Annotated in this window: 54 protein-coding genes (2 of these 54 running past the window's edge); 31 read left to right on the top strand and 23 right to left on the bottom strand. The window is 63.0% G+C overall.

What is annotated here, in order from left to right:
- The 5 genes from GEV39_RS04670 to edd all read right to left on the bottom strand — a co-directional run.
- Positions 1-681, bottom strand: the 5' portion of a protein-coding gene (locus GEV39_RS04670; RefSeq protein ID WP_029885494.1) for a D-mannose isomerase. Its footprint begins 567 nt before the window's first position; 681 of the gene's 1,248 nt are visible here — the first part of the coding sequence; it begins with the start codon at positions 679-681; its stop codon lies off the left edge, out of view.
- 157 nt (positions 682-838) lie between these two features.
- A complete protein-coding gene (locus GEV39_RS04665) occupies positions 839-2,293 on the bottom strand; it encodes an ATP-binding protein (RefSeq protein WP_054881599.1) in 1,455 nt (484 codons plus the stop codon).
- Positions 2,274-2,999 (bottom strand): two-component system response regulator GltR, encoded by a 726-nt coding sequence (gltR, locus tag GEV39_RS04660; protein ID WP_110679388.1) that lies wholly within the window; start codon positions 2,997-2,999, stop codon positions 2,274-2,276. Before gltR ends, GEV39_RS04665 begins: the two co-directional genes overlap by 20 nt.
- Positions 3,000-3,148: 149 nt before the next feature.
- Entirely contained in the window at positions 3,149-4,108 is a 960-nt protein-coding gene (locus GEV39_RS04655) for a glucokinase (protein WP_029885497.1), read from the bottom strand.
- On the bottom strand, positions 4,105-5,931 hold the full coding sequence (edd, locus tag GEV39_RS04650) for a phosphogluconate dehydratase (protein WP_173887713.1): 1,827 nt from the start codon (positions 5,929-5,931) through the stop codon (positions 4,105-4,107). The genes GEV39_RS04655 and edd overlap by 4 nt, the downstream gene beginning before the upstream one ends.
- A gap of 264 nt (positions 5,932-6,195) precedes the next feature.
- On the opposite strand from edd, the gene gap reads away from it, so the two are divergent.
- From gap to GEV39_RS04620, 6 genes are all read left to right on the top strand, one after another.
- Positions 6,196-7,197 carry a type I glyceraldehyde-3-phosphate dehydrogenase gene (gene gap / locus GEV39_RS04645; RefSeq protein WP_173887712.1) on the top strand — a complete coding sequence of 334 codons (1,002 nt, stop codon included), beginning with the start codon at positions 6,196-6,198 and terminating at the stop codon, positions 7,195-7,197.
- 191 nt (positions 7,198-7,388) lie between these two features.
- Positions 7,389-7,901, top strand: a complete 513-nt coding sequence (locus GEV39_RS04640) for an RNA polymerase sigma factor (RefSeq protein WP_173887711.1) — start codon at positions 7,389-7,391, stop codon at positions 7,899-7,901.
- A gap of 90 nt (positions 7,902-7,991) precedes the next feature.
- Positions 7,992-8,954: a FecR family protein gene (locus GEV39_RS04635; protein WP_173887710.1), complete on the top strand. Its 963-nt coding sequence runs from the start codon at positions 7,992-7,994 to the stop codon at positions 8,952-8,954.
- A gap of 180 nt (positions 8,955-9,134) precedes the next feature.
- Complete coding sequence (locus GEV39_RS04630) at positions 9,135-11,723, top strand: TonB-dependent receptor (RefSeq protein ID WP_173887709.1); 2,589 nt, start codon at positions 9,135-9,137, stop codon at positions 11,721-11,723.
- Between the two features lie 159 nt (positions 11,724-11,882).
- Positions 11,883-12,476: a biliverdin-producing heme oxygenase gene (locus tag GEV39_RS04625; protein ID WP_054881593.1), complete on the top strand. Its 594-nt coding sequence runs from the start codon at positions 11,883-11,885 to the stop codon at positions 12,474-12,476.
- Between the two features lie 54 nt (positions 12,477-12,530).
- Positions 12,531-12,944, top strand: a complete 414-nt coding sequence (locus tag GEV39_RS04620) for a YbaN family protein (protein ID WP_054890324.1) — start codon at positions 12,531-12,533, stop codon at positions 12,942-12,944.
- Here the strand turns inward: GEV39_RS04620 and arcD (GEV39_RS04615) are convergent.
- Positions 12,924-14,351, bottom strand: a complete 1,428-nt coding sequence (arcD, locus tag GEV39_RS04615) for an arginine-ornithine antiporter (protein WP_173887708.1) — start codon at positions 14,349-14,351, stop codon at positions 12,924-12,926. The two genes, GEV39_RS04620 and arcD (GEV39_RS04615), sit on opposite strands and share 21 nt — an antisense overlap.
- Positions 14,352-14,786: 435 nt before the next feature.
- Between arcD (GEV39_RS04615) and arcD (GEV39_RS04610) the strand changes: the two genes are divergently transcribed.
- The 13 genes from arcD (GEV39_RS04610) (at position 14,787) to GEV39_RS04550 (ending at position 30,649) form a co-directional block, all read left to right on the top strand.
- Positions 14,787-16,214, top strand: coding sequence for an arginine-ornithine antiporter (arcD, locus tag GEV39_RS04610; protein WP_173887707.1), 1,428 nt, complete (start codon positions 14,787-14,789; stop codon positions 16,212-16,214).
- Positions 16,215-16,246: 32 nt separating this feature from the next.
- Positions 16,247-17,500, top strand: a complete 1,254-nt coding sequence (gene arcA, locus GEV39_RS04605) for an arginine deiminase (protein WP_173887706.1) — start codon at positions 16,247-16,249, stop codon at positions 17,498-17,500.
- Between the two features lie 68 nt (positions 17,501-17,568).
- Positions 17,569-18,579, top strand: coding sequence for an ornithine carbamoyltransferase (locus tag GEV39_RS04600; RefSeq protein WP_009683386.1), 1,011 nt, complete (start codon positions 17,569-17,571; stop codon positions 18,577-18,579).
- A 178-nt stretch (positions 18,580-18,757) separates the two neighbouring features.
- Positions 18,758-19,687, top strand: a complete 930-nt coding sequence (arcC, locus tag GEV39_RS04595) for a carbamate kinase (RefSeq protein WP_173887705.1) — start codon at positions 18,758-18,760, stop codon at positions 19,685-19,687.
- A 56-nt stretch (positions 19,688-19,743) separates the two neighbouring features.
- The gene (locus GEV39_RS04590) at positions 19,744-20,112 is read left to right on the top strand and encodes a DUF5064 family protein (protein WP_173887704.1); all 369 of its coding nucleotides are present in this window, start codon (positions 19,744-19,746) and stop codon (positions 20,110-20,112) included.
- Between the two features lie 250 nt (positions 20,113-20,362).
- Complete coding sequence (gene gcsR / locus GEV39_RS04585) at positions 20,363-21,871, top strand: transcriptional regulator GcsR (RefSeq protein ID WP_047150239.1); 1,509 nt, start codon at positions 20,363-20,365, stop codon at positions 21,869-21,871.
- Positions 21,872-22,037: 166 nt separating this feature from the next.
- Entirely contained in the window at positions 22,038-23,243 is a 1,206-nt protein-coding gene (gene gltS, locus GEV39_RS04580) for a sodium/glutamate symporter (RefSeq protein ID WP_173887703.1), read from the top strand.
- Positions 23,244-23,568: 325 nt separating this feature from the next.
- Entirely contained in the window at positions 23,569-23,952 is a 384-nt protein-coding gene (gcvH, locus tag GEV39_RS04575) for a glycine cleavage system protein GcvH (protein WP_173887702.1), read from the top strand.
- Between the two features lie 10 nt (positions 23,953-23,962).
- On the top strand, positions 23,963-26,818 hold the full coding sequence (gene gcvP, locus GEV39_RS04570; protein WP_173887701.1) for an aminomethyl-transferring glycine dehydrogenase: 2,856 nt from the start codon (positions 23,963-23,965) through the stop codon (positions 26,816-26,818).
- A 156-nt stretch (positions 26,819-26,974) separates the two neighbouring features.
- Complete coding sequence (locus tag GEV39_RS04565) at positions 26,975-28,351, top strand: L-serine ammonia-lyase (protein ID WP_173887700.1); 1,377 nt, start codon at positions 26,975-26,977, stop codon at positions 28,349-28,351.
- A 27-nt stretch (positions 28,352-28,378) separates the two neighbouring features.
- Positions 28,379-29,500 carry a glycine cleavage system aminomethyltransferase GcvT gene (gcvT, locus tag GEV39_RS04560; protein WP_173887699.1) on the top strand — a complete coding sequence of 374 codons (1,122 nt, stop codon included), beginning with the start codon at positions 28,379-28,381 and terminating at the stop codon, positions 29,498-29,500.
- A 359-nt stretch (positions 29,501-29,859) separates the two neighbouring features.
- On the top strand, positions 29,860-30,072 hold the full coding sequence (locus GEV39_RS04555; protein WP_003257941.1) for a cold-shock protein: 213 nt from the start codon (positions 29,860-29,862) through the stop codon (positions 30,070-30,072).
- Positions 30,073-30,160: 88 nt separating this feature from the next.
- On the top strand, positions 30,161-30,649 hold the full coding sequence (locus tag GEV39_RS04550; RefSeq protein ID WP_029886776.1) for an RDD family protein: 489 nt from the start codon (positions 30,161-30,163) through the stop codon (positions 30,647-30,649).
- Between the two features lie 224 nt (positions 30,650-30,873).
- On the opposite strand, the gene lptG is transcribed toward GEV39_RS04550, so the two are convergent.
- The gene (gene lptG / locus GEV39_RS04545; RefSeq protein WP_029886777.1) at positions 30,874-31,935 is read right to left on the bottom strand and encodes an LPS export ABC transporter permease LptG; all 1,062 of its coding nucleotides are present in this window, start codon (positions 31,933-31,935) and stop codon (positions 30,874-30,876) included.
- On the bottom strand, positions 31,928-33,043 hold the full coding sequence (gene lptF, locus GEV39_RS04540; protein WP_029886778.1) for an LPS export ABC transporter permease LptF: 1,116 nt from the start codon (positions 33,041-33,043) through the stop codon (positions 31,928-31,930). The genes lptG and lptF overlap by 8 nt, the downstream gene beginning before the upstream one ends.
- A 301-nt stretch (positions 33,044-33,344) precedes the next feature.
- Between lptF and GEV39_RS04535 the strand changes: the two genes are divergently transcribed.
- The 5 genes from GEV39_RS04535 (at position 33,345) to rlmF (ending at position 39,799) form a co-directional block, all read left to right on the top strand.
- Entirely contained in the window at positions 33,345-34,838 is a 1,494-nt protein-coding gene (locus tag GEV39_RS04535; protein ID WP_173887698.1) for a leucyl aminopeptidase, read from the top strand.
- Positions 34,839-34,887: 49 nt separating this feature from the next.
- Positions 34,888-35,316 carry a DNA polymerase III subunit chi gene (locus GEV39_RS04530; RefSeq protein WP_173891651.1) on the top strand — a complete coding sequence of 143 codons (429 nt, stop codon included), beginning with the start codon at positions 34,888-34,890 and terminating at the stop codon, positions 35,314-35,316.
- A gap of 5 nt (positions 35,317-35,321) precedes the next feature.
- Positions 35,322-35,663 carry a hypothetical protein gene (locus GEV39_RS04525; protein WP_009687043.1) on the top strand — a complete coding sequence of 114 codons (342 nt, stop codon included), beginning with the start codon at positions 35,322-35,324 and terminating at the stop codon, positions 35,661-35,663.
- Positions 35,664-35,839: 176 nt separating this feature from the next.
- Complete coding sequence (locus GEV39_RS04520; protein WP_173887697.1) at positions 35,840-38,686, top strand: valine--tRNA ligase; 2,847 nt, start codon at positions 35,840-35,842, stop codon at positions 38,684-38,686.
- Between the two features lie 162 nt (positions 38,687-38,848).
- Positions 38,849-39,799, top strand: a complete 951-nt coding sequence (gene rlmF / locus GEV39_RS04515) for a 23S rRNA (adenine(1618)-N(6))-methyltransferase RlmF (RefSeq protein WP_173887696.1) — start codon at positions 38,849-38,851, stop codon at positions 39,797-39,799.
- Between the two features lie 50 nt (positions 39,800-39,849).
- On the opposite strand, the gene GEV39_RS04510 is transcribed toward rlmF, so the two are convergent.
- The gene (locus GEV39_RS04510; RefSeq protein WP_003255106.1) at positions 39,850-40,131 is read right to left on the bottom strand and encodes an HU family DNA-binding protein; all 282 of its coding nucleotides are present in this window, start codon (positions 40,129-40,131) and stop codon (positions 39,850-39,852) included.
- Positions 40,132-40,502: 371 nt separating this feature from the next.
- Between GEV39_RS04510 and yejK the strand changes: the two genes are divergently transcribed.
- Entirely contained in the window at positions 40,503-41,510 is a 1,008-nt protein-coding gene (gene yejK / locus GEV39_RS04505; RefSeq protein WP_173887695.1) for a nucleoid-associated protein YejK, read from the top strand.
- A gap of 97 nt (positions 41,511-41,607) precedes the next feature.
- On the opposite strand, the gene GEV39_RS04500 is transcribed toward yejK, so the two are convergent.
- The 14 genes from GEV39_RS04500 to GEV39_RS04435 all read right to left on the bottom strand — a co-directional run bounded on the left by GEV39_RS04500 (position 41,608) and on the right by GEV39_RS04435 (position 52,617).
- Entirely contained in the window at positions 41,608-41,898 is a 291-nt protein-coding gene (locus GEV39_RS04500; RefSeq protein WP_173887694.1) for a GIY-YIG nuclease family protein, read from the bottom strand.
- On the bottom strand, positions 41,891-42,367 hold the full coding sequence (locus GEV39_RS04495; protein ID WP_054911609.1) for a nuclear transport factor 2 family protein: 477 nt from the start codon (positions 42,365-42,367) through the stop codon (positions 41,891-41,893). The genes GEV39_RS04500 and GEV39_RS04495 overlap by 8 nt, the downstream gene beginning before the upstream one ends.
- A gap of 224 nt (positions 42,368-42,591) precedes the next feature.
- Complete coding sequence (locus tag GEV39_RS04490; RefSeq protein WP_173887693.1) at positions 42,592-43,872, bottom strand: CynX/NimT family MFS transporter; 1,281 nt, start codon at positions 43,870-43,872, stop codon at positions 42,592-42,594.
- 13 nt (positions 43,873-43,885) lie between these two features.
- The gene (locus tag GEV39_RS04485; protein WP_173887692.1) at positions 43,886-44,533 is read right to left on the bottom strand and encodes a FadR/GntR family transcriptional regulator; all 648 of its coding nucleotides are present in this window, start codon (positions 44,531-44,533) and stop codon (positions 43,886-43,888) included.
- Positions 44,534-44,687: 154 nt separating this feature from the next.
- The gene (gene hisC, locus GEV39_RS04480) at positions 44,688-45,734 is read right to left on the bottom strand and encodes a histidinol-phosphate transaminase (protein WP_173887691.1); all 1,047 of its coding nucleotides are present in this window, start codon (positions 45,732-45,734) and stop codon (positions 44,688-44,690) included.
- 2 nt (positions 45,735-45,736) lie between these two features.
- Positions 45,737-47,062: a histidinol dehydrogenase gene (gene hisD, locus GEV39_RS04475; RefSeq protein ID WP_173887690.1), complete on the bottom strand. Its 1,326-nt coding sequence runs from the start codon at positions 47,060-47,062 to the stop codon at positions 45,737-45,739.
- Positions 47,063-47,196: 134 nt separating this feature from the next.
- Entirely contained in the window at positions 47,197-47,832 is a 636-nt protein-coding gene (gene hisG / locus GEV39_RS04470) for an ATP phosphoribosyltransferase (RefSeq protein ID WP_009683026.1), read from the bottom strand.
- Between the two features lie 91 nt (positions 47,833-47,923).
- Positions 47,924-49,189: a UDP-N-acetylglucosamine 1-carboxyvinyltransferase gene (murA, locus tag GEV39_RS04465; protein WP_009683027.1), complete on the bottom strand. Its 1,266-nt coding sequence runs from the start codon at positions 49,187-49,189 to the stop codon at positions 47,924-47,926.
- A gap of 23 nt (positions 49,190-49,212) precedes the next feature.
- Positions 49,213-49,452, bottom strand: coding sequence for a BolA family protein (locus GEV39_RS04460; protein WP_003255121.1), 240 nt, complete (start codon positions 49,450-49,452; stop codon positions 49,213-49,215).
- A gap of 117 nt (positions 49,453-49,569) precedes the next feature.
- The gene (locus GEV39_RS04455) at positions 49,570-49,872 is read right to left on the bottom strand and encodes an STAS domain-containing protein (RefSeq protein ID WP_009683028.1); all 303 of its coding nucleotides are present in this window, start codon (positions 49,870-49,872) and stop codon (positions 49,570-49,572) included.
- Entirely contained in the window at positions 49,869-50,516 is a 648-nt protein-coding gene (locus GEV39_RS04450; protein WP_173887689.1) for an MlaC/ttg2D family ABC transporter substrate-binding protein, read from the bottom strand. The genes GEV39_RS04455 and GEV39_RS04450 overlap by 4 nt, the downstream gene beginning before the upstream one ends.
- A gap of 9 nt (positions 50,517-50,525) precedes the next feature.
- Positions 50,526-51,011, bottom strand: a complete 486-nt coding sequence (gene mlaD / locus GEV39_RS04445) for an outer membrane lipid asymmetry maintenance protein MlaD (protein WP_009683030.1) — start codon at positions 51,009-51,011, stop codon at positions 50,526-50,528.
- A complete protein-coding gene (gene mlaE / locus GEV39_RS04440; RefSeq protein ID WP_173887688.1) occupies positions 51,011-51,808 on the bottom strand; it encodes a lipid asymmetry maintenance ABC transporter permease subunit MlaE in 798 nt (265 codons plus the stop codon). Before mlaE ends, mlaD begins: the two co-directional genes overlap by 1 nt.
- The gene (locus GEV39_RS04435) at positions 51,808-52,617 is read right to left on the bottom strand and encodes an ATP-binding cassette domain-containing protein (RefSeq protein WP_009683032.1); all 810 of its coding nucleotides are present in this window, start codon (positions 52,615-52,617) and stop codon (positions 51,808-51,810) included. The genes mlaE and GEV39_RS04435 overlap by 1 nt, the downstream gene beginning before the upstream one ends.
- Positions 52,618-52,858: 241 nt before the next feature.
- Here GEV39_RS04435 and GEV39_RS04430 point away from each other — a divergent pair, with 241 nt between their 5' ends.
- From GEV39_RS04430 to GEV39_RS04405, 6 genes are all read left to right on the top strand, one after another.
- Positions 52,859-53,839 (top strand): KpsF/GutQ family sugar-phosphate isomerase, encoded by a 981-nt coding sequence (locus GEV39_RS04430; protein WP_173891650.1) that lies wholly within the window; start codon positions 52,859-52,861, stop codon positions 53,837-53,839.
- A complete protein-coding gene (locus GEV39_RS04425; protein WP_173887687.1) occupies positions 53,839-54,363 on the top strand; it encodes a KdsC family phosphatase in 525 nt (174 codons plus the stop codon). The genes GEV39_RS04430 and GEV39_RS04425 overlap by 1 nt, the downstream gene beginning before the upstream one ends.
- A gap of 8 nt (positions 54,364-54,371) precedes the next feature.
- Positions 54,372-54,944, top strand: a complete 573-nt coding sequence (gene lptC / locus GEV39_RS04420) for an LPS export ABC transporter periplasmic protein LptC (RefSeq protein WP_173887686.1) — start codon at positions 54,372-54,374, stop codon at positions 54,942-54,944.
- Complete coding sequence (gene lptA, locus GEV39_RS04415) at positions 54,931-55,455, top strand: lipopolysaccharide transport periplasmic protein LptA (RefSeq protein ID WP_029887549.1); 525 nt, start codon at positions 54,931-54,933, stop codon at positions 55,453-55,455. Before lptC ends, lptA begins: the two co-directional genes overlap by 14 nt.
- Positions 55,456-56,181 carry an LPS export ABC transporter ATP-binding protein gene (lptB, locus tag GEV39_RS04410; RefSeq protein WP_010952146.1) on the top strand — a complete coding sequence of 242 codons (726 nt, stop codon included), beginning with the start codon at positions 55,456-55,458 and terminating at the stop codon, positions 56,179-56,181.
- A 172-nt stretch (positions 56,182-56,353) separates the two neighbouring features.
- Positions 56,354-57,671, top strand: partial view of an RNA polymerase factor sigma-54 gene (locus GEV39_RS04405; RefSeq protein ID WP_173887685.1) — the 5' portion only. The gene runs 176 nt beyond the window's last position; only the first 1,318 of its 1,494 coding nucleotides appear in the window; it begins with the start codon at positions 56,354-56,356; the stop codon falls past the right edge of the window.

Below are 57,671 nucleotides of genomic sequence, written 5' to 3'. Positions count from 1 at the left end.
GTCGAAGTGTTCGATCACCCGGTAACCGCTACCGGCGGCATGGGTATGGATGATGCGTTCGGCGATACGCAAAGCGCGTTGCAGCCACAGCGTGTTGCCGGTGACATCAGCCAGGGCCAGGAACGCCTCGGTCGCATGCATGTTGCTGTTGGCGCCACGGTACGGCTCGGGCAACTGCCAGGCACGGGAGTAAGCCTCTTGCAGGGCACCTTCGGCTTCGCTCCAGAAATGCCGCTCGATCACCTCGGTGGCGTCTGCCAGCAGGCCCCTGGCACTGGCGGCGCCCGCCACCACGGCAGAGCTGGCGGCCAGGGCGACGAAGGCATGCAGGTAGGCGGCCTTGCCGCTGTCCTGCTGGCCATCGGGGTGAGCGAACCAGCCCCCATAGCTGGCATCCTGCATGGCCCCGCGCAGGGCGGCCACGCCGTGCTCGGCGTAGGCCAGGCAGCCTGGAATGCCTTGCAGGTGAGCCAGGGCAAAACAGTGGGTCATGCGCGCCGTGTTCATGGTTTCGGCGCGGGCACCAGCGGCGAGTTGGCCTTTGGCATCCAGGTTGCCGAAGCCGTCCGGGCGTTTCGCGGCTTTGGCAAAGGCCAGCAGCCGCTGGGCCTCGGCCAGGCGCCAGGCGGTATGAGCCGGGGCTTTCAGCCAGCTGGTGGAGGGCAGTAGGTGGGTATTCATGGGCCAGCTATATCCTTGCCAGTCGTGTGCGAATTCTAGCCAGCGGGGTTTGGGCAGATGTCACGAAGGAGGCCGGGATTGTCACTGGCCAGTGACAATTGAGTGACCTGAGTGCAAACCTTGAAACCCGTGCGGCCCTTGCAGGCAACACGGAAAATCAGTCCATGCCTCGCGGCAGGAACAAGGTTACCCGCAGCCCACCGTCGCGCAGGTTCAGCAAACTCACCTCGCCGCCATGGCTATGGGCAATATTGCGTGCAATCCCCAACCCCAGCCCGTAACCCTGTTGCTGGGCGGCCAGGCGGAAGTGTGGCTCGAACACCTGCTCCAGCTGCTGCTGGGGCACCCCCGGCCCTTGGTCATCCACCTGCAGCACAAAGCCCTCGGCGCTGTCGATGATACGCAGTTGCGCCCGTTCGCCGTACTTGATGGCGTTGTCGATCAGGTTGCCGATGCAGCGCCGCAGGGCCAGAGGTTTGCCCGGGTACGGTGCAAGCGCCTTGCCGTACACAGTGACGCGGCCATCGGCCAGGTACGGCTCGGCCAGGATATCCAGCACCTGATTGAGGTCGACGGGCTCGATGTTCTCGTGGATGTCGGTGTCCTTCACGCATTGCAGGGCGCCTTTGACCAGCAGCTCCAGCTCGTCCAGGTCCTGGCTGAACTTGGCTTGCAGGCGCTCGTCTTCCAACAGCTCGACACGCAGGCGCAGGCGGGTTATCGGTGTGCGCAGGTCGTGGGATATGGCGCTGAACAACTGGCTGCGTTCGGTCAGGTAACGGCTGATACGTTCGCGCATGCTGTTGAATGCCCGGCTCACCTCGACCACTTCGCTGCCGCCACCTTCCGCCAGCGGCGCCACATCAGCGCCCAGCGACATTTCCCGCGCGGCCCGGGCCAGGCGTTTGAGTGGCCAGCTTTGCCAGTGCACCAACAAGCCGATGAACAGCAACAGCAAGGCCGTGGTCAGCACCATGAACCCCACCTGCTGGCGTGGCAGGCGTTCGGCTTCCAGGCCGGTATACGGCTCGGGCAGCAACGAGGCGATGTACAGCCACTCCCCCTCACCCAGGCGGATCTGCGTGACCAGCACCGGTGGCTTGAGGGGCTCGAGCGTCAGCGAGTAATGCGCCCACGAGCGCGGCAGCTCGTCGAGCTTGAGGCCGCTGTTGAAGATGCGCAGCTCGTCAGGCCCGACGAACTCGACGGAAATTTCCATCTGCGACCCCAGGCGCTCGTGCAACACCTGCTGGAATACATCGATCACCGCCTGCTTGCGCGCCGTGACGGGCAACGCCTGCATGTCCAGCGGGGTAGCATTGAGCGATACGAAAAACCGCGTGCCGCCCATGCTGCGCAACTGGTCGAGCACCAGCGGCCGGTAGGCCACTGGCAACGACCGGAAGTAACTGACGCTGGCGCTCATCGAATGGGCCAGGCTGCTGGCACTGGCCCGCAACCCCTGCAACTGGCTGGCGCGCAGTTGGGAAACCCAGATGATGCTCGACAACCCCTGGGCCAGCAGCACCACCAGCAGGGTCAGCAGCAGCATGCGCCCCAGCAGTGAGCGGGGCAGCAAACGCCAGCGCCGCTCAGGGCGCACAGCAGACATGCGCCGCCAACAGGTAACCGCTGCCGCGCACGGTGCGGATCAGCCGGGGAGGCTTGTCGGTATCGCGCAGGCGCTGGCGCAGGCGACTGACCGCCATGTCGACGATACGGTCCAGCGGCATCGGCTCGCGGCCGCGGGTGGCGTTGCCGATGGTGTCGCGGTCGAGGATTTGCTGTGGGTGGTCGAGGAACAGCTTGAGCAGTGCGAAGTCGGCACCGGAGAGAATCACCTCCTCACCATCGCGGTGGAACAGCCGGTGGCTGACCGTGTCCAGGCGCCAGTCATCGAAGGCCAGCACCGCGCTCCCCGGCGCCGCCTGGCCAAACTCGGCGCGGCGCAGCAGGGCCTTTAGCCGCGCCTGCAGCTCGCGCGGGCTGAACGGCTTGCCCAGGTAGTCGTCGGCACCCAGCTCCAGGCCGATGACCCGGTCGGCTTCATCGGAACTGGCAGTGAGCATGATGATTGGCACACGCGCCCGGCGCGGATGCTGCCGAACCCAGCGGCACAGGCTGAAACCATCTTCATCGGGCAACATGACATCGAGAATGACCAGGTCGCAGGGGCTGCTTTCCAGCGCGCGGCGAAAGCCCGCGCCGTCGGCTTCGGCATGCACCTGGAAGCCGGAGCGGCTCAAATAGGTTTGCAGCAGTTCACGGATTTCCTGGTCGTCGTCGACCATCAGGATCGATTTGCCGGCAGTGCTCAAGGTGGTCCTTCCTCTTCTTGGTTACAGGTCTTTGCTGCCTGTTTTTATTGGGGCTGCTTTGCAGCCCTTCGCGGGCTTGCCCGCTCCTACAGGGATCGCAGCACCTGTAGGAGCGGGCAAGCCCGCGAAGGGCCGCAAAGCGGCCCCAGTCAATGGTCCAGCGCTTGCTGCAACGCCACACCCGCCCCCAGCAACCCGGAAAACTCCGCCGTCACCAGCCACACCGGCACACCCGCAAAGTAGCCGCTCATGCAGCCCTTGTCGGCAAAGCTGGCGGCGAACCCGCTGCGCAGGAACAACTCGGCAAACCGCGGGATGACCCCGCCAACGATATAGACCCCACCGCGCGCGCCCAAGGTAAGCACATTGTTCCCGGCCACGCGCCCCAGGAACCGGCAGAACTGCTCGATCACCGCCAGTGCCCGTGGCTCGCCGCCCAGCGCTGCATCGGTGATCTGCGCCGGGGACGTGTGCCGTGGGGTGTCGCCGTCCAGCGCACACAGGGCCTGGTAAAGCCGTACCAGGCCACCCCCGCTGAGTACCGTCTCGGCACTGACATGGCCGATTTGCTGGTGGATCTGCTGGTGGATCGCCGCTTCGCGGGCGTTGCCCACCGGCAGGTCCACATGCCCGCCTTCGCCCGGCAAGGCCTGCCAGTGCTGCCCGCCAAGGCGCAGCAGCGAACCCACGCCAAGGCCGGTGCCCGGGCCGATCACCAGTGCCGGGCGCGTTGGGTCTGCCTGCCCGGGGCACACCTGGCGCACTTCGCCTTCTTGCAGGCGGGTCATGCCCAACGCCATGGCGGTGAAATCATTGATCAACACCAGCCGCTCGACCTGCAAGGTCTTGCAGAACGCCAGGCGGCTCAGGCGCCAGTGGTTGTTGGTGAAGCGAAACTCGTCGCCCTCGACCGGCCCTGCCACCGCCAGGCACACCGCGGCCAGGCCGCCGCGGGCGATGCCCTGGCCATGCAGATAGGCCTCGATAGCCTGCTCCGGGCTGGTGTAGTCCGCGGTAGCGAAGACTTTTACCTCGTGCAACTGGTTGTCACGCCACAACGCAAAACGGGCGTTGGTGCCGCCGATATCGCCAACCAGCAGGTCCTTCATTTAAGGTTCTCCAGGGCAGAGGTGAAGGCACTGGCGCCCTGCTCTGCCGGGCTGAACGCCATGCGCATGAAGCCGAACAGCTCGCGCCCGCACCCCAGGTCATTGCCCTGGGGCGCCGGCGGCAGGTCGCGGCTGGCCAGTTCTTCGGCCGATACCAGTACCCGCAGCGTGCCTTCGACACCATCAACGCGCACCATATCACCATCGCGCACCCGTGCCAGCGGGCCACCGTCATAGGCTTCGGGGCACACGTGGATCGCCGCCGGGATCTTGCCCGAGGCGCCGGACATGCGCCCGTCGGTAACCAGCGCCACCTTGAAGCCGCGGTCTTGCAGCACGCCCAGGAACGGCGTGAGCTTGTGCAGCTCGGGCATGCCATTGCAACGGGGGCCCTGGAAGCGCACCACCGCCACGAAGTCACACTCCAGCTCACCGGCCTTGAACGCATCGGCCAGCGACTGCTGATCGTGGAACACCCGCGCCGGGGCCTCGACCACCTGGTGCTCGGCAGCTACAGCCGAAACCTTCATCACGCCACGCCCCAGGTTGCCCTCCATCACCCGCAGGCCGCCTTCGGCCGAGAACGGCTGCGCGACCGGGCGCAGGATGCTTTCGTCCAGGCTTTGCAGCGGGCCTTCGCGCCATACCAGCTTGCCATCATCGAGGAACGGCTCCTGGGTGTAACGGCGCAGGCCATGGCCGGCGACGGTGTTGACGTCTTCGTGCAGCAGGCCGGCATCGAGCAGCTCGCGGATCAGGAAGGCCATGCCGCCAGCGGCCTGGAAGTGGTTGATATCAGCCTTGCCGTTGGGGTAGACATGCGACAGGGTGGGCACGACCTCGGAGAGGTCGGCCATGTCCTGCCAGGTCAGCTGTATGCCGGCAGCCTGGGCAATTGCCGGGATGTGCAGGGTATGGTTGGTGGAGCCACCCGTGGCGTGCAGGGCAACGATGGAGTTGACCAGCGCCTTCTCGTCGACGATTTCGCCCAGCGGCATGAAGCTGCCACTGGCCTTGGTCATGCGCGTGACCTGTTGCGCGGCCTCGGCGGTGAGCGCATCGCGCAGCGGCGTGTACGGGTTGACGAACGACGCGCCAGGCAGATGCAGGCCCATCACCTCCATCACCAGCTGGTTGGTATTGGCGGTGCCGTAGAAGGTGCAGGTACCCGGGCTGTGATAGGAATTCATCTCCGACTCCAGCAGCTCCTCGCGGCTGGCCTTGCCTTCGGCATAGCGCTGGCGCACGTCGGCCTTCTGCTTGTTGGAAATGCCGGAAACCATCGGCCCGCCCGGCACGAAAATGGTCGGCAAGTGGCCAAAGCGCAACGCGCCCATCATCAGCCCGGGGACGATCTTGTCGCAAATGCCCAGCATCAGCGCGGCGTCGAACATGTTGTGCGACAGCGCTACCGCAGTGGACATGGCAATCACTTCCCGGCTGGCGATAGCCAGTTCCATGCCCGGCTCACCCTGTGTCACGCCGTCGCACATGGCCGGCACGCCACCGGCGAACTGGCCGACCGAGCCGACCTCGCGCAGGGCCTGCTTGATCTGCTCGGGGAAGTGCAGGTACGGCTGGTGGGCCGACAGCATGTCGTTGTAGGCCGAGACGATGGCCACGTTGGCGGCGTTCATCAGGCGCAGCGTTTGCTTGTCGTCGCTGCCGCAACCGGCCACCCCGTGGGCGAAGTTGGCGCACTGCAGGCTGGCGCGCATGGGCCCGTCACTGGCCGCGCCGCGAATCAGCTGCAGGTAGCGTTCGCGGGTGGCTCGGCTGCGTTCGACCAGCCGCTGGGTGACCTCAAGGATGCGCGGATGCATGTACTGGACTCCAGACTAATTGTAAGGGCGGTTTACCGGGCATTTCCCCTCCAACCGATTGCCGCCTAGGCTCAAGACCAGGAGCCCGCTGCATCGGTAGAGGCATCTTGCCCCACCACTCGTTGTATGTTTAAACAAAATACTGCCACTAAAAAGGCTTGTTTTCTATCTGATAGTGAATAATCTTGTAATTCCAACAACAAAACCGTTTCAGTGAAGCTCCTTTGTGCCACAGGTTTCACTCGGACTGCCAGAGGTACTGCCATGACCCTTCGCATCGCCATCAATGGATTCGGCCGCATCGGCCGCAACGTCCTGCGCGCACTGTATACCCAAGGCTACCGCCAGGACTTGCAGGTCGTCGCCATCAACGACCTGGGCGACAGCGCCATGAACGCCCACCTTCTCAAGTACGACAGCGTGCACGGTACCTTCGACGCCACGGTCGAGGCCGACCACGAAAGCCTCACGGTCAATGGTGACCGTATCGCGGTCAGTGCCATTCGCAACCCGGCCGAACTGCCGTGGAAGGCTGAAGCGATCGATGTGGTGTTCGAATGCACCGGGTTGTTTACCGAGCGGGCCAAGGCAGCTGCCCACCTCGCCGCCGGGGCGGGCAAGGTGATTGTCTCGGCGCCGGCCAAAGGGGCTGATGCCACCGTGGTGTACGGGGTCAACCATGACGTGCTGCGGGCTTCGCACCAGGTCATTTCCAACGCCTCGTGCACCACCAACTGCCTGGCACCGATCGCCCAGGTGCTGCACCGCGAGTTCGGCATCGAGCAAGGCCTGATGACCACCATCCACGCCTATACCAACGACCAGGTGCTGACCGACGTTTACCACAGCGACCCGTACCGCGCGCGCTCGGCAACCCAGTCGATGATCCCCAGCAAGACCGGCGCGGCCGAGGCGGTAGGCCTGGTACTGCCGGAACTGGCCGGCAAACTGACCGGTATGGCCGTGCGGGTGCCGGTGATCAACGTGTCGCTGGTGGACCTGACCGTGAACCTCAAGCGCGAGGCCACCGCCGAGCAGGTCAACCAGTTGTTCCTCGAGGCGAGCAAGCATTCCAAGGTCTTGGGCTACAACGCGTTGCCATTGGTTTCCTGCGATTTCAACCACAACCCGCTGTCGTCGATCTTCGATGCCAACCACACCCGCGCCAACGGGCGCATGCTCAAGGTGCTGGCCTGGTATGACAACGAGTGGGGCTTCAGCAACCGCATGCTGGATAACTGCCTGGCGTTGTGCAGCGCCCGGTGAGCCTGACAGGGCACTTGGGGCGCCTGTGAGACCCGGCGCAGCGCAGGCGGCGCTCGGTCTCCAATACACAGAAAATCCTTCCCCAGCCACCAGCACGCTCACAAACTTTACCTTTTCCTAACATTTCCAGACTTGACCTTCCGCATAGATGATAAGCATTATCATTATCTTTTGGTCGGTCAGGTCTTCTCGTGAGTCAGTCCCGGTTCAACGCCGTCTTCCTCCTCCAGCGCCTTTCCCTGCTGCGGACCCTGCAGCGCATGGTCGGCAACCCCAGCACCGCCGAGGACCTGCTGCAGGAAACCTACTTGCGGGTGTCGCGCGCCCTGGGCGAGCGGCCTGTCGAGCACATCGAACCCTTCGTGTTCCAGACGGCCCGCAACCTGGCGCTCGACCACCTGCGCGCCCGCCGGGTGCAGGCCCGCATGCTGGTCGACGACGTGCCCGACGAGGTGCTGCACAGCGTGGCCGCACCGGCCAGCAGCAGCGAGGATGCCGCCCACGCCGAACAACTGCTCAAGCACCTGAGCATCAGCCTGAACCAGCTGAGCGAGCGCCAGCAGCGCATCTTCATTCTCAGCCGCCTGCATGGCGCTACCTACCTGGAAATTGCCGAGCAACTGCATGTTTCGGCCAGTACGGTACAAAAGGAACTCAAGCTGATCATGGCCATCTGCATGGGCGTCGCCGAGCGCCTAAAGTGAACCGGCCGCTGGCCAGCCCCTCAACGTAAAGCCCTTGCCACACCAAGCCGTAGCCTTGATCATTTGCAAAAAACCACGCAAGGACTCCCCGTGACCGACAGCCCCGCCCCTCGCCCGTCACCTGCCGGGCCCACTGCCCGTGCGCGTGCCATGGACGAGGCGCTGGAATGGCTGGTACGCCTGCAAGGCGCCGATGCCGACGACACCCTCGCTTTCCAGGCCTGGTTGAGCGCAGCACCTGAAAACGCCGAAGCCTACGTCGAGGCAGAAGCGCTATGGAACGGAACGCCGCTGCACCAAGTGGCCACGCAGATGCACCGGCAGCGGCGCCGGTCGTGGCGCGGGCGCCTGCGCAGCCACTGGAAGCCGTTGGCGGCGGCAGCCGTGCTGCTGGTTGGGCTGGTGACCTTCGGCAACCTGCCGACACGCCTGCAGGCCGACCACCTGACCGTGGTCGGCGAACGCCAGCGCCTGCAACTGGACGATGGCGCAAAGGTGCTGCTGAACACCAATTCGGCGTTCGCCAGTGACCGCCGCGGCGGCCGTCAGGTCGCGCGCCTGCTGCAGGGTGAAGCCTACTTCCAGGTGCCGCAGAACGCGCCGATGCCGCTGGAAGTCCAGGCCGGGCCATTGCGCGCGCAAGCACGCGATACCGATTTCGCCGTGCGCTACCTCAACGGTGAAGCGCAACTGCGGGTGCAGCGCGGCGATGTCGACCTGCAAGGTGCGCGTGACCAGCGCATACGCCTCAGCGCTGGCGACAGCATCAGTGTGGGCCCCCAGGGCATTGGCCAGCGCCAGCGCCCCGACATGCACAAGGACCTGGCCTGGGTCGATGGCCGCCTGGTGTTCGAAAACTGCCCGCTGAGCCAGGTACTGGCCGAAGTCCGGCGCTATTACCCCGGCTGGATCATCAACCGCAATACCCAGCTGGATGACGTTGCCGTAACCGGCAACTACCGCCTCGACCAGCCGCTGGAAACCCTGCGCGCGCTGGCTCACATCACCTCCGCCCAGTTGCATGAGTACCCGGCGCTGGTCATCCTGAACTGACTGTTTACCTCCCCTACGGCCACGCCGCCGCGCAGCCCGGCATGCCTGTTCAAAGCGTTTGCATTTATTTTTACGCGGTTTTGCGCCCCCATCCGTCTCGTTATAGCCAATGCAACTGATTCTTGTTTAACAAACGAGAACAGACACCTATAACTGTCTGCACGTTTGGGAGCGCTTTCGATGTACACAGGTATTACCCGCTCGTCTTCCCTTCCCCGCCGTACCGGGCAGCTTTCGCTGCTGACCTTGGCATTGCTCGCCAGCGGCGCCTGCAGCCTGCCGGCGCTGGCTGCCGAACCGGCCCGCGCCAGCAGCCCGCGCATGGGCGATTACCGCTTCAGCATCGGCCAGCAACCGCTGGTGTCGGCCATCAACGCCTTCAGCCAGGTCACCGGTTGGCAGGTTGGCTTCAGCGCCGAGTTGGCCGAAGGCGTGGCCTCACCCGGTGTACAGGGTGCGCTGCCGCCAGATGCCGCGCTCAAGCGCCTGTTGCAGGGCACCGGGCTGAGCTTTCGCAGGATCGGCAATGCCAATGTGGTACTCGAACGCCAGGCCGCGAACAATGTGATCGCGCTGCAGCAAGTGACCGTCAGCGCCACCCGCAGTGCCCAGGACGTGAGCCAGGTGCCGAGCACGGTCAGCGTGCAGACCCGAGCGCAACTGGACCGCCAGAACGTCAACAACATCCAGGACCTGGTGCGTTACGAACCGGGTGTGTCGGTGGCCGGCACCGGCCAGCGCAGTGGCCTCAACGGCTACAACATCCGCGGTATCGACGGCGAGCGGATTCTCACCCAGGTCGACGGTGTGGCGATCCCCGACAGTTTCTTCTACGGCCCCTACGCGCAAACCCAACGCAACTATGTCGACCCGGAAATCGTCAAGCGCGTGGAAATCCTGCGCGGCCCGGCCTCGGTGCTGTATGGCAGCAATGCCATCGGCGGCGCGGTCAGCTACTTCACCCTCGACCCCGACGACATCATCAAGCCAGGCAAGGATGTTGGCGCACGCCTGAAAAGCGGTTACAGCTCGGCGGACGAAAGCTGGCTGACCTCGGCCACCGTCGCCGGGCGCCAGGGCGATGTCGACGGCCTGCTGCACCTGAGCCAGCGCAATGGCCACGAGACCGAGACCCAAGGCCACCACAGCGGCGCCGGCCTGGCCCGTACCGAAGCCAACCCGATGGACGTGCGCACCACCAACGTGCTGGCCAAGGCAGGCTGGAACTACGCTGACGACGCCCGCCTGGGCGTTACTTACGAGCGCTACAAGGACGACCGCGACCAGAACATCCTCAGCGCCGCGGGAGGGCCGTTCATACCCGGGTTCGGTGGCATGGGCTACTACAAGGCGCGCAGCGGCAACGACACCATCACCCGCGAACGCTTCGGCATCAACCATGAATTCGGCCTGGACACGCTGTTCGCTGACCAGGTGAAGTGGAGCCTGAACTACCAGGTCGCCAAGACCGACCAGCACACCGATGAAATCTATGCGCCACCTGGCCGCCAGGTACTGCGCACCCGCGACACCCGTTACAAGGACCGCCAGTGGGTATTCGATGCCCAGCTGGACAAAGCCTTCAGCATCGGCAGCACCGACCACTTGCTGACCTACGGCACCACCCTCAAGCACGAGAAAATCACCGGGTCGCGCAGTGGCACGGGCACCTGCCTGGCCGTAGGCTCGGGTTGCGCTGCCGCCGGCGCGCCGCGCCCGGCCGACGGCCAGGTGCTGGTCAGTGATTTCCCGGACCCGACCGTGAACACCTACAGCCTGTTCGTGCAGGATGAAATCCGCTGGAACCGCTGGACCTTCCTGCCAGGCGCCCGTTACGACTACACGCGCATGCAGCCCAAGTTCACCGAGGCGTTCCTGCGTGGCCTGGAGTCCACCGCCACCGCGCCCACCTCCCAGGACGACTCGGACAAGACGTGGCACCGCGTCTCGCCCAAGTTCGGCCTGACCTACGCCTTCGATGACCACTACACCTGGTACGGCCAGTACGCTGAGGGCTTCCGCACGCCGACCGCCAAGTCCATGTACGGGAAATTCGTCAATCTAGACCAAGGCTACCGGGTAGAAGGCAACCCAGGGCTGGAACCTGAAAAGAGCAAGGGCTACGAAACCGGCCTGCGCGGCAACTTCGACGCCGGCAACTTCGACGTGGCGGTGTTCTACAACAAGTACCGCGACTTCATCGACGAAGACGCCGTGCAGAGCGCCAACCTGGAACAGACCTTCCAGGCCAACAACATCAAGCACGCCACCATCAAGGGCGCCGAGGTCAAGGGCCGCCTCAACCTTGACCACTTCGGAGCGCCACAAGGCCTGTATACCCAGGGCTCGATTGCCTATACCTATGGCCGTAACGATGACACCGGCGAACCGCTGAACACGGTCAACCCGCTCAAAGGCGTGTTCGGCCTGGGTTACGAGCAGCACAACTATGGTGGCTTGCTGAGCTGGACGCTGGTCAAGCGCAAGACCCGGGTCGACGACAGCACCTTCTACTCGCCAGACGGTTCGAGCACGAAGTTCCGCACGCCAGGCTATGGCGTGCTGGACCTGACCGGTTTCTACAAGGTGACCGACGACGTCACCATCAACGCCGGGCTGTACAACCTGACCGACAAGAAATACTGGCAGTGGGACTCGGTACGCAGCTATGACGGCCAGGGTGAAGCGGCTGTGACCCAGCCGGCCAACATCGACCGTTTGAGCATGCCGGGGCGCAACTTCGGCATCAATGTGGTGTGGGATATCTGAAGGTTTCAGGTTTGCAGCGCCTGTGGGATCAGGCGCCGCCCGCGCGGCGCCCGATCCCACAGGCAACGCAATGACCCGTCTGTACATACCCGTTTTTTTACTGTTCCGCCCCCGCTGCTTCGTCTTGTCTCTAGACGCCCTCTTTCCAAGGACTGCCCCATGACCGACCGCCCAGCCTTGCGCTCCCAGCGCCTGAACCAGATCACCCACGCCCCGCACGCCGAGCTGGATGCCCTGGTCAAATCCCACGCCCCATTCGACAGCCGCGAAAGTTTCGCCCGCTTCGTGGTCGCCCAGTACCTGTTCCAATCCGAGCTGCAGGCCCTGTACAACGACCCGCAACTGATCGCCATCGTCCCCGACCTGGCCGCGCGCTGCCGGGCCGACCAAGCCCGCCTCGACCTTGCCGACCTCGACACCCAGGTGCCGGCCGCGGTGCCGGGTGCCTTGGCCAATCCGAGCCTGGGCGAGGCAATGGGCTGGATCTTCGTCTCCGAAGGCTCCAAACTGGGCGCTGCGTTTCTGATCAAGCGGGCCGCAGCGCTGGGCCTGTCCGACAGCTTCGGCGCCCGGCACCTGGGCGAGCCGGCCGGTGGCCGTGCTGAAGGCTGGAAGCAGTTCACCCGCATCCTGGATGCCCTGGACCTGTCGGCCGAAGAAGACGCGGCTGCCGAGCGCGGCGCAGTAGCGGCATTCGAGCGCTTCACCGAGCTGCTCAAGCATGCCTATGCTGCAGATGCTGCGCTGGTTTGATACGCCTTAGCCGGCCACCCTTCCGGTGGCCGCACCGTTTTTTGCAGTGAGACCATGACCCGACCCGCCCGCTCGAAACTCGCCCGCCTGCTGTATGGAATACTGGCTTACGTGAGCCTGGGGGTGGGTCTGGTCGCGATCGTCATTCCCGGCCTGCCAACCACCGAATTCATCCTGCTGGCAGCGTGGGCTGCAACGCGCAGTTCGCCACGGTTGTCGGCCTGGCTGGAAAACCACCGCCTGTTCGGGCCGATTCTGTACAACTGGCGCAACGGCAAGGTGATCCAGCGCCGCGCCAAGGTCAGCGCTACCCTCAGCATGCTGCTCTGTGCAGGCCTGATGCTGACCTTTCTTGAACACCACTGGCCGGTATTCCTCGCCATCGCCGGCATGACCCTGGGCAACCTGTGGATCTGGTCACGCCCGGAGCACGCCTGCACAGCCCCGTCACAAGCTCAGCAACCCTGAGTACAGGGCGTAGGCGGCCAGCGCCGCGCCTGCCAGCACGGCCGCGAAAATCAGCTTTTCCCACGTGGTGAACAGGGGTTGCCGCTGCTCATGCTTGGCCCTGGCGAACAGGATCACGCCCGGGGCATACAGCAACGCCGACAACAGCAGGTACTTGAGCCCGCCGGCATACAGCAGCCAGATGGCGTAGAGCAAGGCAACCAGCGCCACCAGCACGTCTTTGCGCCGCAGCCGTGGCTGCGCGGCGTAGCTCTCGCCACGCACCGCCAGCAGCAGCGCATAGGCCGCCGACCACAGGTAAGGCACCAGGATCATCGACGACGCCAGATAGATCAGGCTGGTGTAGGTACCGGCCGAGAACAACGTGATCAGCAGGAAACCCTGGATCATGCAGTTGGTGAGCCACAGGGCATTGGCCGGCACATGGTTGGCGTTTTCCTTGGCCAGGAAGCGCGGCATGGTCTTGTCGCGAGCCGTGGCGTAAAGAATCTCGGCACACAGTAAAGCCCATGAAAGCAAAGCCCCCAGCAGCGAAACCGCCAGGCCGATACTGATCAGCAATGCGCCCCAGGGGCCGACGATATGCTCCAGCACCGACGCCAGCGAAGGGTTCTGCAACCCGGCAAGCTCCGGCTGGGTCATCACCCCGAGGGACAGCACGTTGACCAGCACCAGCAGCGCCAGCACGCCGAGAAAGCCTATGACCGTGGCCTTGCCCACATCGGAGCGGCGCTGGGCGCGCCCGGAGTAGACGCTGGCGCCCTCGATGCCGATGAACACGAAAACGGTCACCAGCATCATGTTGCGCACCTGCTCCAGCACGCCCCCGAACTGAGGGTTGCTCAACCCCCAGATATCACGGGTGAAGATATCGGCACGGAAGGCGAATGCGGCAATCACCACGAAAATCAGGATGGGCACCACTTTGGCCACGGTGGTCACCTGGTTGATGAACGCCGCCTCCTTGATGCCGCGCAAGACCAGAAAGTGCACCGCCCATAGCAGGACTGAGGCACAACCGATGGCGACAGGCGTGTTGCCCTCGCCAAAGACAGGGAAGTAGAAACCCAGGGTGCTGAACAGCAATACGAAGTAACCGACGTTGCCCAGCCAGGCGCTGATCCAGTAGCCCCAGGCCGAAGAAAAGCCCATATAGTCGCCGAAACCGGCTTTGGCGTAGGCATATACCCCCGAGTCCAGTTCCGGCTTGCGGTTGGCCAGGGTCTGGAACACGAAGGCCAAGGCCAGCATGCCCACCGCAGTGATGGCCCAGCCGATCAGCACCGCCCCTACATCGGCACGCGCCGCCATGTTCTGCGGCAAAGAGAATATGCCGCCGCCGATCATCGAGCCGACCACCAACGCAATAAGCGCGCCCAAGCGTAACTTCTGACCCGGTTCGCTCATGTATCCCCCGTTTTTTTCCCCAATGTCATACGGATGTAACAGCGTTTGAGGCCATATAAAAACGCTTGCTTATAGTGAACCCGCTCACAAACAGAACTGCGGTAATAACAGTTTTATCTATAAACAGTTCCTGTAAAAACTAGCAGCTAGATGGCGACTGGAGAAGGAATTGATAAAACTTGAAAAATTCGTAAAAAAGTTGCGAAAGCCAGGAAAGCGGCTAGCGTCAAGCATCGCAGGCTGAACAGAGCGTTTGCTCTAGAATGACATGGAGGTGCCAGCGCGCAAGGCCTGCAGCTTGAGCTGTCGGCACACTCCAGGAGCACCGTGAAGGTTTTTTCCTACCTCACGGCACCATGACCTGACCCACGTCAGCGAATGGCTGAGACGGCGGATTTATGCTGTCGTCAACTTTCTCCTGGCAGGAGTTGTTAAATGTCTGATTCATCCGGAAAATTGAAACTCGGTGCATTAGTTGCACTAGTGGTCGGCTCGATGATTGGCGGCGGCATATTCTCGCTGCCGCAGAACATGGCGGCCAGCGCAGGGGTTGGCGCGGTACTGATCGGTTGGGCCATCACTGCGGTGGGCATGCTGACCCTGGCCTTCGTGTTCCAGACCCTGGCCAACCGCAAACCTGACCTCGATGGCGGGGTATATGCCTACGCCAAGGCCGGTTTTGGCGACTACATGGGCTTTTCTTCGGCCTGGGGCTACTGGATCAGTGCCTGGCTGGGCAACGTCGGCTACTTCGTGCTGCTGTTCAGCACCCTGGGCTACTTCTTCCCGATCTTTGGCGAGGGCAACACGCCAGCCGCCATCATCGGCGCCTCGCTACTGCTATGGGCGGTGCATTTCCTGGTCTTGCGCGGCATCAAGGAAGCGGCGTTCATCAACCTGGTCACCACCGTGGCCAAGGTGGTGCCGCTGGTGCTGTTCGCCCTGATCTGCCTGTTCGCCTTCAAGCTGGACATCTTCACCGCCGACATCTGGGGCCGGGGCACGCCCGAACTGGGCAGTGTGATGAACCAGGTCCGCAACATGATGCTGGTCACCGTGTGGGTGTTCATCGGTATCGAGGGTGCGAGCATCTTCTCGTCACGCGCCGAAAAGCGCGCCGACGTGGGCAAGGCCACGGTCATCGGCTTCGTGACCGTGCTGTTGTTCCTGGTACTGGTCAATGTGCTGTCGCTGGGCATCATGACCCAACCGGAACTGGCCAAGCTGCAGAACCCGTCAATGGCCGCCGTGCTCGAACATGTGGTCGGCCACTGGGGGGCGGTACTGATCAGTGTCGGCCTGATCATCTCGCTGCTGGGGGCCCTGCTGTCGTGGGTGCTGCTGTGCGCCGAAATCATGTTCGCCGCCGCCAAGGACCACACCATGCCGGCATTCCTGCGCCGCGAGAACGCCAACCAGGTACCGGCCAATGCGCTGTGGCTGACCAACGCCATGGTGCAGGTCTTCCTGGTGATCACGCTGTTCTCCAGCAGCACCTACCTGTCGCTGATCTACCTCGCCACCTCGATGATTCTGGTGCCCTACCTGTGGTCGGCGGCCTACGCCTTCCTGCTGGCCCTGCGCAGCGAAACCTATGAGCAGGCCCTGGCCGAACGCAAGAAGGACCTGATCATCGGCGCTATCGCCCTGCTGTACGCCATCTGGTTGCTGTACGCCGGCGGCGTGAAATACCTGCTGCTGTCGGCATTGCTGTACGCCCCTGGCGCGATCCTGTTCGCCAAGGCCAAGCGTGAAGTGGGCCAACCCATCTTCACCAACGTGGAAAAACTGATCTTCGCCGCCGTGGTGATCGGCGCCCTGGTGGCAGCCTATGGCCTGTACGACGGCTTCCTGACCCTTTGACCACGCTTTCGTCCCATTGGAGGAATGAAACCATGTCCGCTGAAAAACAGAAGTACGGTGTGCACTCCGAGGCCGGCAAGCTGCGCAAAGTCATGGTGTGCGCACCGGGCCTGGCGCACAAGCGCCTGACGCCGAGCAACTGTGACGAACTGCTGTTCGACGATGTGATCTGGGTCGACCAGGCCAAGCGTGACCACTTCGACTTTGTCACCAAGATGCGGGAGCGTGGCGTGGAAGTGCTGGAAATGCACAACCTGCTGACCGACATCGTGCAGCAACCTGAAGCGCTGAAGTGGATTCTGGACCGCAAGATCACCGCCGATACCGTCGGCGTGGGCCTGACCAATGAAGTGCGCAGCTGGCTGGAAGGTCTCGAACCGCGGCACTTGGCCGAGTTCCTGATCGGCGGCGTGGCCGGCCAGGACCTGCCGCAGAGCGAAGGCGCCGAAGTGGTCAAGATGTACAACGACTACCTGGGGCACTCCAGCTTCATCCTGCCACCGCTGCCCAACACCCAGTTCACCCGTGACACCACCTGCTGGATCTACGGCGGCGTCACGTTGAACCCGATGTACTGGCCAGCACGGCGCCAGGAAACGCTGCTGACCACCGCCATCTATAAATTCCACCCGGCGTTCACCAGCGCCGACTTCCAGGTGTGGTATGGCGACCCGGACAAGGACCACGGCAACGCCACGCTCGAGGGTGGCGACGTGATGCCGATCGGTAATGGCGTGGTGCTGATCGGCATGGGCGAGCGCACCTCGCGCCAGGCCATCGGCCAGCTGGCCCAGAGCCTGTTCGCCCACGGTGCGGCCAAGGAAGTGGTGGTTGCCGGCCTGCCCAAGTCGCGCGCCGCCATGCACCTGGACACCGTGTTCAGCTTCTGCGACCGCGACCTGGTCACGGTCTTCCCGGAAGTGGTCAAGGAAATCGTGCCGTTCATCATTCGCCCGGACGAAAGCAAGCCGTACGGCATGGACGTGCGCCGCGTGAACAAGTCGTTCATCGACGTGGTCGGCGAACAGCTTGGGATCAAGCTGCGGGTGGTCGAAACCGGCGGCAACAGCTTCGCCGCCGAACGCGAACAGTGGGATGACGGCAACAACGTCGTGGCCATCGAACCAGGCGTGGTCATCGGCTACGACCGTAACACCTACACCAACACCCAGCTGCGCAAGGCTGGCATCGAAGTCATAACCATCAGCGCCGGCGAACTGGGCCGGGGCCGGGGCGGCGGCCACTGCATGACCTGCCCGATCATCCGTGACCCCATCGATTACTAACGCCCATTAGCCCGGCCGCGCTTACCCAGCGGCGGCCGGTGCGTTCACCATACCCAAGGAGAAAAGTCATGGCGTTCAACATTCACAACCGCAACCTGCTGAGCCTGGAACACCACACCACGCGCGAGTTGCGCTACCTGCTGGACCTGTCCCGCGACCTCAAGCGCGCCAAGTACACCGGCACCGAACAGCAACACCTGAAGGGCAACAACATTGCCCTGATCTTTGAAAAAACCTCGACCCGCACCCGGTGCGCCTTCGAAGTGGCGGCCTACGACCAGGGCGCCAATGTCACCTATATCGACCCCAACTCATCGCAGATCGGCCACAAGGAAAGCATGAAGGACACCGCCCGGGTACTCGGGCGCATGTACGACGCCATCGAGTACCGTGGCTTCAAGCAGGAAATCGTCGAGGAGCTGGCCAAGTTCGCCGGGGTACCGGTGTTCAACGGCCTGACCGACGAGTATCACCCGACCCAGATGATCGCCGACGTACTGACCATGCGCGAGCACAGCGACAAGCCGTTGCACGACATCAGCTACGCCTACCTGGGCGATGCGCGCAACAACATGGGCAACTCGCTGCTGCTGATCGGCGCCAAGCTCGGCATGGATGTGCGCATTGCCGCGCCCAAGGCGCTGTGGCCACATGAGGACCTGGTTGAGCGCTGCAAGCAGTACGCAGAAGAAAGTGGCGCGCGTATCACCCTGACCGAAGACCCGCTGGCCGCGGTCAAGGGCGTGGACTTTGTGCACACCGACGTATGGGTATCGATGGGTGAACCGATCGAGGCCTGGGGCGAGCGTATCAAGCTGCTCAAGCCATACCAGGTGAATGCGCAACTGATGAAGGCCACTGGCAACCCACGCACCAAGTTCATGCATTGCCTGCCGGCGTTCCACAACTCCGAAACCAAGGTGGGCAAGCAGATTGCCGAACAGTACCCGGACTTGGCCAACGGCATCGAAGTGACCGACGACGTATTCGAGTCGCCCGCTTGCATTGCCTTCGAACAGGCGGAAAACCGCATGCACACGATCAAGGCGATCCTGGTTTCGACCCTGGCTGACCTTTGAAAGCGGCAAGCGGCAAGCTGAAAGCTGAAAGCTGAAAGCTGAAAGCTGAAAGCTGAAAGCTGAAAGCTGAAAGCTGAAAGCTGAAAGCAGCTGATCACACCGGCCTGCTTCTGCTTGCAACTTGCAACTTGCAACTTGCCGCTTGCAGCCCCAAGCCCACCTCAAAAGGACATTCTCCATGCGTATCGTTGTTGCATTGGGCGGCAACGCCCTGCTGCGCCGCGGCGAACCCATGACCGCTGACAACCAGCGTGCCAATATCCGCACCGCCGCCGAACAGATCGCCAAGATCCACCCCGGTAACGAGCTGGTCATCGCCCACGGTAACGGCCCGCAGGTCGGCCTGCTGTCGTTGCAGGGCCTTTCCTACAAACCGGACGAGGCCTACCCGCTGGACGTCCTCGGTGCCGAGACCGAGGGCATGATCGGCTACATGATCGAGCAGGAGCTGGGCAACCTGCTGGCCTTCGAAGTGCCGTTCGCGACCTTGCTGACCCAGGTTGAAGTCGACGCCAACGATCCGGCCTTCAAGGACCCGACCAAGTTCATCGGCCCGGTCTACAGCAAGGACGAGGCCGAGCGCCTGGCCAAGGAGAAAGGCTGGGTGGTCAAGCCTGACGGCGACAAGTACCGCCGCGTGGTGGCCAGCCCGAAACCCAAGCGCATCTTTGAAATCCGCCCGATCAAGTGGCTGCTGGAAAAAAGCAGCATCGTGATTTGCGCGGGCGGCGGCGGCATCCCCACCCTGTACGATGAAAACCACAAACTCAAAGGGGTGGAGGCGGTCATCGACAAGGACCTGTGCTCGGCGCTGCTGGCAGAGCAACTGGAAGCCGACCTTCTGATCATCGCCACCGACGTGGATGCGGCGTACATTGACTGGGGTAAACCTACGCAGAAAGCCATCGCCCAAGCGCACCCCGACGAACTGCAACGGCTGGGTTTTGCCGCGGGGTCCATGGGGCCGAAGGTGCAGGCCGCCTGTGATTTTGCTCGCCATACCGGCAAGGTGGCAGTGATCAGTTCGCTGGAAAACATCGAGGAAATCGTCAAAGGCACAGCCGGCACGCGTGTTACGACCGCGAAGCCGGGGATCAGCTACTGTTGAATGCAGTGGGCGGGCCTGCGCGGCCCGTCATTTTCGACCTCCCCAAGGAGCTTTCCATGGCCCAGTACCACCCCGGTCATGTACACATCGAGCGCACTGCGCTCAACAAAGATGACCACAGCTATGACCTGAACATCGAATACGAGGCAGTGTCGGACCCCAAGGAAGGTAGAGGCATTCAGTTCCGCATGCATGGCAGCATCGAAGGCAAGGCAGTCGATGAAGCGTTCTTCCTGCCCAAGGACCAGGCGCTGCCCAGCTTTCTCATGCTGCTGACCCGCAAGGCGCAAACGTACCTGCCGTCGCCGAAGAAATTCGAGAACCTGAGTTCACCGCACCAGCTCTATGACCATATGTTCGCGGACATTCGCGAAAAACTGGATGTGAAGTCGGGCGACCCGATCAAACCAGAACACCTGGAGTGATTTTCACAAGTTTGGGGCTGGCTTGCAGCCCATCGCAGGCAAGCCAGCGCCCAAAGGGATCGCATTAGGGCTGACAGGTGTTTGCCACAAGATATGCAGCGCCTGTGAGATCGAGCGCCGCGCGGGCGGCGCTCGATCTCATAGGCGCTAAAGATGCTGCGGCTACCTTTGCCTGCGATGGGCCGCAAGGCGGCCCCGGCGATGTTGAGGCATACTACCGCCCTCCCCGGCCACCACCCTCTACGTTCCCATGCGCATCCACGTCAGCTTCATCGACCGCGTCGGCATCACTCAGGAAGTGCTAGCCCTGCTCGGTGCCCGCAACCTCAACCTGGACGCCGTGGAGATGGTCCCGCCGAACGTCTACATCGACGCCCCGACGCTCAGCCCCGCGGTGCTCGAAGAGCTGCACGACGCACTGTTCGAAGTGCACGGGGTACAGTCGGTGGACGTGGTCGACATCCTTCCCGGACAACGTCGGCACCTGCAGCTGGATGCGTTGCTGGCAGCGATGAGCGACCCGGTCCTGGCCGTGGACAGCGCCGGCAAGGTGTTGCTGGCCAACCCGGCGCTGATCGAGCTGTGCGGCCGGGAATCGGCCGGCCGCTCGGTGGGCGAGCTGTTCGGCGACGCCGGGCTGCTGCAGGCGCTTCTGGACAACAACTTCCACCTGCCCATGCGCGAGATGCAACTGAACGGCCACAGCCTGCTGCTCGATGCCATGCCCATTACCAACGCCGGTGGCCTGCTGACGCTTTACCCGCCATCGCGCATGGGCGAACGCCTGTCGGCCCTGCACCACGACCACGCCGAGGGCTTCGACGCCCTGCTGGGCGAGTCACCGGCCATCCGTACCCTCAAGGCACGCGCCATGCGCGTTGCCGCACTCGACGCGCCGCTGCTGGTGCATGGCGAAACCGGCACCGGCAAAGAGCTGGTGGCCCGCGCCTGCCATGCCATCAGCAGCCGCCAGGCGGCACCGTTCCTGGCGCTGAACTGCGCCGCCCTGCCCGAGAGCCTGGCCGAGAGCGAGCTGTTCGGCTATGCCCCCGGCGCCTTCACCGGCGCGCAACGCGGCGGCAAGCCGGGGCTGATGGAGCTGGCCAACCAAGGCACCGTGTTTCTGGATGAAATCGGCGAAATGTCACCGTACCTGCAGGCCAAGCTGCTGCGCTTCCTCAGTGATGGCAGCTTCCGCCGGGTGGGCGGCGACCGCGAAGTGAAGGTTGATGTGCGCATCATCAGCGCCACCCACCGCGACCTGGAGCGCATGGTGGCCGAAGGCAGCTTCCGCGAAGACCTGTTCTACCGCCTGAACGTGCTCAACCTGCAGGTACCGCCCCTGCGCGACCGCGGCCAAGACATCCTGATGCTGGCGCACTTCTTCATGCAGCAGGCCTGCACGCAGATCCAGCGCCCAGCCTGCCGGTTGACCCCGGCCACCCATTCGGCGCTGCTGGCCAACCCGTGGCCGGGCAACGTGCGCCAGCTGCAGAACGTGATTTTCCGTGCGGCGGCCATCTGCGAAAGCAACCTGGTGGACATCGGTGACCTGGACATCGCCGGCACCTCGGTGGCGCGCGGGCAAGATGGCGAAGTGGCCAGCCTGGAACAAGCCGTGGGCGATTTCGAGCGTGAGCTGCTGCAACGTCTGTACGCCAGCTACCCCTCCACCCGGCAACTGGCTGCGCGCTTGCACACTTCGCACACCGCCATTGCCCAGCGCCTGCGGAAATATGGAATACCCGGCAAGGGCTGATAATCGTTGCAATAACCCGCTAGTTGTTCAGACCTTTCCTACGCCAGTGAAAGATACTCTCCCACATATGCCTCGTAGAATGGTGACAGTGTATTGCCACTTGTCACCCCACTGCTCCGCCTAAGTGCGGAGTGTGGTTCGCTACTGGATATAACGAGAGCACCTGATGTTTGAACTCGATTTTTACGGGACACTTGTAGCCGCCTCTCTCGTCCTGTTATTGGGGCGCGGGCTGGTTGCACGGATTGGTTTGTTGCGCGTCTACAATATTCCGGAACCCGTTGCCGGTGGCCTGGTCGTCGCCTTTGCCCTGCTGGCGTTGCGCAGTTTCGATGTGCAGGTGCAGTTCGATACCTCACTGCAAACACCCTTGATGCTGGCCTTCTTCGCCACCATCGGCTTGAGCGCAGACTTTGCCAGCTTGAAAAAAGGCGGGCGTGTGGTGGTGGTCTTCCTGCTGGTGGTCACCAGCCTGTTGCTGGTGCAGAACGCCATGGGCATCGGCCTGGCCTCGGCATTGGGGCTGGACCCATTGATGGGCCTGCTGGCCGGTTCGATCACCCTGTCCGGCGGCCACGGTACCGGCGCCGCCTGGGGCGCCACGTTCAGCGAAAAGTTCGGCCTGGCCTCGGCTGCGGAACTGGCAATGGCCTCGGCCACCTTCGGGCTGGTGCTGGGCGGCCTGATCGGCGGGCCAGTTGCCCGGCTGCTGATCAAGCGGGTGAAAACGCCGGGGGCCAATGAGGAACTGCCGCAACTGCCCCAGGGTTTCGAGCGGCCTGACAAAGAGCGCCTGATAACATCGTTTTCATTTGTAGAAACACTGGCGCTGATTGCGGTAAGCCTGCTTGCCGGTTCTTTGCTCAATGGCGCACTCAAAGGCACTGCATTCGAACTGCCGACCTTTGTGTGTGTGCTGTTCGTGGGTGTATTGCTGCGCAATGGGCTTTGCGCATTCGGCTTTTACCGTGTGTTCGAACGGGAAGTTTCGGTGCTGGGCAATGTCAGCTTGTCGCTGTTCCTGGCCATTGCCTTGATGTCGCTCAAACTTTGGGACCTGGCAGCGCTGGCCTTGCCGTTCTTCGCATTATTGGCCGCACAGACACTGGTCATGGCGCTGTTCGCGATTTTCGTGACGTTCCGTGTCATGGGTCGCAATTACGATGCAGCGGTATTGGCTGCCGGCCATTGCGGATTTGGCCTGGGGGCCACGCCCACTGCCATTGCCAACATGCAGGCAGTGACCCAGCGCTACGGCGCTTCGAACATTGCCTTTCTGGTGGTGCCGATGGTGGGGGCGTTCTTCATCGACATCATCAATGTCATCGTGATCAAACTCTATCTGGCACTGCCGCTGTTCATGGCGGGTTGATGCCTTTTACCGTGCCTGTGGCGTCGCCCGACTAGGGGTTGGCAGTAACGTGCCAAACAGGCGCCGCGGCACTGTAACGCTTTGATTACAGCGTATCTAAAACGCTACAGTGGTGTACGCATGCGGTTATACAAGGGTTTGATAGAGAAACGCTTTTTCACCCCGCGTGCAATGTAGCGTTTTCGTTCCACCACCAAAAATCGAGCCCCTCAGTAATAATTTAACTTATTGTTTTATAAGCTTTTTTTGAAATTGGCCGCATTATTGCTATGGGAATCCCGACCCAAGAGCGCGGGCACACCGCGCCCAACGCCGAGGATTCCGCATGAGCGAGTTGCGTTTCACCGAAGATCACGAATGGCTGCGCGTCGAAGCCGATGGCAGTGTCACCGTTGGCATCACCGCCTTCGCCCAGAACGCCCTTGGCGATGTGGTGTTCGTGCAACTGCCCGAGTTGCAGCAGTACGAGAAAGGCAGCGAAGCATCCACCGTCGAGTCGGTGAAAGCTGCCAGCGGCGTGTACATGCCCCTGACCGGCGAGGTGCTTGAAGTCAACGCACAGCTCGAGTCAAGCCCGGAGCTGGTCAACGATGACCCCATGGGCGAAGGCTGGTTCTTCCGCTTCACCCCGGCCAACATGAGCGAAGTCAGCGCCCTGCTCGACCAGGACGCCTATGACCGCCTGATCAAAGCCAACGCCGAAGCCTGAGGACTGCGCCATGACCATCAACCTCAGCACCGCCAACGAATTCATCGCCCGACACATCGGCCCGCGCACCGCCGACGAGCAGGCCATGCTCGCCGCACTCGGTTTCGAATCGCTGGACGCCATGACCGCGGCGGTCATCCCCGACAGCATCAAGGGCACCAGCGTGCTCGGCGCGCACGACGGCCAGAGTGAAGCCGACGCGCTGGCAGCACTCAAGGCCATCGCCGGCAAGAACCAGCTGTTCAAGAGCTTCATCGGCCAGGGCTACTACAACACCCACACCCCGGCCCCCATCCTGCGCAACCTGCTGGAAAACCCGGCCTGGTACACCGCCTACACGCCCTACCAGCCGGAAATCTCCCAGGGCCGCCTGGAAGCGTTGCTGAACTTCCAGACCCTGATCAGCGACCTCACCGGCCTGCCGATCGCCAACGCTTCGCTGCTCGACGAAGCGACCGCCGCAGCCGAGGCCATGACCTTCTGCAAGCGCCTGTCGAAGAACAAGACCAGCCACAGCTTCTTCGCGTCGGTGCACTGCCACCCGCAAACCCTGGACGTACTACGCACCCGCGCCGAGCCGTTGGGCATCGACGTGGTGGTCGGCGACGAACGCGAGCTGGGCGATGCCAGTGCCTTCTTCGGCGCGCTGCTGCAATACCCGGCCAGCAATGGCGAGGTGTTCGACTACCGTGAAGTGGTGCAGCGCTTCCATGCCGCCAACGCGCTGGTCGCCGTGGCAGCCGACCTGCTGGCCCTGACCCTGCTGACCCCACCGGGTCAGTTCGATGCCGACGTGGCCATCGGCAGCGCCCAGCGTTTTGGCGTGCCCCTGGGCTTCGGCGGCCCACACGCGGCCTACTTCGCCACCCGTGACGCCTTCAAGCGCGACATGCCAGGCCGGCTGGTCGGCGTGTCGATCGATCGCTTCGGCAAGACCGCCCTGCGCCTGGCCATGCAAACCCGCGAGCAGCACATCCGCCGCGAGAAGGCCACCAGCAACATTTGCACCGCCCAGGTGCTGCTGGCCAATATCGCCAGCATGTACGCCGTGTACCACGGCCCGGCCGGCCTCAAGCGCATCGCTGAGCGCACCCACGCGCTGACCGCGGTTCTTGCAGCCGGCCTGAACAGCCTGGGCCTGCAAGTGGTCGGTAAAACAGCTTTCGATACCTTGACCCTGGCCACCGGCACCGCCACTGCCAGCCTGCATGAGCAGGCCCGCGCCCAAGGTATCAACCTGCGCCAGGTCGACGCCGCCCACCTAGGCCTGTCGCTGGACGAGACCAGCACCCAGGCTGACGTGCAGGCCCTGTGGCAACTGTTCGCCGGCAACCAGCCCCTGCCTGACTTCGCCGCGCTGGCCGCCAGCACCGGTTCGCTACTGCCCGCTGCCCTGCTGCGCCAATCGGCCATCCTCGAACACCCGGTATTCAACCGCTATCACAGCGAAACCGAACTGATGCGCTACCTGCGCCGCCTGGCCGACAAGGACCTGGCGCTGGACCGCAGCATGATCCCGCTGGGCTCCTGCACCATGAAGCTGAACGCAGCCAGCGAAATGATCCCGGTGACTTGGGCCGAGTTCGGCAACCTGCACCCCTTTGCGCCGGCCGAGCAAAGCCAGGGCTACCTGCAGATGACCACCGAGCTGGAAGAAATGTTGTGCGCTGCTACCGGCTATGATGCCGTGTCGCTGCAGCCCAACGCCGGTTCGCAGGGCGAGTACGCCGGGTTGCTGGCCATTCGTGCCTACCACCGCAGCCGTGGCGAAAGTCACCGTGACATCTGCCTGATCCCCTCGTCTGCCCACGGCACCAACCCCGCTACCGCCAACATGGCCGGCATGCGTGTGGTGGTTACCGCCTGTGACGCCCGCGGCAACGTCGATGTCGAGGACCTGCGCGCCAAAGCCATCGAACACCGCGAGCGCCTGGCCGCGATCATGATCACCTACCCATCGACCCACGGCGTGTTTGAAGAAGCGATCGGCGAAATCTGCGCGATCATTCACGACAACGGTGGCCAGGTGTACATCGACGGCGCCAACATGAACGCCATGGTCGGCCTGTGCGCGCCGGGCAAGTTCGGCGGCGACGTGTCGCACCTGAACCTGCACAAGACCTTCTGCATTCCGCACGGTGGCGGCGGCCCGGGGGTGGGCCCGATTGGCGTCAAGTCGCACCTGGCGCCGTTCCTGCCCGGCCATGCGCAGTTGCAAAACACCCAGGGTGCGGTGTGCGCCGCGCCGTTCGGCAGCGCCAGCATTCTGCCGATCACCTGGATGTACATCCGCATGATGGGCGGTGCCGGCCTCAAGCGTGCGTCGCAGATGGCAATCCTCAACGCCAACTACATCGCCCGCCGCCTGGAAGAGCACTATCCTGTCCTGTATAGCGGCGGCAATGGCCTGGTGGCACACGAATGCATCCTCGACCTGCGCCCACTGAAGGACACCAGCGGCATCAGCGTCGACGATGTGGCCAAGCGCCTGATCGACTTCGGCTTCCACGCCCCAACCATGTCCTTCCCGGTGGCCGGCACGCTGATGATCGAACCGACCGAAAGCGAGTCCAAGGAAGAACTGGACCGCTTCTGCAACGCCATGATCCAGATCCGTGCAGAAATCCGCGCGGTCGAGGACGGTAGCCTGGACAAAGACGACAACCCGCTGAAAAACGCCCCGCATACCGCGGCCGAGCTGGTTGGCGAATGGGCCCACGGTTACAGCCGCGAGCAGGCGGTGTACCCGCTGCCTGGCCTGGTGGAAGGCAAGTACTGGCCACCGGTCGGCCGCGTCGACAACGTATTCGGCGACCGTAACCTGGTGTGCGCCTGCCCGTCGATCGAGAGCTATCAGGACGCCTGATCCGGCTCGCTGGCTCCCACAAGGGCTCCACTGCCTGCAAGGGTTGTGCTGCACCTGTAAGAAGCCTGCTCTCACGGGAACGTCGTACCTGTGGGAGCTGGCTTGCCGGCGATCGAGTGCGCAGCACTCGCCTTTTCTTTCTGGAGGGAACGAGCAATGGCTTTGAGCGTCTTCGACCTGTTCAAGATCGGCATCGGCCCCTCCAGTTCCCACACCGTCGGCCCGATGCGCGCCGCTGCGCGGTTTGCCGAAGGGCTGCGCCGTGATGGCCTGCTGGCCAAAACGGCCAGCGTCAAGGCCGAGCTGTATGGCTCACTGGGTGCCACCGGCAAAGGCCACGGCAGTGACAAGGCCGTGTTGCTCGGCCTTGAAGGCGAACAGCCGGACACCCTCGATACCGACAGCATCCCCGCCCGCCTGCAGGCCATCCGCAGCAGTGGCAAGCTCAAGCTGCTGGGCGAGCACACCATTGCCTTCAATGAAAAGCAGCACCTGGCAATGATCCGCAAGCCACTGGACTACCACCCCAACGGCATGATCTTCCGCGCATTCGACAACGCCGGCCTGCAGATCCGCAGCCGCGAGTACTACTCGGTGGGCGGCGGCTTCGTGGTTGACGAAGCCGCCGCCGGCCAAGACCGCATTGTCGAGGACAGCACCGCCCTGGCCTACCCGTTCACCACCGCCAAACAGCTGCTCGGCCACTGCACCACGCACGACCTGGCGGTCAGCCAGGTGATGCTGGCCAACGAGCAGGCCTGGCGCCCAGAGGCACAAACCCGCGCCGGGCTGCTGCGCATCTGGCAAGTGATGCAGGACTGCGTAGAAGCCGGCTGCCAGCATGAGGGCATTCTGCCGGGTGGGCTCAAGGTCAAGCGCCGGGCACCGGCACTGTACCGCCAGCTCAGCCGGCACCCGGAGGCCAGCCTGCGCGATGCCCTGTCGGTACTGGACTGGGTGAATCTGTATGCGCTGGCGGTGAATGAGGAAAACGCCTATGGCGGGCGGGTGGTCACCGCGCCCACCAATGGCGCCGCCGGTATCGTCCCCGCGGTACTGCACTACTACATGCGCTTCGTGCCCGGTGCCAGCGAAGACGGGGTGGTGCGTTTTCTGCTCACGGCTGCGGCCATCGGCATCCTGTACAAGGAAAACGCCTCGATCTCCGGGGCCGAGGTGGGCTGCCAGGGCGAAGTCGGGGTGGCCTGCTCGATGGCTGCCGGGGCGCTGTGCGAGGTCATGGGCGGCAGTGTGCAGCAAGTGGAGAACGCCGCCGAAATCGGCATGGAACATAACCTGGGGCTGACCTGCGACCCCATTGGCGGGCTGGTCCAGGTGCCCTGCATCGAGCGCAACGCCATGGGCTCGGTAAAGGCGATCAATGCGGTGCGCATGGCCTTGCGCGGTGACGGGCAGCACTACGTGTCGCTCGACAAGGTCATCCGCACCATGCGCCAGACCGGCGCCGACATGAAAAGCAAATACAAAGAGACCGCCCGTGGCGGCCTGGCCGTCAACATCATCGAGTGTTGACCCACTAACGAAAGCAAGGAGTCACCGATGTCCGAAACACTGCTCAAGACCCCACTGCATGCCTTGCACCTGGAGCTGGGGGCGCGCATGGTGCCGTTCGCGGGCTATGACATGCCGGTGCAGTACCCGCTGGGCGTCCTCAAGGAGCACCTGCATACCCGTGAACAGGCCGGCCTGTTCGATGTGTCGCACATGGGCCAGATCATCCTGCACGGTGCCAACGCTGCCAAAGCCCTTGAAAGCCTGGTGCCGGTAGACATCATTGACCTGCCGGTGGGCATGCAGCGCTACGCCATGTTCACCGATGCCCAAGGCGGTATTCTTGACGACCTGATGGTTGCCAACCTGGGCGACGACAAGCTATTCCTGGTGGTCAACGCCGCCTGCAAGGCGCAGGACCTGGCTCACCTGCAAGCGCACATCGGGACCCACTGCGAGGTGCAGCCGCAGTTCGAAGCGCGTGCGCTGCTGGCCCTGCAGGGCCCGGCGGCAGCGCATGTACTCGCGCGGCTGGCGCCGGAAGTGGCCAATATGACCTTCATGCAGTTGCGGGAGGTAAAACTGCTGGGCGAAGACTGCTTCGTCAGCCGCTCGGGCTACACCGGCGAAGATGGCTACGAGATCTCGGTGCCGGCCGGCGCCGCCGAAGCCTTGGCCCGCCGCCTGCTGGCCGAACCGGAAGTACAGCCGATCGGGCTGGGTGCCCGTGATTCGCTGCGCCTGGAAGCCGGCCTGTGCCTGTATGGCCACGACATGAACAGCGAAACCACCCCAGTCGAGGCCAGTTTGCTGTGGGCGATTTCCAAGGTGCGCCGCGCCGACGGCCAGCGTGCGGGTGGGTTCCCGGGCGCCGAGGCCATCTTTATCCAGCAGCGCGACGGTGTGGCACGCAAACGCGTCGGCCTGTTGCCGCAAGAGCGCACGCCTGTACGCGAAGGCGCGGACATTGTCGACGCCAACGATAAACCGGTTGGCAAAGTGTCCAGCGGCGGTTTTGGCCCGACAGTTGGGGCGCCCGTTGCAATGGGTTATATCGATAGTGAACATGCGGCAATCGACACCGCGCTATTTGCCGTGGTGCGGGGCAAGAAGGTGGCCTTGAAAGTCAGCAAAATGCCATTCGTGGCGCAACGTTACTACCGTGGGTGAATGAGCTTTGTGAAGGTGGCGGGCAGGCGTGGCATATTCGTTTCCGAAACCTGCCCGGTAACTTTTGAACATGGCGCCAGGCCAGCCACCATGCCGTTTGCACGACGGTGATCGGTACGTGAAAAAAGGCCCGTTATTCCGCATGGCCGAGGGCTTGTTTTTCGCTCGGGAGTTGGCGTAGAGTCGTTCCACTGTGTTTGCATGGGTCGCAATGGTTCGTGACCTGGGCCAGTAGCCGAGAGTTGCTACAACCCGTTCGACGTCTCTTACTTTCCTGCAACCCAGCCCAGTAATCTTTCGCTTACACAAAGTGCGAAAGTAACTGTCATCAAAATTTGAGCTCCATAGGAAATAAGACAATGGCTGAACGTCAGAACGGTACCGTCAAGTGGTTCAATGACGAAAAAGGTTACGGTTTCATCACCCCAGAAAGCGGTCCGGATCTGTTCGTGCACTTCCGCGCAATCGAAGGCAACGGCTTCAAGAGCCTGAAAGAAGGCCAAAAGGTCACTTTCGAGGCCGTGCAGGGCCAGAAAGGCATGCAAGCGGACAAAGTCCAGGTTGCAGGCTAAGCCGAACCCGACTGCAAAAGCCCCTGCCAAGTGCAGGGGCTTTTTTTTGCCCGTAGAATAGCGGCTTCATCTTCTGGAGCCGTTTTGCATGTCCAAGCCTTTGCTCACACCCCAGGGTGATTTTCCGCCGGTCGGCCTGGGCCGACGCCTGGCGGCGATGTTCTACGACTTCCTGTTGTGCACTGCACTGCTGATCGTGACCGCTGGGGCCTATAAGATGATCCAGATGGCGATCATTGGCGAAGCCCGCATGCGCGAGCTGACCGAGGCAGGCGCACTGGACGGCGACCCGTTGCTGTCCACGGTTCTGCTGTTCGCCTTGTTCGGCTTTTTCGCCAAGTTCTGGACCCACGGCGGGCAGACGCTGGGCATGCAGGTATGGGGCGTGCGGGTACAGAACGCAGACGGTTCGGCGATCAGCCTGTGGCAGGCACTGCTGCGCTTTGTGGTGTCGATCGCGTCGTGGTTGTGCCTGGGGCTGGGTTTCTTCTGGGCGCTGATCGACAAACGCAAGCGGGGCTGGCATGACATCTATTCCGAAAGTCAGCTGGTGCGTGTGCCGAAACAGAAGAAATAGAAAGGCCCGGCCCCAATGAAAAAGCCGACCTGAGGTTAATGCCAGTCAGTTAAGTAATTTGGGGCCGCTTTGCGACCCTTCGCGGGCACGCCCGCTCCCACAGGGGATCGCGCAGCGCCAAGCGTGTAGGAGCGGGCGTGCCCGCGAAGGGCTGCAAAGCAGCCCCAGTAACGCTTAACTCACAGGCATTAACCTGAGGTCAGCTTTTTCTCCAGCTCAAGCCATTACCCCGCCCGGCGCAGCAACCACACACCGGCCAGGGCACAGATGCCCGCCGGGATGACCACCGCCAGCAAGGGCGGGAAGCCGAACACCTGGCTCGAAGGGCCGAGCAGGTCCTGGCCGATGCGGAATACGAAGCCCACCAGCACGCCGGTGAACACCCGCTGGCCCAAGGTCACCGAGCGCAGCGGGCCGAAGATGAACGAAATGGCCATCAACACCAGTGCCGCAGTCACCATCGGCTGCAGGACCTTGGTCCAGAACGCCAGCCAGTAACGGGCGTTGTTCAGGCCCTGGTCGGACAGGTAGTGGATGTAGTCCCACAGGCCGGTGATCGACAGCGACTCCGGCGCCAGGATCACGGTGTTCAGCAGTTGCGGGGTCAGCGACACGTCCCAGCGCTCGGTGGGGGCCTTCACCACCTCGGTGTGGTCCCCGCGGAAGAAGGTTGTGCTGACGTCGCTGAGCAACCAGTGATCGTCGGTGTACTGGGCACGCCGGGCAAAGCTCGACGTCTGGATCTTGCGCTCGCTGTCGAAACGGTAGCGGGTCACGCCGAGCAACAGGCCGTTGGGCTGTACGGCGTTGATGTGCACGAACTCCTCGCCCTGGCGATGCCACATGCCACGCTTGGAGCTCTGCGCCTCGCCCCCACCCTGGGCCAGCGAGCGGTCAGCCTGGGCCTTGTTCTCGGTGACCGGCGCCACGTATTCGCCAATCAGCAGGCCGACCAGCATCAGCACCAGCATGGGCTTCATCACCGCCCAGACGATACGCCCGATGGACACACCGGCCGCACGCATGATGGTCAGTTCGCTGCTGCTGGCCAGGCTACCCAGGCCAATCAGGCAGCCGATCAGCGCAGCCATGGGCAGCATTTCATACAGCCGCCGTGGCGCGGTGAGCAAGACGTAGTAACCGGCTTGCATCACCGTGTAGGTGTCGCTCAGGTCGCCCATCTCATCGATGAACGCGAACAACGAGGCCAGGCCGAGGATGATCCCAAGCACTGCCAGGATGGCCAGCAGCACGCTCTGGCCGATGTAGCGGTCGAGCTTAGCCATGGGCCACCTCCGCACGGCGGGCGGCACGCTTGAGGCGCAATGGCTCCCAGTACATCAGGCCAAGGCCGATGAGCAGGAACAGCCCGTGGACCCACCACATGCCCAGGGCAATCGGCAACTTGCCCTTCTCCAGGGCGCCACGTACGGAAATCAGCATTGTCAGGTAGGCCATGTACAGAAGAATTGCCGGCAGCAACTTGAGGAAGCGGCCCTGGCGCGGGTTGACCCGCGACAGCGGAACCGCCAGCAGGGTCACCACGAAGACCAGGATCGGCAACGACAGCCGCCATTGCAGTTCGGCGCGTTCGCGCAGGTCGGTCTTGCCGAACAGGTCGAGGGTCGGAATGGCCTCGCGCTCGGTCACTTCCTCGGCCACTTCCGGCTTGGGCAGCAACACGCCATAGGTGTCGTACTTGATGGCCCGGTAGTCGGCCTGGCCGGGGTTACCGTCGTAGCGGTAGCCGTTTTCCAGCACCAGGTAACGGTTGCCATCGGCCTGGATCTCCTGGTGGCCCTTTTCCGCCACCAGCACTGACGGCGCACGGTCCTTGGTCTTGTCCTGATTGAAGCGTTTCTCGGAGATGAACACGCCACCGAGCTTGACGCGGTCGTCCGACAGTTGCTCGGTGTAGGTGACCCGCGAGCCGTCACGCAGCATCTGGAAACGGCCTGGCACCAAGGTGTCGAACTCGGTCAGGGTGTCCTGCTGGGCGATGATCTGCTGCACCTGGGCCACGCCCAGTGGCGCCAGGCTCAGGCTCAACCAGGCCACCAGCAGCGCCACCAGTGCGGCCGGCGCCATGGTCATGCCCAGCAGGCGCTGCTGGCTCATGCCAGTGGCCGAGAGCACGGTCATTTCGCTTTCCAGGTACAGGCGCCCGTACGCCAGCAGAATGCCGAGGAACAGCCCCAGGGGCAGGATCAGCTGCAGGAAACCCGGCAGGCGGAAACCCATGATCAGGAACAATACGCCAGGGTCGAGCACGCCCTGGGCGGCCTGGGCCAGGTACTTGATGAAGCGCCCACTCATGATGATCACCAGCAGCACGGCGCTGACGGCGCTCAAGGTCACCAGGACCTCGCGGGACAGATAACGAAAGACGATCAAACCAGACACTCCTGGGTTGTCAGGGCGGACTGCCATGCAATGGCGCCAAACAATGACTTAGTACATCCAAGACCAATGCCGGTTCGCCAAAGGCGAACCTCCATGTAAAGTGCGCGCATTATCCTGTGATTGGCTGCGCCTGTCACTTGGCGGCGCGTGAAGGCGCATAACGGGGTTGTCAGCACGCGGGTGGCAGGCTCAAACTGGCAGCTTTTCCGCTGGCGCGCGACGGCGCGGCCAGGCCCGTCCAGAGCGCTGCAATGTACAGCGCCATTTGTATCGATCATTCGGGGACCCTGACATGGAACTGGTTGTAAAAAGCGTAGCTGCTGCATCGGTAAAAACCGCCACCCTGGTCATTGCAGTCGGTGAAAATCGCAAACTTGGCGCGGTGGCCAAGGCCGTAGACCAGGCCACCGAGGGTGCCATCAGCGCGGTACTCAAGCGCGGTGACCTGGCCGGCAAACCGGGCCAGACCTTGCTGCTGCACAACCTCCCGGGGCTCAAGGCCGAACGTGTCCTGCTGGTTGGCAGCGGCAAGGACGAAGCCCTGGGCGACCGCGCCTGGCGCAAGCTGGTCGCCAGCGTCGCCGGCGTGCTCAAGGGGCTCAATGGCGCCGATGCCGTGCTGGCCCTGGACGATATTGCCGTCAGCAACCGCGATGCCCATTACGGCAAGTACCGCCTGCTGGCCGAAACCCTGCAGGACGGCGAATACGTGTTCGACCGCTTCAAGAGCCAGAAGGTCGAGCCGCGGGCACTGAAAAAAGTCACCCTGCTGGCAGACAAGGCCGGCCAGGCCGACGTCGAGCGCGCGGTGAAGCACGCCAGCGCCATCGCCACCGGCATGGCGTTCACCCGCGACCTGGGCAACCTGCCACCGAACCTGTGCCACCCGAGCTTCCTTGCCGAGCAGGCCAAGGACCTGGGCAAGGCGCACAAGGGACTGAAGGTCGAAGTGCTCGACGAGAAAAAGATCAAGGACCTGGGCATGGGCGCCTTCTACGCCGTGGGCCAGGGCAGCGACCAGCCGCCACGCCTGATCGTGCTCAACTACCAGGGCGGCAAGAAGGCCGACAAGCCCTTCGTGCTGGTAGGTAAAGGCATCACCTTCGACACCGGCGGCATCAGCCTGAAACCCGGCGCCGGCATGGACGAAATGAAGTACGACATGTGCGGCGCCGCCAGCGTCATGGGCACCCTGCGTGCAGTGCTGGAGCTGCAACTGCCCATCAACCTGGTCTGCCTGCTGGCCTGTGCCGAGAACATGCCAAGTGGCGGCGCCACCCGCCCGGGTGACATCGTGACCACCATGAGCGGCCAGACCGTGGAAATCCTCAACACCGACGCCGAAGGCCGCCTGGTGCTGTGCGATACCCTGACCTACGCCGAGCGTTTCAAGCCACAGGCGGTGATCGACGTCGCCACCCTGACAGGCGCCTGCATCGTCGCCTTGGGCAGCCACACCTCCGGCCTGATGGGCAACAATGACGACCTGGTCGGGCAATTGCTCGACGCGGGCAAGCGGGCAGACGACCGCGCCTGGCAACTGCCGCTGTTCGACGAGTACCAGGAACAACTGGATAGCCCGTTCGCCGACATGGGCAACATCGGCGGGCCGAAGGCCGGCACCATCACCGCAGGCTGCTTCCTGTCGCGTTTCGCCAAGGCCTACAACTGGGCGCACATGGACATCGCCGGTACGGCGTGGGTCAGCGGCGGCAAGGACAAGGGCGCCACGGGTCGCCCGGTGCCATTGCTGACCCAGTACCTGCTGGACCGCGCGGGCGCCTGAGGCCGTGACGCCGGTGGTGCTGGCGCGCCACCGGCCGGCCATACCGACCATGAGCAAAGTCGACTTCTATATCCTGCCCACCGACTCGCTGTCGGCGCGGCTCGATTTCGCCTGCAAGCTGTGTGAAAAGGCCTGGCGCCTTGGCCACCGGGTCTACCTGCATTGCCAGGATGCCGAGCAACGCGACGAACTGGACCTGCGCCTATGGCGCTTCAAGGGCGAAGCTTTCGTGCCCCACGACCTGGCCGAGGTGCATGCCGATGCCGGCGTGGCCCTGGGCCTTGCGGAACACGCCGGTGACCACCACGGCCTGCTGATCAACCTGGGCGCTAGCGTGCCGGGCTTTGTTGGCCAGTTCGAGCGGGTGGCGGAAATCGTCGTCGAGGCGCCCGACATTCGCCAATCGGCGCGAGAGCGATTCCGTTTCTACCGTGAACAGGGCTATGCTCTGCAAGACCACCGCTTACAGCGACTTTGACGACGATGGACAAGCACTCCCCCCTGCCCGACTCCGCTCACCTGCTCGACGACCTTGAGTCGATCCGCCAGTTGCTCGGCGACGCCGACCTGCAACCACCCCTGCTGACCGAAACCGTCGAGCAACTGCCGTTGTTGCCGGACGCGCCGGTTACCGAAGCGGCTGCGCCCGAGGAAGACCCGCAGACGCGCCGCCAGGACACCCTGCTACACCTCGAGAGTGAGCTGCGCGCCGCGGCGCAGATGATCATGCAGGACGTGATCAACGACTTTACCCCGCATATCGAGAACGAAATCAAGCGCCGGCTGGATGCGCGCATCGAGCGGTTGATCAAGCGTTCCGAGTAAACCCGCACATCGGTGTCGCCCGCTCCCACAGGCACCTCACGGCCCTCGAAGCCTGTGGCGGGCTTGTGGCAGCGGGCAACACAGTTCCGACAGTTGTCAGCAGCTTGTCGCCTGCGGCCCCCAGCTTGGTTATACTTCCCGGCTTTCCCGAATAAATGCACAGGGTCCCGCCGCGCATGGATAAGACCTACCAGCCGCACGCCATCGAAACTTCCTGGTACAACACCTGGGAGTCCGAGAACTATTTCGCTCCACAAGGTGCAGGCGAGTCCTACACCATCATGATCCCGCCGCCGAACGTCACCGGCAGCCTGCACATGGGCCACGGTTTCAACAACGCGATCATGGATGCCCTGATCCGTTTCCGCCGCATGCAAGGCCGCGACACCCTGTGGCAGCCAGGCACCGACCACGCCGGTATCGCCACCCAGATGCTGGTCGAGCGCCAACTCGAGGCCAAGGGCCAGAACCGGCATGATCTGGGCCGCGAGAAGTTCCTGGAGAAGGTCTGGGAATGGAAGGATCAGTCCGGCGGCAATATCAGCCGGCAAATCCGCCGCCTGGGCTCGTCGGTCGACTGGAGCCGCGAGCGCTTCACCATGGACGACGGCCTGTCCGAAGCGGTCAAGGAAGCCTTCGTGCGCCTGCACGAAGATGGCCTGATCTACCGCGGCAAGCGCCTGGTCAACTGGGACACCAAGCTGCACACGGCCATCTCCGACCTCGAAGTGGAAAACCACGACGAAAAAGGCCACCTGTGGAACCTGCGCTACCCGCTGGCCGATGGCGCCAAGACCGCCGAAGGCGAGGGTTACCTGGTGGTTGCCACTACCCGCCCGGAAACCCTGCTGGGCGACGCCGCCGTGGCGGTCAACCCGAATGACGAACGCTACCAGGCACTGATCGGCAAGTACGTCGAGCTGCCGCTGGTGGGCCGTCGCATTCCGATCATCGCCGACGACTACTGCGACCCTGCGTTCGGCACCGGCTGCGTGAAGATCACCCCGGCCCACGACTTCAACGACTATGAAGTCGGCAAGCGGCATAACCTGCCACTGCTGAACATCTTCGACAAGAATGCCGTCGTGCTGGCCAACGCCCAGGCCTTCAACCTCGACGGCAGCGTCAACGAGCAGGTCGACACCCAACTGCCAGCGCAGTACGCCAACCTCGACCGCTTCGTGGCCCGCAAACAGATCGTGGCCGACCTGGACGCCCAGGGCCTGCTGGTCAGCATCGACGACCACGCCCTGAAAGTGCCGAAAGGCGACCGTTCCGGTACCGTGATCGAACCCTGGCTGACCGACCAGTGGTACGTTTCCACCAAGCCGCTGGCAGAGCCTGCCATTGCTGCCGTGGAAGACGGCCGCATCCAGTTCGTGCCCAAACAGTATGAGAACATGTACTTCTCGTGGATGCGCGACATCCAGGACTGGTGCATCAGCCGCCAGCTGTGGTGGGGCCACCGCATTCCGGCGTGGTACGACGAGGCCGGCCAGGTCTACGTTGGCCGCAACGAGCAGGAAGTGCGCGCCAAGCACCAACTGGGCGCCGATGTGGTGTTGCGCCAGGACGACGACGTGCTCGATACCTGGTTCAGTTCGGGCCTGTGGACCTTCTCTACCCTGGGCTGGCCGGAGCAGACCGAATTCCTCAAGAAGTTCCACTCCACCGACGTGCTGGTGACGGGCTTCGACATCATCTTCTTCTGGGTTGCGCGCATGATCATGCTGACCATGCACCTGATCAAGAACGAGGACGGCACCCCGCAGGTTCCATTCAAGACCGTGTACGTGCACGGCCTGGTGCGTGATGGCCAGGGCCAGAAGATGTCCAAGTCCAAGGGCAACGTGCTGGACCCACTGGACATCGTCGACGGCATCACCCTCGACGCCCTGCTGGAAAAACGCACCAGCGGCATGATGCAGCCCAAGCTGGCCGAGAAAATCGCCAAGCAGACCAAGGCCGAGTTCCCCGAAGGCATCGCCAGCTACGGCACCGACGCCTTGCGCTTCACCTTCTGCTCGCTGGCGTCCACTGGCCGCGACATCAAGTTCGACATGGGCCGCGTCGAGGGCTATCGCAACTTCTGCAACAAGATCTGGAACGCTGCCCGCTACGTGCTGGACAAGGGCGAAGATTGTGGCCAGAACGGCGAGGCCTATGAGCTGTCGCTGGCTGACCGCTGGATCATCTCGCAGCTGCAGCGCACCGAAGCCGAGGTGACCCGCCAGCTGGAGCAGTTCCGCTTCGACCTGGCCAGCCAGGCGCTGTACGAGTTCATCTGGAACCAGTACTGCGACTGGTACCTGGAGCTGTCCAAGCCTGTGCTGTGGGACGAAAATGCCCCGGTCGAGCGCGCCCGCGGCACCCGCCGCACCCTGGTGCGCGTGCTGGAAGTGGCGCTGCGCCTGGCACACCCATTCATGCCGTTCATCACCGAGGAAATCTGGCAGCGTATCGCACCGCTGGCCGGTATCGAAGGCAAGACCATCATGCTGCAGCCATGGCCGGTGGCCAATGAAAGCCGCATCGATGCTGCCGCCGAAGGTGATATCGAATGGCTGAAAGAGCTGATGGTGGGCCTGCGCAACATCCGCGCCGAAATGAACATTGGCCCGGGCAAGCCGCTGCCACTGTTCCTGAAGAACGCCAACGCCGACGACCAGCGCCGCCTGCAAGAGAACGAAGCCTTGCTGAAGAAGCTGGCCAAGGTCGAATCGTTCACCGTGCTGAGCGATGCCGAAGAGGCACCGCTGTCGGCTACTGCGCTGGTGGGTGACCTGCAAGTGCTGGTACCGATGGCCGGGCTGATCGACAAGGATGCCGAGCTGGCACGCCTGAACAAGGAAATTCAGCGCCTGCAAGGCGAAGTGGCACGCGTGGGTGGCAAGCTGTCCAACGCTGCCTTCGTCGACAAGGCCCCGCCTGCGGTGATCGACAAGGAGCGCGCCAAGCTGGCTGAGTCCGAACAGGCCCTGGCCAACTTCACCGAGCAGCACGCGCGCATTGCAGCGCTGTGACAACCTGATAGACCGCTGGGGCCGCTGTGCGGCCCTTTCGCGACACAAGGCCGCTCCTACAGGACGGTGCCGGTTTCACAGGCGCCGCTATCCTTTAGGAGCGGCCTTGTGTCGCGATAGGGCTGCAGAGCAGCCCCAAGGCCTGCAACACCGGACCCCACCATGACCGACAAACCCACCCTGCACCCGCGCAACCGGCACCAGGGTCGCTACGACTTCCCCAGCCTGATCAAGGCCCACCCTGACCTGGCCCGCTTCACCATCACCAACCCCCACGGCAAACCCAGCATCGACTTCGCCAACCCCGAAGCCGTAAGGGTATTCAACCGTGCTCTGCTCAAGGCCCAATACGGCATCCAGCACTGGGATATCCCCGCCGACTACCTGTGCCCGCCCATTCCCGGCCGCGCCGACTACATCCACGTAGCCGCGGATTTGCTGGCCACGGACAACGCGGGGGAAATTCCCAAAGGCGCCCAGGTACGCGCGCTGGACATCGGCGTGGGTGCCAACTGCATTTACCCGCTGCTGGGCCACAGCGACTACCGCTGGCGCTTTCTCGGTTCGGATATCGACCCGGTAGCCCTGGCCTCGGCCAAGGCCATCGTCCAGGCCAACGGCCTGGGCAAAGCCATTGCCCTGCGCCAGCAGGCGAACCGGGGCCATATCCTCAGCGGTCTGTTGCAGCCAGAGGAGCGTTTCGACCTGACCCTGTGCAACCCACCCTTCCACGCCTCCCGCGACGAAGCCACCCGCGGTAGCCAACGCAAGTGGAAAAACCTGGGCAAGCAGGACCCCAAACGCAAGCTTCCGGTGCTCAACTTTGGTGGCCAGAACAATGAACTGTGGTGCGAGGGCGGCGAAATCCGCTTTGTCACCCAACTGGTGAGCGAAAGCGTGCAGTACGCCGGGAGCGTATTGTGGTTCACCAGCCTGGTGTCAAAGGCCAGCAACCTGCCGGGTATAGAAGCGGCACTGAAGAAGGCCGGCGCCAAGGCCGTACGTGTCGTCGAAATGGGCCAGGGCCAGAAGCAGAGCCGCATGGTTGCCTGGAGCTTCCACGATGAAGCGGCACGCCAGCGCTGGTACGCCCAGGGCCGATCACAGGCATGAAAAAACCGCGCCCGGGCAAGCCGGGCGCGGTTTCGTCAAAGCAGCAACAATTACTTGTTGATAGCGTCGGTCAGCACTTTGGCTGGCACGAACTTGACGACTTTCTTGGCAGCGATTTCGATGGCAGCGCCAGTCGAAGGGTTGCGGCCAGTGCGGGCAGGACGCTCCGAGACTTTCAGCTTGCCGATGCCTGGCAGGGTGATTTCAGCGCCATTTTCCAGCTGGTCAGCAACGATCTGGCCCAGTTGCTCCAGTGCGTTCTTGGCGGTGGCTTTCGGCGCGGCGATCGACTCGGCGATGTCGGCAATCAGTTGGTCTTTGGTCAATGCCATGGTGGTGTTCCTTCCCTATCAAATTCGATGGTTATGCAGCGAACGACGACGTTATCGGGCCAGCCCCTTGTAGTTGGAGGGCCGCGCCAATTGGGTATGTAGATACCCAAATCGGCGTTTGGTTCGACACGACGGCAGCGCGCTGCCAGCAATGCGCCACACGTGGGGCACAAGACCGCGCAAAGCTACCACAGGAGTGGATAAATATCCGCTGCGCACTTCGATTAAATGCAGGTTTTTCAGGGGTTTTGGCTTAAAACGTACAAAAATGAACAAAAAACGAACAACCGGCATTTCGGCCAACATCCGGCCACTGCACCACTGGGTGTCTGGGTTAAACTTGGCGACTTTTGCAGCTCGCCGAGAATTTCATGCCTATCCGTCATTGCATCGTTCACCTGATCGACAAGAAGCCTGATGGCAGCCCCGCCGTACTGCATGCCCGCGACAGCGAATTGGCGGCTTCCGACGCCATCGAAAACCTGCTGGCAGACCTGAACGACAGCTACAACGCCAAACAAGGCAAGGCCTGGGGCTTCTTCCACAGCGAGTCGGGGGCCTACCCGCTCAGCGGCTGGCTGAAGCAGTACCTGGAAGGGGAAACGGGGTTCACCGCCTTCAGCCGCCTGGCCGTGGAGCACCTGCAGAAGCTGATGGAAGAGTCCAACCTGTCCACCGGCGGTCACGTGCTGTTTGCCCATTACCAACAGGGCATGACCGAATACCTGGCAATCGCCCTGCTGCACCACAGTGAAGGCGTGGCGGTGAATGCTGAACTCGACGTAACCCCATCTCGTCATCTTGACCTTGGCCAGTTGCACCTGGCGGCGCGTATCAACCTGTCCGAGTGGAAGAACAACCAGAACTCCAAGCAGTACATCTCGTTCATCAAGGGCAAGAACGGCAAGAAGGTCTCGGACTATTTCCGCGATTTCATCGGCTGCCAGGAAGGTGTCGACGGCCCGGGTGAAACCCGCACCCTGCTCAAGGCCTTCAGCGACTTCGTCGAGAGCGAAGACTTGCCGGAAGCCTCCGCCCGCGAAAAAACCCAGACGCTGGTCGAGTACGCCACTACCCAGACCAAACTGGGCGAACCGGTGACGCTGGAAGAGCTGTCCAGCCTGATCGACGAAGACCGGCCCAAGGCGTTCTACGACCATATCCGCAACAAGGACTACGGCTTGTCGCCGGAGATTCCGGCGGATAAACGCACCCTCAATCAGTTCCGTCGCTTCACCGGGCGTGCCGAAGGGCTGTCGATCAGCTTCGAGGCGCACCTGCTGGGCGACAAGGTGGAGTATGACGAGGCCGCCGGCACCCTGATCATCAAGGGGCTGCCGACCACCCTGGTGGACCAGCTGAAGCGACGCAAGGACTGACGGTTCATGGGCCGCGCGACCCGCTCCTGCACGCCTCGCGACCTCTTGTAGGAGCGGCCTTGCGTCGCGATGGGCCGCAAAAGCGGCCCCGGCATCCTCAAGCCGAACCCATCAGGTAAGCCGCCACCAGCGCCTCTTTCGCCGACTTGCGCAGCCGTTTCACCAACCGCTCCTGGCGCAACGCCTCGCCCTTGTCCGGCCACTGTTCGACATACACCAGCGCCTGTGCCGGGCTGGTCTTGAAGTACCGTGCCCCCTGCCCTTTCTGATGGGCCAGAAAACGCCGCTGCGGGTCATCGCTGACCCCGCAATACAACGAACCGTTGGCCGCCCTGACCAGGTACACATACCAAGGTTTGCCAACGCCTGCGGGGACAGCTTCACACACCTTGGGCCTGCTGGAATGCGCGCAAACCCTTGAAGGCCTGTGCGCGAACCTTGTTCTGCAGCAGCGGCGACCACCCCAGCAATACCCCTGGCATGCCCAACGCCTGTCGCGACCAGCGCCACAGGTCGAACGTATCGTCGTGCTGGCAGATCAAGCCATCGCGGATGATGAAGCGTGCCTGGATATCATTGACCACCACGCGCCCCGTCTGGCTGAACAGGTAGGTCGCCACCCAGTGTGCGGCACCGCTGCGCTCGTCGGCGCGTACGCTGTCGAAGGTCAGGGTGAAGTCTTTGGCGCGCGTGGTCAGCATGCGCCACATGTCGCCCGCATCCTTGCCACGCAGCGTGCCGAAAACCGGGTCGCTGAAAACGATATCGTCGCTGTAGCAGGCGATCATTGCCTCGGCGTCCAGGCGCTGGAAAGCCTGGTAGAAGCGCGTAATCAAATCGCGGTGGGCGTCACTCATGGGGGCTGGTCCATCCTGGGGTCGAAAGCAGCACGATAATCTGACCCGGTTGCTTATGCCAGCTTCCGCCGCAGCATCTACAGCGCCTGTGAGACCGAGCGCCGCGCGGGCGGTGCTCGGTCTCACAGGCGCTGCATATCTTCTGACAAACACCTGTCAGCCCTGATGCGATCCCTGTGGGAGCTGGCTTGCCGGCGACAGGGCCGGTGCTGCCCAGCACAGATTCAGACTTTTTCGCTTGTCACCTGCACATGCAAAGCCCGCCCGGCACCCAACCCGAAGACGATGGCGCCGACCCCAAGCACAGCGAAGATCCAGCCCACGGCCGCCCAGCCGCCCGTCAGATCATGCACCAACCCCACCGCGAACGGCCCCATCGACGCCAGGGTATAACCCACGCCTTGGGCCATGCTCGACAGGTTGGCCGCCACGTGGGCATCCTTCGAGCGCAACACGATCAAGGTCAGCGCCAGGGCAAAGGTACCGCCCTGCCCCAGGCCCAGCACCACGGCCCAGCCCCACAGCCCTGAAAGCGGGGCATACAGGCAACCGAACAGGCCCGCCAGAGTGGTCAGCATGACCACCACGATTGGCAACCGCTGGTCCTTGCCGCGAGTGGCCAGCCACGGCGCGCTCAGCGAACTCAGTAACTGCACGATGACCGACCCGGAAAGTACCAGGCCGGCCTGGGTCGGGCTCAGGCCACGACCGATCAGGATCGACGGCAGCCAGCCAAACACGATGTAGGCCAGCGACGACTGCAGGCCCATGTACAGGGTCACTTGCCAGGCCAAGGGATCACGCCAGAGGCCACGTACGCGGTATGCCACCGTGTGCAGGCCATGCCCCTGGCGGGCTTGTGGCAGCCAAACCAGCATGGCCAGCAGCGCCGGGAGCATCCAGAAGCCCAGGCCCAACGCCCAGCTGCCACCGAAATGGCTGGCCAAGGGTACGGTAGCACCCGCCGCCATGGCCGCGCCCAGGCACAAGGCCATGGTATACACCCCGGTCAGCGTCCCTGCGTGCTGGGGGAAGTCGCGCTTGACGATACCGGGCAACAACACCCCGATGATGCCGATGCTGGCGCCAGCCATCAGGCTGCCCAGAAACACCCCCGCCACGCCCAAACTGCTGCGCACGACGATGCCCAAAGCCAGGGTGAGCAGAATGCCGACGATCACCCGCTCACTGCCAAAGCGCCGTGCCAGCATCGGTGCCAGCGGCGCAAACAGCCCAAGGCACAACACCGGCAAGGTGGTCAGCAAGCCGGCTTGCGAAGCGTTCAGCCCCAGGCCTTCGGACACCTGGCCCAGCACGGGCGCCATGCTCGACAGCGCCGGGCGTAGGTTCAGCGCCACCAGCACCAGGCCGAGCAACAGCAGCCACGGCCGACGCAATTGCACCGGCTGCTGCTGGACTTGCTCGTCGTCGGCCTCGGCGTCGATCAGCAGTTCATCGAGATCACGCGCGTGCGGTGGGGTGTTGCGAGGTAGGGATTCAGCCATGGCGTTCTCGGGGTCAGGATTCGATGAGGGTACGGCTCAGGCGCTTGGCCCGGTCCGCATCACGCTGTTCGATGGCGTCGAGGATCTGCCCATGCAGATCGAACGTAGCCTGGCAGCGCGGCACGGTCGCCATGCTGTGCTGCAGCGCCGCCGCGACCACGCCGGAAAAATAGCGGTAAAGCTCGCTGAGTGCGGGGTTGTGGGCGGCATCGACCAGCCGCTGGTGAAACACCAGGTCGCACCTTATGTAGTGATCGACATCACCATGAAAATGCCCGGCGCTGCCGGCCAGCGCTTCGCGCAGCCCCTGCAGGTCTGCATCGGTGCGCCGCAGCGCGGCCAGGCCAATCGCCTCCGCCTCCAGAATGTGGCGGGTTTCACGGGCCTGCTCGGCGGTACAGCGGGCCATGGCCTGCATCGCCAGCAACGGGTCCTGTGCGGTACGCAGGTAGCTGCCGTCGCCTTGGCGCACTTCGACCAGGCCGCTGAAGGCCAGCACGCGCATGGCTTCGCGCACGGTGTTACGGCTGATGCCCAGTTGCAGGGCCAGTTCCGGCTCGGTCGGCAGGCGTTCGCCTATCTGCCAATCGCCCTGGGCGATGCGCTCACGCAGTTGCTCAACGGCCTGCTCGACCAGGGAGCGTTTGATCAATAACGACATCGATACATCCAGTCATCGGACGAATAAAGGCTAACCATAAGCGCTGAATCAACAGGCTGCAACGCTTCACACGATTGTTTTTAAGTAGAGGCGGGGCGCCGCACGGGCGGCGCTCGGTGTTACAGGTGCTAAAACTGCTGCGCCCAAGGCGCGCTCAGTTCAAGGCATCCAGCAGTGCCTGGTTCATCTCCGGCGTGCCAATGGTGATCCGCAGGAACTGGGCGATACGCGCCTGCTTGAAGTGGCGCACGATGACACCCTGCTCGCGCAAGCGCGCTGCCAACTCGGCGGCATCCTGTTGCGGGTGGCGCGCGAAGATGAAGTTGGCCGCCGACGGCAGCACTTCGAAGCCCTTGGCCTGTAACTGGCCAACCAACGCCTCGCGGCTGTCGATCACCTTGCGGCAGGTTTGCTCGAAGTACTCTCGGTCCTCGAAAGCTGCGGCGGCGCCAACTATGGCCGCACGGTCCAGCGGGTAGGAGTTGAAGCTGTTCTTGATGCGCTCCAATGCCTCGATCAGGTCCGGGTGCCCCACGGCCAAGCCAACACGCAGACCCGCCAGCGAGCGCGATTTGGACAAGGTCTGGGTCACCAGCAGGTTGTCGTAGCGGTCGACCAGGCTGATGGCGGTTTCGCCACCGAAGTCGATGTACGCTTCGTCCACCACCACCACCGAGTCACGGTTGGCCTGCAGCAGTTGCTCTACCGCCTGCAGTGGCATCAGGCAACCCGTAGGCGCATTGGGGTTGGGGAAGATGATCCCGGCATTGGGCTTGTTGTAGTCCTCGATGCGGATCTGGAACTGCTCGTCCAGGGCCACCTGCTCGAACGCGATGCCGTAGAGGCCACAGTACACCGGGTAGAAGCTGTAGCTGATATCGGGGAACAACAAGGGTGCATCGTGCTGGAACAGGCCGTGGAAGATGTGCGCCAGCACCTCGTCCGAACCATTGCCGACAAACACTTGCGCCGGGGTAACGCCGTAATACTCGGCCACTGCCTGCTTCAGGCGGTCACCGTTAGGATCGGGGTACAGGCGCAGGTTGTCGCTCAGCTCCGCGCGCATGGCTTCCAGCGCCCTGGGCGACGGGCCGTAGGGGTTCTCGTTGGTGTTCAACTTGACCAGCCGCGCCAGCTTGGGCTGCTCGCCCGGCACGTAAGGCACCAGGTCCTTGACGAAGGGGCTCCAGAATCGACTCATGTTCAGTTCCCCTTCTGTTGGGTGCGGATGCGGTATTCAGCGCTTCGGGCGTGCGCGGTCAGCGATTCGCCACGGGCCAGCACGGAGGCAGTCTGGCCCAGTTCGGACGCGCCTTGCTCGGAGCAGAAGATGATCGACGACCGCTTCTGGAAGTCGTACACACCCAACGGCGACGAGAAGCGTGCAGTGCCGGAGGTTGGCAACACGTGGTTGGGGCCAGCGCAGTAATCACCCAGTGCCTCGCTGGTGTGGCGGCCCATGAAGATCGCCCCGGCGTGGCGAATGTGCGGCAGCCAGGTCTGCGGGTCGGCAACCGACAGCTCCAGGTGCTCGGGGGCAATGCGGTTGGCCACGTCCATGGCCTGCTGCATGTCTTTTACCTGGATCAGTGCACCACGGCCGTTGACCGACTTCTGGATGATTTGCGCACGCTCCATGGTCGGCAGCAGCTTGTCGATACTGGCAGCGACACGGTCGAGGAAGGCGGCATCCGGGCTGACCAGAATGGCCTGTGCGTCTTCGTCGTGTTCAGCCTGGGAGAACAGGTCCATGGCGATCCAGTCCGGGTCGGTTTGGCCATCGCATACCACCAGGATTTCCGAAGGCCCGGCGATCATGTCGATGCCCACCTGGCCAAATACATGGCGCTTGGCAGTGGCGACGTAGATGTTGCCCGGGCCGACGATCTTGTCGACCTGTGGCACGCTTTCGGTGCCATAGGCCAGTGCCGCGACCGCCTGGGCGCCACCGACGGTGAATACGCGGTCGACACCGGCGATGCAGGCAGCGGCCAGCACCAGCTCGTTGACCTCACCACGCGGGGTCGGCACCACCATCACCACTTCGGCCACGCCGGCCACCTTGGCCGGGATGGCGTTCATCAGCACCGACGACGGGTACGAGGCCTTGCCGCCGGGCACATACAGGCCGGCCCGATCCAGCGGGGTAACCTTCTGCCCCAGTACGGTGCCGTCGGCTTCGGTGTACTGCCAGGAATCCTGCTTCTGCCGCTCATGGTAGATGCGCACACGGTCGGCGGCCTTCTCCAGGGCCTGGCGCTGTACGGGGGTGATGCGGGTCAGCGCCAGCTCCAGCCGCTCGCGATTGAGGATCAGGTCATCGATCGATGTGGCCTCAACACCATCGAAACGCTGGGTGAACTCTACCAGCGCCGCGTCGCCACGCTCGCGCACGGCCTTGATGATGTCCAGCACGCGCTGGTTGACCGCGTCATCGGACACACTTTCCCAGCTCAGCAGATGATCCAGATGTCGGGCGAAATCCGGATCAGCAGCGTTGAGACGGGCAATTGCAGTGGACACGGTCATGGCGAGGGCCTCGATGATTAGCGAATGCTCAGGCGCCCTAGGCTACCAGTCCATCCGCGCGGGCACCCGAGAAAAGTGGCTATGACGCGGATAGATGGGCGCGGCAACAACGGCCGCGCGCAATCGGTAGGGAATTAACCGCGGTGTCGCGATTCGACCGCCGCGCGCAGCGTGTCGATAAGGCTCTGGATGCGGGCGTGCTGCATCTTCATGGAAGCCTTGTTGACCACCAGGCGCGAGCTGATCGTGGCGATCATTTCCTGGGGTTCCAGGCCATTGGCCCGCAGGGTGTTGCCGGTGTCTACCACGTCGATGATCTTGTCGGCGAGGTTGATCAGCGGTGCCAGCTCCATCGAGCCGTACAGCTTGATGATGTCGACCTGGCGGCCCTGTTCGGCGTAGTAACGCTTGGCGACGTTGACGAACTTGGTGGCCACGCGCAGGCGGCCCTTGGGCTCAGGGGCGCCGACCACGCCTGCGGTCATCAGTTTGCAGCGGGCAATCTGCAGGTCCAGTGGCTCGTACAGGCCCTGGCCGCCGTACTCCATCAGCACGTCCTTGCCGGCCACACCCAGGTCGGCAGCACCATGCTCGACATAGGTCGGCACGTCGGTAGCACGCACGATCAGCAGGCGTACGTCGTCCTGCGTGGTAGGGATGATCAGTTTGCGGCTCTTGTCCGGGTTCTCGGTCGGCACGATGCCGGCCTCGGCCAGCAACGGCAAGGTATCGTCGAGAATACGGCCTTTGGAAAGCGCGATGGTCAACATTGGAACGTCGGTCCTTAAGCGGCTACTGCTGGCCAGGTCATGGACCTGGCCGCTTTCAATTCGAATGGTGCGTCCTTGCACCAGAGGGCGATCAGCCCGGTACGCGGCGGATTTTCGCGCCGAGCATCTGCAGTTTTTCTTCGATGCACTCGTAGCCACGGTCAATGTGGTAGATGCGGTCGATCAGCGTGTCACCTTCGGCCACCAGCGCCGAGAGCACCAGGCTGGCCGAAGCGCGCAGGTCGGTGGCCATGACCGGGGCGCCTTTGAGGGCCGGTACACCGGTGACGATCGCGGTGTTGCCTTCGACCTGGATCTGCGCACCCATGCGGTGCATTTCGTACACGTGCATGAAGCGGTTTTCGAAGATGGTTTCGATGACGGCACCGGTGCCTTCGGCAATGGCGTTCAGCGAGATGAACTGCGCCTGCATGTCGGTCGGGAAGGCCGGGTACGGTGCAGTACGCAGGTTCACGGCTTTCGGCCGCTTGCCCTGCATGTCGAGCTCGATCCAGTCTTCACCGGTGGTGATCTCGGCGCCGGCTTCCTTGAGCTTTTCCAGCACGGCTTCAAGGATGGTCGGGTCGGTATCCTTGACCTTGACGCGGCCACCGGTCACGGCAGCGGCAACCAGGTAGGTACCGGTCTCGATCCGGTCCGGCATCACGCGGTAGCTGGCCGACGCCAGGCGCTCGACGCCATCGATGGTGATGGTGTCGGTACCGGCACCTTGCACCTTGCCGCCCATGGCGTTGATGAAGTTGGCCAGGTCGACCACCTCCGGCTCACGCGCAGCGTTCTGCAGCACGCTGCGGCCTTTGGCCAGCGCTGCGGCCATCATGATGTTTTCGGTACCGGTCACGCTGACGGTGTCGAAGAAGAAATGCGCACCGCGCAGGCCGCCCTCAGGCGCCTTGGCCTTGATGTAGCCGGCTTCGACCTCGATCTTCGCACCCATGGCCTCCAGGCCACGGATGTGCAGGTCGACCGGGCGCGAACCAATCGCGCAACCGCCAGGCAGCGCCACCTCGGCCTCGCCGAAGCGGGCGACCATCGGCCCCAGCACCAGGATCGAGGCGCGCATGGTCTTGACCAGCTCGTAAGGCGCGACCAGGGTCTTGATGGTGCGCGGGTCGATTTCCACCGCCAGCTTTTCGTCGATCACAGGCTCAATGCCCATGCGGCCGAACAGCTCGATCATGGTGGTGATGTCGTGCAGGTGCGGCAGGTTGCCTACGGTGACCGGGCCATCGGCCAGCAGGGTCGCCGCCAGAATCGGCAGGGCTGCGTTCTTCGCGCCCGAAATACGGATCTCGCCGTCAAGGCGAGCGCCGCCAGTAATAATCAGTTTGTCCATTGGAATCTCGCCGCCAAGTTGGCTCAGGTGCGCTCAGCCCAGGCTGCGCTGCTGAAAAATTTCATGGTTACCGCATGGATGCTGCCATTGGCGATCCACGGATTCAGATGAGCATAGATAGCCTGCTGGCGTTTGACTGGGCTCAGGCCAGCCAACTCGTCGCTGATCACGTTCAACTGGAAGTTGCAGCCTTCGCCTTCAACTTCGACCCGGGAACCCGGCAATTTCTCTTCAAGGAAGCTTTTAACTTCTACGGCCTGCATGCTCAACCTCAATCGGCGCCCGATGCGCACGGGTCGGCCATCATACAAAAAAGCCCCTCGCCTGCGAAGCCCAACGAAGGCTTCGCTGACCGAGGGGCCGTCATCCGTGCCGGGCCATCAGGTCGCCAGCACTTGATCGAGGTCGTAGACCTCGGCAATTTCCCGCATGTCGTCGGGCATGCCCCGCACCCGGCAGGCCTTGCCGGCTGCCTGGGCATCGCGCATGAACGACAGCAGCAACGACAGGCCGACACTGGTGGAGCGCAGCACGCCCGAGCAATCGAGCACCAACTGCGCATCCCGGCTGGCAGTGATCAGCGCCTTGCCTTGCTTGCGCAACTGCGGCCCACTGCGATAGTCCAGCACGCCGGACAGGCTCAGCACGCCCGGCTCAGCCATGCTTACCGCGGCCTCACTCATTTCACCGCCTTTTCTGGCGAGTTGTCGGCGGTCTGCTTGGCCTTGGCCACTTCGCCGGCCCAGCCGTCGATGGTCTTGTCCAGGTTGTTGCCGTTGCGCTGCATGGCGTCGGCGAACTGGTCACGGAACAGCTTGCCGATGTTGATGCCGTTGACGATGACGTTACGCACCTTCCACTCGCCACCCAGGTTTTCCAGGGTGTACTGCACCGGGTACACGGCGCCATTGTTACCGGTGACCTTCATACCGACCGAAGCGCGCTTGCCATCATCGGCCTTGGCCGGGTCGACGACGATGCCCTGGTTGTTGTACTCCAGCAACGCATTGCCGTAGAACTGGAACAGGCTGCGCTTGAAGTTTTCCTGGAAGCGCTGCATCTGCTCGGGGGTGGCCTTGCGCGAGTACTTGACGGTCATGATGCTGCGGGAGATACCGTCGGCATCGACCACCGGCGCGAGAATCCGGTCAAGGGTGTCGTAGAACGCTTGAGGGTTGGCCTTGTACTGCTCTTTGTTGGCCTTGAGTTCACCCAGCAGCTGCGTGGTGGTGCTTTGAACCACGTCATGCGGGGACTGCGCGGCCAAGGTCATCAGGGGGAAAGCCGCCAGCAACACCAGCAGGCCACGTCGCAAGATCGAAATCATGGAAACTCCTCAATTAGCCGGTTGCGCTTCTTTCGGTTCCTTGCCAACGGAGTTGAGCAGGAACTTGCCTATCAGGTCTTCCAGCACCAGGGCAGACTGGGTGTCGTGAATGGTCGAGCCATCCTTGAGCACGTCTTCCTCACCGCCCACGCTGATACCGATGTACTTCTCGCCAAGCAGACCGGCGGTCAGGATCGAGGCAGTGGAGTCGGTCGGCAGGTTGTCCACCGACTTGTCCAGCTGCAGGGTCACCCGACCGGTGTAGGAATCACGGTCCAGATCGATGGCGGTGACCTTGCCGATGGTCACGCCCGCCATGGTCACCTTGGCTCTGACCGTCAAACCGGCGATATTGTCGAAATAGGCATAAACTTTATAGGTATCGCTGCTCGGGCTGGCCGACAGCCCGCTGACACGCAGGGCCAGCAGCAGCAGCGCCAGGATCCCGGCCAGCAGGAACAGGCCGACACCGATTTCCAGGGTGCGGTTTTGCATCAGAAATCTCCAAACATCAAGGCGGTCAGAATAAAGTCCAGACCCAGCACTGCCAACGAGGCATAGACCACGGTCTTGGTGGTTGCACGGCTGATCCCTTCTGAAGTGGGCTCACAGTCGTACCCCTGGAATACGGCGATCCAGGTCGCGACGAATGCGAACACTAGGCTCTTGATCAACCCGTTGAGCACGTCGTCGGTGAACGAAACACTGTTCTGCATGTTGGCCCAGAACGAGCCCTCGTATACGCCCAGCCAGTCCACGGCGACCCACGAGCCCCCCCAGATACCGACCACACTGAAGATCAGCGCCAGCAGCGGCAACGAGATGAAACCGGCCCACAAGCGTGGCGCCACGATGTACTTGAGCGGGTCGACGCCGATCATCTCCAGGCTGGACAACTGCTCGGTGGACTTCATGTTGCCGATTTCGGCAGTCAGTGCAGAACCGGCACGGCCTGCGAACAGCAAAGCCGTGACCACCGGCCCAAGCTCGCGCAACAGGGTCAGGGCCACCATCTGGCCCACGGCCTGCTCGGAGCCATACTTGGTGAGGATGCTGTAGCCCTGCAGTGCCAGCACCATGCCGATGAACACCCCGGACACGACGACGATCGCCAGCGACAGCACGCCGACCGAGTACAGTTGCCTGGTCAGCAGCTGGAAGCCACCGCCAATGCCGCCGCGCCCGACCAGGGCATGGAACAGGAACAGGCAGGAACGCCCGAGTACCGCCACCACATCGATGGCCGAGCGGCCCAGCAGCCGGACACGTTCGAGTAATGATTTTCTGCGCATCAACGCGCCCCCAGCAGGTCGGCGCTGTAGTCAGGCGCAGGGAAATGGAACGGCACCGGGCCATCCGGGTCGCCTTTCATGAACTGGCGGATCCGCGGGTTGTCCGAGCCCATCAGCTCATCGGGGGTACCCTGCCCCAGCACCTGGCCATCGCCCACCACATAGATGTAGTCGGCGATGCTGGCGGTCTCTGCGAGGTCATGGGACACCACGATGCTGGTAATGCCCAAGGCATCGTTGAGCAGGCGGATCAAGCGCACCAGCACCCCCATGGCAATAGGGTCCTGCCCGACGAACGGCTCGTCGTACATGAGGATCTGCGGGTCCAGGGCGATCGCCCGGGCCAGCGCCACACGACGCTTCATGCCACCGGACAGCTCATCGGGCATCAGGTCGATGGCCCCACGAAGTCCCACGGCCTGCAGTTTCATCAAGACGATGTCACGAATCATGTCGTCGGCAAGCTGGGTATGCACGCGCAGCGGAAACGCGACGTTCTCGAACACATCGAGGTCGGTGAACAGCGCGCCGCTCTGAAACAGCACGCCCATCTGCTTGCGGGCGTCGAACAGGTCGCTGCGCGACAGCGTCGGCAGGTTCTGCCCGGCGACCCATACCTCACCACTGGCGGGGCGCAGCTGCGCGCCCATCAGGCGAAGCAACGTGGTCTTGCCGCAACCCGATGGCCCCATGATGCCGGTGACCTTGCCGCGCGGGATGCGAATGTCGACGTTGCTGAAAATGCTACGCGAACCGCGCTTGAAGGTAACACCCTTCAATTCCACCGCGTAGGCGCTATCCACACTCATCTAGACTCCTTGCTGATGCAGCCTCGTCCTTATGGACGCCAACTTCCATGCGGAAGGCACACGCGCCCTTGGCAGGCCGAATAGCGGCGAACTATAGCACCGCTGCGCACGCGCCCCCAAGGCCATGCACGCCCCGTTCAGCTCTGAGACAGGGTTTGGCGACCGTTGCAAGGCAAATGGAAAAGGTGAGGGTTTCTTGGATTGCGGCTATAATCGCCGCCTTTTCATCAGGCAGTGCTTAATTGACATGAGCCAATCCAGCGAGCTGATTCAATCCGCACAGCGCACCGTGCGCCTGGAACTCGAGGCCGTCGAGGGCCTGCTGGCGCGCATCGACAAGCATTTCGTCAAAGCCTGCGAACTGATCCTGGCCAGCCAGGGCCGCGTCGTGGTGCTCGGCATGGGCAAGTCGGGGCATATCGGCAACAAGATTGCCGCTACCCTCGCCAGCACCGGCACCCCCGCGTTTTTCGTGCACCCGGCTGAAGCCAGCCATGGCGACATGGGCATGATCACCGGCAACGATATCATCCTGGCGCTGTCCAACTCAGGCAGCACGGCCGAGATCGTCACGCTGCTGCCGCTGATCAAGCGCCTGGGCATCACGCTCATCAGCCTTACCGGCAACCCGGATTCCACCCTGGCCCAGGCAGCAGAGGTGAACCTCGATGCCCGGGTCGCACAGGAGGCCTGCCCGCTGAACCTTGCCCCTACCTCATCGACCACTGCGGCACTGGTGCTGGGTGACGCGTTGGCCATTGCCCTGCTCGAAGCGCGCGGGTTCACTGCCGAAGACTTCGCCTTCTCACACCCTGGCGGCGCCCTGGGGCGGCGGCTGTTGCTGAAGGTCGAGCATGTGATGCACAGCGGTGACCAGTTGCCCAAGGTGCTGCGCGGCACGCTGCTCAAGGATGCCCTGCTGGAGATGTCGCACAAAGGGCTGGGCATGACCGCAGTGCTCGAGGCTGACGGCAAGCTGGCCGGGATCTTCACCGATGGCGACCTGCGCCGCAGCCTGGATCGCAATATCGACGTGCATACCACCTTGATCGACCAGGTCATGACCGTACATGGCAAAACTGCCCGGGCCGAAATGCTCGCCGCCGAGGCCCTTAAAATCATGGAAGACCACAAGATCAACGCACTGGTGGTCGTCGATCCGGACGACCGGCCGACAGGTGCCCTGAACATGCACGACCTGTTGCGTGCAGGAGTTATGTGATGAGCCAGAATCTCATGCAACGTGGCCAGGCCATCAAGCTGGCCGTGTTCGATGTCGACGGCGTGCTGACCGATGGCCGCCTGTACTTTCTCGAAGACGGCAGCGAATTCAAGACCTTCAACACCCTCGACGGCCAGGGCATCAAGATGCTAATGGCGTCGGGCGTGGCCACGGCCATCATCAGCGGGCGCAAGACCCCGGTGGTCGAGCGCCGTGCTGCGAACCTGGGTATCGCGCACCTGTTTCAGGGCCGCGAAGACAAATTGGTGGTACTTGACGGCCTGCTGGGCGAACTCGGCCTAAGCTATGAACAGGTCGCCTACCTCGGCGACGACCTGCCCGACCTGCCGGTGATTCGCCGCGTTGGCCTGGGCATGGCAGTGGCCAACGCTGCGCCCTTCGTTCGCCAGCATGCCCACGGCGTGACCCAGGCACGCGGCGGCGAAGGCGCTGCCCGCGAGTTCTGCGAACTGATCATGCAGGCCCAGGGCACCCTGGACGCTGCCAACGCCAACTACTTGTAAGGCCGCCCATGTTCAGCAAGAAAGTCCGCAATATTGCGCTGCTGGCAGTGATAGCTGCCGTGCTCGCTGCCATTGGCTACTGGAATGTCAGCCCTGAAAGCTTCCTCGACCAGCCTGTGGCCCAGGTCGATGAAAGCGCCATCGACTACTATGCGATCAACGCCCATAGTGTGCAGTTCTTGCCGGACGGCAAATTGCAGTACGAAATGACCGCCGACAAGGTCGAGCACGTCAAGGCGACTGAAGTTACCTTGGTGACCACGCCTGACCTGCGCCTTTACCGCGGCACCGAATACCCGTGGCATGTTCAGAGCGAGCGCGCCGAGGTCAGCCCGGACGGCAACGAGGTCGAACTGATCAACCAGGTCCGTGTTGCCCGCACCGACGAAAAACAGCGCGACACCATCATCACCAGCTCACGCATGACCGTATTCCCGCAGAAGCAATATGCGCAGACCGAGCAAGCCGTTAGAATCGACGGCGCCGGTGGCACAACCACGGGCAAGGGCATGAAAGCGTATTTGAAAGAAGGCAAGATGGACTTGCTCTCTAACGTAAGAGGACAGTATGAGGCTCGTTAAAACCCTCCCCCTTTTGCTCAGCCTGAGCGCAGCACTGGGAAGCGCGAGCGCCTTCGCCCTGCCGAATGACCGTGACCAGCCTATCCGCATCCAGGCCGACAACGCGCATCTGGACGACAAGCAGGGTGTCGCGACGTACACCGGTGACGTGATCATCACTCAAGGCTCGATGATGATCAAAGGCAATACCGTGACCATGACGCGCGCCGCCAACGGCGACATCGACGTGGTGACTTCGGTTGGCAACCTGGCCTACTTCGAGCAGCAGCAGAGCGCCGCCAAGCCCGACAAGATGAAGGGCTGGGCAGTGACCATCCAGTACCAGGCGCAAAAAGACACCGTGATCCTTACCGACCGCGCCAAGGTCGAGAACGAGGGCAACACCACCGAGGGCGAGAAGATCGTCTACAACACCAAGTCGCAGGTGGCTACCGCCGGCCGTGGCGGTAACGTGACCCAGCCACGTCAGCGCATCGACATGGTGATCCAGCCCAAGAAGAAGGCCGAGTAAATGGCAACCCTAAAAGCCCAGCACCTGGCCAAAAGCTACAAGGGGCGCCAGGTCGTACGTGATGTCAGCCTGTCGATCGACAGCGGCCAGATCGTCGGATTGCTCGGCCCGAACGGTGCCGGCAAGACCACCTGCTTCTATATGATCGTCGGCCTGGTCCAGGCCGAGCAGGGTCGTGTCCTGATCGACAACCTCGATGTCAGCCACCAGCCCATGCACGGCCGTGCGCGCGCCGGCATCGGCTACCTGCCGCAGGAAGCCTCGATCTTCCGCAAGCTTTCGGTGGCAGACAACATCATGGCCATCCTCGAAACCCGCAAGGACCTCGACCGCGATGGCCGGCGCAAGGAGCTGGAAAGCCTGCTGCAGGAGTTCCACATCAGCCACATCCGCGACAACCTCGGCATGAGCCTGTCCGGTGGCGAACGCCGCCGTGTCGAGATCGCCCGCGCCCTGGCGACCGCGCCCAAGTTCATCCTGCTGGACGAACCCTTCGCCGGCGTTGACCCGATCTCGGTCGGCGACATCAAGCAGATCATCCACCACCTCAAGGCCAAGGGTATCGGTGTGCTGATCACGGACCACAACGTGCGCGAAACCCTGGATATCTGCGAGACCGCCTACATCGTCAACGATGGCCGGCTGATCGCCGAAGGCGACGCCGAAACCATCCTGGCCAACGAACTGGTCAAAGAGGTTTACCTGGGCCACGAGTTCCGGCTCTGACCCACTCCTGCCTGGGGTACTGCAACCTGCCCTGCACTCAGGGTTAAAATTGTTACGTACTCTAGGCAAACGCTACAATTTAAGGCATAAAACTTGCTTGATCTGGCGCCCCGGCGCCCTCGTGTAGTGGATGGCGCATGCGCGCCGGCGAACAAGGTATTAAGCCCCAGCCATGAAACCATCGCTCGTCCTAAAAATGGGCCAGCAACTGACGATGACACCGCAGTTGCAACAGGCCATCCGCCTGCTCCAGCTCTCCACCCTGGACCTCCAACAGGAAATTCAGGAAGCGCTGGAGTCGAACCCGATGCTCGAACGTCAGGAAGACGGCGACGACTTCGACAACAGCGACCCGATGGCCGACAACGCCGAGAACAAGCCGGCCACCGAAGTTCAGGACAACAGCTTCCAGGAAAGCACGGTCAGTGCCGACAACCTCGAAGACGGTGAATGGAGCGAGCGCATCCCCAACGAGCTGCCGGTCGACACCGCCTGGGAAGACATCTACCAGACCAGCGCCAGCAGCCTGCCGAGCAACGATGACGACGAGTGGGACTTCACCACGCGGACATCGGCCGGCGAAAGCCTGCAAAGCCACCTGCTGTGGCAACTGAACCTGGCGCCGATGTCGGATACCGACCGCCTGATCGCCGTGACCCTGATCGACAGCATCAACGGCCAGGGCTACCTGGAAGACACCCTCGAAGAAATCTGCGCTGGCTTCGACCCGGAGCTGGATATCGAGCTGGACGAAGTCGAAGCGGTGCTGCACCGCATTCAGCAGTTCGAACCGGCAGGCGTCGCGGCACGCACCCTTGGCGAGTGCCTGTTGCTGCAACTGCGCCAACTGCCTGCCAGCACGCCGTGGCTGAACGAGGCGAAACGCCTGGTCAGCGATTTCATCGATTTGCTCGGCAGCCGCGACTACAGCCAGCTCATGCGGCGCATGAAAATCAAGGAAGACGAACTGCGTCAGGTGATCGAACTGGTGCAAAGCCTCAACCCGCGCCCGGGTTCGCAGATCGAGTCCAGCGAGCCCGAGTACGTGGTACCGGACGTGATCGTGCGCAAGGACAGCGACCGCTGGCTGGTGGAGCTGAACCAGGAGGCCATCCCGCGCCTGCGCGTGAACGCGCAATACGCCGGCTTCGTGCGCCGCGCCGATACCAGTGCCGACAACACCTTCATGCGCAACCAGCTTCAGGAGGCGCGCTGGTTCATCAAGAGCCTGCAAAGCCGCAACGAGACCCTGATGAAAGTCGCCACGCAGATCGTCGAGCACCAGCGCGGCTTCCTCGATCATGGCGACGAAGCGATGAAACCGCTGGTGCTGCATGACATTGCCGAAGCGGTGGGCATGCACGAGTCGACCATTTCCCGGGTGACCACGCAGAAATACATGCACACGCCCCGCGGCATCTACGAACTGAAATACTTTTTCTCCAGCCACGTCAGCACCTCCGAAGGCGGAGAATGCTCGTCTACAGCGA

Source organism: Pseudomonas sp. NY5710 (assembly GCF_013305665.1).
In the GTDB taxonomy this organism is placed as follows: Bacteria; Pseudomonadota; Gammaproteobacteria; order Pseudomonadales; family Pseudomonadaceae; genus Aquipseudomonas; species Aquipseudomonas juntendi.
Note: the sequence above shows the minus strand (reverse complement) of the source record. Positions and strands in the feature narration are given on the sequence as shown.

Coding starts and splice junctions, on each gene's coding strand:
- GEV39_RS04425 (WP_173887687.1), top strand. CDS start 53,839: ATGAGCCAGAATCTCATGCAACGTGGCCAGGCCATCAAGCTGGCCGTG.
- GEV39_RS04495 (WP_054911609.1), bottom strand. CDS start 42,367: ATGAGTGACGCCCACCGCGATTTGATTACGCGCTTCTACCAGGCTTTC.
- gltS (WP_173887703.1), top strand. CDS start 22,038: ATGTTTGAACTCGATTTTTACGGGACACTTGTAGCCGCCTCTCTCGTC.
- GEV39_RS04485 (WP_173887692.1), bottom strand. CDS start 44,533: ATGTCGTTATTGATCAAACGCTCCCTGGTCGAGCAGGCCGTTGAGCAA.
- lptG (WP_029886777.1), bottom strand. CDS start 31,935: ATGGCTAAGCTCGACCGCTACATCGGCCAGAGCGTGCTGCTGGCCATC.
- gcsR (WP_047150239.1), top strand. CDS start 20,363: ATGCGCATCCACGTCAGCTTCATCGACCGCGTCGGCATCACTCAGGAA.
- gap (WP_173887712.1), top strand. CDS start 6,196: ATGACCCTTCGCATCGCCATCAATGGATTCGGCCGCATCGGCCGCAAC.
- mlaE (WP_173887688.1), bottom strand. CDS start 51,808: ATGCGCAGAAAATCATTACTCGAACGTGTCCGGCTGCTGGGCCGCTCG.
- gcvT (WP_173887699.1), top strand. CDS start 28,379: ATGTCCGAAACACTGCTCAAGACCCCACTGCATGCCTTGCACCTGGAG.
- edd (WP_173887713.1), bottom strand. CDS start 5,931: ATGCATCCGCGCATCCTTGAGGTCACCCAGCGGCTGGTCGAACGCAGC.
- GEV39_RS04490 (WP_173887693.1), bottom strand. CDS start 43,872: ATGGCTGAATCCCTACCTCGCAACACCCCACCGCACGCGCGTGATCTC.
- GEV39_RS04620 (WP_054890324.1), top strand. CDS start 12,531: ATGACCCGACCCGCCCGCTCGAAACTCGCCCGCCTGCTGTATGGAATA.
- GEV39_RS04520 (WP_173887697.1), top strand. CDS start 35,840: ATGGATAAGACCTACCAGCCGCACGCCATCGAAACTTCCTGGTACAAC.
- GEV39_RS04625 (WP_054881593.1), top strand. CDS start 11,883: ATGACCGACCGCCCAGCCTTGCGCTCCCAGCGCCTGAACCAGATCACC.
- GEV39_RS04565 (WP_173887700.1), top strand. CDS start 26,975: ATGGCTTTGAGCGTCTTCGACCTGTTCAAGATCGGCATCGGCCCCTCC.
- yejK (WP_173887695.1), top strand. CDS start 40,503: ATGCCTATCCGTCATTGCATCGTTCACCTGATCGACAAGAAGCCTGAT.
- GEV39_RS04510 (WP_003255106.1), bottom strand. CDS start 40,131: ATGGCATTGACCAAAGACCAACTGATTGCCGACATCGCCGAGTCGATC.
- hisG (WP_009683026.1), bottom strand. CDS start 47,832: ATGTTGACCATCGCGCTTTCCAAAGGCCGTATTCTCGACGATACCTTG.
- arcC (WP_173887705.1), top strand. CDS start 18,758: ATGCGTATCGTTGTTGCATTGGGCGGCAACGCCCTGCTGCGCCGCGGC.
- GEV39_RS04450 (WP_173887689.1), bottom strand. CDS start 50,516: ATGATTTCGATCTTGCGACGTGGCCTGCTGGTGTTGCTGGCGGCTTTC.
- GEV39_RS04630 (WP_173887709.1), top strand. CDS start 9,135: ATGTACACAGGTATTACCCGCTCGTCTTCCCTTCCCCGCCGTACCGGG.
- hisD (WP_173887690.1), bottom strand. CDS start 47,062: ATGACCGTGTCCACTGCAATTGCCCGTCTCAACGCTGCTGATCCGGAT.
- GEV39_RS04455 (WP_009683028.1), bottom strand. CDS start 49,872: ATGAGTGAGGCCGCGGTAAGCATGGCTGAGCCGGGCGTGCTGAGCCTG.
- mlaD (WP_009683030.1), bottom strand. CDS start 51,011: ATGCAAAACCGCACCCTGGAAATCGGTGTCGGCCTGTTCCTGCTGGCC.
- rlmF (WP_173887696.1), top strand. CDS start 38,849: ATGACCGACAAACCCACCCTGCACCCGCGCAACCGGCACCAGGGTCGC.
- GEV39_RS04655 (WP_029885497.1), bottom strand. CDS start 4,108: ATGAAGGACCTGCTGGTTGGCGATATCGGCGGCACCAACGCCCGTTTT.
- GEV39_RS04530 (WP_173891651.1), top strand. CDS start 34,888: ATGAGCAAAGTCGACTTCTATATCCTGCCCACCGACTCGCTGTCGGCG.
- GEV39_RS04435 (WP_009683032.1), bottom strand. CDS start 52,617: ATGAGTGTGGATAGCGCCTACGCGGTGGAATTGAAGGGTGTTACCTTC.
- arcA (WP_173887706.1), top strand. CDS start 16,247: ATGTCCGCTGAAAAACAGAAGTACGGTGTGCACTCCGAGGCCGGCAAG.
- lptA (WP_029887549.1), top strand. CDS start 54,931: ATGAGGCTCGTTAAAACCCTCCCCCTTTTGCTCAGCCTGAGCGCAGCA.
- hisC (WP_173887691.1), bottom strand. CDS start 45,734: ATGAGTCGATTCTGGAGCCCCTTCGTCAAGGACCTGGTGCCTTACGTG.
- GEV39_RS04600 (WP_009683386.1), top strand. CDS start 17,569: ATGGCGTTCAACATTCACAACCGCAACCTGCTGAGCCTGGAACACCAC.
- GEV39_RS04665 (WP_054881599.1), bottom strand. CDS start 2,293: ATGTCTGCTGTGCGCCCTGAGCGGCGCTGGCGTTTGCTGCCCCGCTCA.
- GEV39_RS04535 (WP_173887698.1), top strand. CDS start 33,345: ATGGAACTGGTTGTAAAAAGCGTAGCTGCTGCATCGGTAAAAACCGCC.
- murA (WP_009683027.1), bottom strand. CDS start 49,189: ATGGACAAACTGATTATTACTGGCGGCGCTCGCCTTGACGGCGAGATC.
- GEV39_RS04555 (WP_003257941.1), top strand. CDS start 29,860: ATGGCTGAACGTCAGAACGGTACCGTCAAGTGGTTCAATGACGAAAAA.
- GEV39_RS04550 (WP_029886776.1), top strand. CDS start 30,161: ATGTCCAAGCCTTTGCTCACACCCCAGGGTGATTTTCCGCCGGTCGGC.
- GEV39_RS04525 (WP_009687043.1), top strand. CDS start 35,322: ATGGACAAGCACTCCCCCCTGCCCGACTCCGCTCACCTGCTCGACGAC.
- gcvH (WP_173887702.1), top strand. CDS start 23,569: ATGAGCGAGTTGCGTTTCACCGAAGATCACGAATGGCTGCGCGTCGAA.
- GEV39_RS04590 (WP_173887704.1), top strand. CDS start 19,744: ATGGCCCAGTACCACCCCGGTCATGTACACATCGAGCGCACTGCGCTC.
- lptC (WP_173887686.1), top strand. CDS start 54,372: ATGTTCAGCAAGAAAGTCCGCAATATTGCGCTGCTGGCAGTGATAGCT.
- GEV39_RS04460 (WP_003255121.1), bottom strand. CDS start 49,452: ATGCAGGCCGTAGAAGTTAAAAGCTTCCTTGAAGAGAAATTGCCGGGT.
- gcvP (WP_173887701.1), top strand. CDS start 23,963: ATGACCATCAACCTCAGCACCGCCAACGAATTCATCGCCCGACACATC.
- arcD (WP_173887708.1), bottom strand. CDS start 14,351: ATGAGCGAACCGGGTCAGAAGTTACGCTTGGGCGCGCTTATTGCGTTG.
- arcD (WP_173887707.1), top strand. CDS start 14,787: ATGTCTGATTCATCCGGAAAATTGAAACTCGGTGCATTAGTTGCACTA.
- lptB (WP_010952146.1), top strand. CDS start 55,456: ATGGCAACCCTAAAAGCCCAGCACCTGGCCAAAAGCTACAAGGGGCGC.